46 protein-coding genes, 2 tRNA genes and 1 pseudogene (1 of these 49 running past the window's edge) are annotated in these 57,671 nt (G+C 70.8%); 26 read left to right on the top strand and 23 right to left on the bottom strand.

Going from position 1 to position 57,671, the window contains the following annotated elements:
* The 4 genes in view from Mam01_RS32205 to Mam01_RS32190 are tightly spaced (at most 60 nt apart) and all read left to right on the top strand, a layout consistent with a single transcriptional unit that may run on beyond the window.
* Positions 1–326, top strand: partial view of a methyltransferase domain-containing protein gene (locus tag Mam01_RS32205; protein WP_204288947.1) — the final stretch only. 592 nt of this gene lie to the left of the window's left edge; only the last 326 of its 918 coding nucleotides appear in the window; the start codon falls outside the window, past its left edge; the stop codon is at positions 324–326.
* Positions 317–1,699, top strand: coding sequence for a TldD/PmbA family protein (locus tag Mam01_RS32200; protein WP_204288946.1), 1,383 nt, complete (start codon positions 317–319; stop codon positions 1,697–1,699). The genes Mam01_RS32205 and Mam01_RS32200 overlap by 10 nt, the downstream gene beginning before the upstream one ends.
* On the top strand, positions 1,683–3,023 hold the full coding sequence (locus Mam01_RS32195) for a metallopeptidase TldD-related protein (RefSeq protein ID WP_204288945.1): 1,341 nt from the start codon (positions 1,683–1,685) through the stop codon (positions 3,021–3,023). Before Mam01_RS32200 ends, Mam01_RS32195 begins: the two co-directional genes overlap by 17 nt.
* A gap of 60 nt (positions 3,024–3,083) precedes the next feature.
* Entirely contained in the window at positions 3,084–4,307 is a 1,224-nt protein-coding gene (locus Mam01_RS32190; protein ID WP_204288944.1) for an NAD(P)/FAD-dependent oxidoreductase, read from the top strand.
* A 1,376-nt stretch (positions 4,308–5,683) separates the two neighbouring features.
* Here the strand turns inward: Mam01_RS32190 and pepN are convergent.
* Positions 5,684–8,119: an aminopeptidase N gene (pepN, locus tag Mam01_RS32185; protein WP_239101785.1), complete on the bottom strand. Its 2,436-nt coding sequence runs from the start codon at positions 8,117–8,119 to the stop codon at positions 5,684–5,686.
* A 245-nt stretch (positions 8,120–8,364) separates the two neighbouring features.
* Here pepN and Mam01_RS32180 point away from each other — a divergent pair, with 245 nt between their 5' ends.
* From Mam01_RS32180 to Mam01_RS32170, 3 genes are all read left to right on the top strand, one after another.
* On the top strand, positions 8,365–8,661 hold the full coding sequence (locus tag Mam01_RS32180; protein ID WP_239101787.1) for an ArsR/SmtB family transcription factor: 297 nt from the start codon (positions 8,365–8,367) through the stop codon (positions 8,659–8,661).
* A 371-nt stretch (positions 8,662–9,032) separates the two neighbouring features.
* The gene (locus tag Mam01_RS32175; protein ID WP_275409120.1) at positions 9,033–10,133 is read left to right on the top strand and encodes a GTP-binding protein; all 1,101 of its coding nucleotides are present in this window, start codon (positions 9,033–9,035) and stop codon (positions 10,131–10,133) included.
* A 61-nt stretch (positions 10,134–10,194) separates the two neighbouring features.
* Positions 10,195–11,430: a GNAT family N-acetyltransferase gene (locus Mam01_RS32170; protein WP_204288941.1), complete on the top strand. Its 1,236-nt coding sequence runs from the start codon at positions 10,195–10,197 to the stop codon at positions 11,428–11,430.
* Positions 11,431–11,511: 81 nt separating this feature from the next.
* Here the strand turns inward: Mam01_RS32170 and Mam01_RS32165 are convergent, their stop codons facing one another.
* Entirely contained in the window at positions 11,512–11,781 is a 270-nt protein-coding gene (locus Mam01_RS32165) for a GlsB/YeaQ/YmgE family stress response membrane protein (RefSeq protein WP_150939690.1), read from the bottom strand.
* A 170-nt stretch (positions 11,782–11,951) separates the two neighbouring features.
* Here Mam01_RS32165 and Mam01_RS32160 point away from each other — a divergent pair, with 170 nt between their 5' ends.
* Positions 11,952–12,941 carry an L-threonylcarbamoyladenylate synthase gene (locus Mam01_RS32160; protein WP_239101784.1) on the top strand — a complete coding sequence of 330 codons (990 nt, stop codon included), beginning with the start codon at positions 11,952–11,954 and terminating at the stop codon, positions 12,939–12,941.
* 26 nt (positions 12,942–12,967) lie between these two features.
* Here Mam01_RS32160 and Mam01_RS32155 read toward each other — a convergent pair whose 3' ends face one another.
* The 3 genes from Mam01_RS32155 to Mam01_RS32145 form a co-directional block, all read right to left on the bottom strand.
* Positions 12,968–14,338, bottom strand: a complete 1,371-nt coding sequence (locus tag Mam01_RS32155; RefSeq protein ID WP_204288939.1) for an acyltransferase family protein — start codon at positions 14,336–14,338, stop codon at positions 12,968–12,970.
* Between the two features lie 127 nt (positions 14,339–14,465).
* A complete protein-coding gene (locus Mam01_RS32150; protein WP_204288938.1) occupies positions 14,466–16,979 on the bottom strand; it encodes a cation-translocating P-type ATPase in 2,514 nt (837 codons plus the stop codon).
* 154 nt (positions 16,980–17,133) lie between these two features.
* A complete protein-coding gene (locus Mam01_RS32145) occupies positions 17,134–17,418 on the bottom strand; it encodes a hypothetical protein (protein ID WP_425563130.1) in 285 nt (94 codons plus the stop codon).
* A gap of 139 nt (positions 17,419–17,557) precedes the next feature.
* Between Mam01_RS32145 and Mam01_RS32140 the strand changes: the two genes are divergently transcribed.
* Positions 17,558–18,259, top strand: coding sequence for a CBS domain-containing protein (locus Mam01_RS32140; protein ID WP_204288937.1), 702 nt, complete (start codon positions 17,558–17,560; stop codon positions 18,257–18,259).
* 34 nt (positions 18,260–18,293) lie between these two features.
* Here the strand turns inward: Mam01_RS32140 and Mam01_RS32135 are convergent, their stop codons facing one another.
* Entirely contained in the window at positions 18,294–19,145 is an 852-nt protein-coding gene (locus Mam01_RS32135; protein WP_204288936.1) for a universal stress protein, read from the bottom strand.
* A 201-nt stretch (positions 19,146–19,346) separates the two neighbouring features.
* Here Mam01_RS32135 and Mam01_RS32130 point away from each other — a divergent pair, with 201 nt between their 5' ends.
* Positions 19,347–19,769 (top strand): Hsp20/alpha crystallin family protein, encoded by a 423-nt coding sequence (locus tag Mam01_RS32130; RefSeq protein WP_204288935.1) that lies wholly within the window; start codon positions 19,347–19,349, stop codon positions 19,767–19,769.
* A gap of 179 nt (positions 19,770–19,948) precedes the next feature.
* On the top strand, positions 19,949–20,407 hold the full coding sequence (locus Mam01_RS32125; RefSeq protein WP_204288934.1) for a hemerythrin domain-containing protein: 459 nt from the start codon (positions 19,949–19,951) through the stop codon (positions 20,405–20,407).
* Between the two features lie 326 nt (positions 20,408–20,733).
* On the opposite strand, the gene Mam01_RS32120 is transcribed toward Mam01_RS32125, so the two are convergent.
* Complete coding sequence (locus tag Mam01_RS32120) at positions 20,734–21,150, bottom strand: arsenate reductase ArsC (protein ID WP_204288933.1); 417 nt, start codon at positions 21,148–21,150, stop codon at positions 20,734–20,736.
* Positions 21,151–21,356: 206 nt separating this feature from the next.
* Between Mam01_RS32120 and Mam01_RS32115 the strand changes: the two genes are divergently transcribed.
* The 3 genes from Mam01_RS32115 (at position 21,357) to Mam01_RS32105 (ending at position 23,251) form a co-directional block, all read left to right on the top strand.
* Positions 21,357–21,671, top strand: coding sequence for an ArsR/SmtB family transcription factor (locus tag Mam01_RS32115; RefSeq protein ID WP_204288932.1), 315 nt, complete (start codon positions 21,357–21,359; stop codon positions 21,669–21,671).
* Positions 21,668–22,741, top strand: coding sequence for an ACR3 family arsenite efflux transporter (gene arsB / locus Mam01_RS32110; protein WP_275409119.1), 1,074 nt, complete (start codon positions 21,668–21,670; stop codon positions 22,739–22,741). The genes Mam01_RS32115 and arsB overlap by 4 nt, the downstream gene beginning before the upstream one ends.
* Before the next feature lie 99 nt (positions 22,742–22,840).
* Positions 22,841–23,251 carry a hypothetical protein gene (locus Mam01_RS32105; protein ID WP_204288930.1) on the top strand — a complete coding sequence of 137 codons (411 nt, stop codon included), beginning with the start codon at positions 22,841–22,843 and terminating at the stop codon, positions 23,249–23,251.
* 142 nt (positions 23,252–23,393) lie between these two features.
* Here the strand turns inward: Mam01_RS32105 and Mam01_RS32100 are convergent, their stop codons facing one another.
* A complete protein-coding gene (locus Mam01_RS32100; RefSeq protein ID WP_204288929.1) occupies positions 23,394–24,869 on the bottom strand; it encodes an RICIN domain-containing protein in 1,476 nt (491 codons plus the stop codon).
* A 296-nt stretch (positions 24,870–25,165) separates the two neighbouring features.
* A complete protein-coding gene (locus Mam01_RS37075; RefSeq protein ID WP_239101783.1) occupies positions 25,166–26,620 on the bottom strand; it encodes an arabinofuranosidase catalytic domain-containing protein in 1,455 nt (484 codons plus the stop codon).
* Positions 26,621–27,079: 459 nt separating this feature from the next.
* Here Mam01_RS37075 and Mam01_RS32090 point away from each other — a divergent pair, with 459 nt between their 5' ends.
* A complete protein-coding gene (locus Mam01_RS32090; RefSeq protein WP_204288928.1) occupies positions 27,080–27,280 on the top strand; it encodes a hypothetical protein in 201 nt (66 codons plus the stop codon).
* 75 nt (positions 27,281–27,355) lie between these two features.
* On the opposite strand, the gene Mam01_RS32085 is transcribed toward Mam01_RS32090, so the two are convergent.
* A tRNA-Leu gene (locus tag Mam01_RS32085) sits at positions 27,356–27,441 on the bottom strand.
* A 218-nt stretch (positions 27,442–27,659) separates the two neighbouring features.
* On the opposite strand from Mam01_RS32085, the gene Mam01_RS32080 reads away from it, so the two are divergent.
* The 3 genes from Mam01_RS32080 to Mam01_RS37070 all read left to right on the top strand — a co-directional run bounded on the left by Mam01_RS32080 (position 27,660) and on the right by Mam01_RS37070 (position 31,955).
* Positions 27,660–28,955, top strand: a complete 1,296-nt coding sequence (locus tag Mam01_RS32080; protein ID WP_204288927.1) for a M20/M25/M40 family metallo-hydrolase — start codon at positions 27,660–27,662, stop codon at positions 28,953–28,955.
* Between the two features lie 109 nt (positions 28,956–29,064).
* Positions 29,065–29,700 carry a hypothetical protein gene (locus Mam01_RS32075; protein WP_239101782.1) on the top strand — a complete coding sequence of 212 codons (636 nt, stop codon included), beginning with the start codon at positions 29,065–29,067 and terminating at the stop codon, positions 29,698–29,700.
* Positions 29,701–29,909: 209 nt separating this feature from the next.
* Positions 29,910–31,955, top strand: a complete 2,046-nt coding sequence (locus tag Mam01_RS37070; protein ID WP_239101781.1) for a chaplin family protein — start codon at positions 29,910–29,912, stop codon at positions 31,953–31,955.
* 233 nt (positions 31,956–32,188) lie between these two features.
* Here Mam01_RS37070 and Mam01_RS32050 read toward each other — a convergent pair whose 3' ends face one another.
* The gene (locus tag Mam01_RS32050) at positions 32,189–32,380 is read right to left on the bottom strand and encodes a DUF5703 family protein (RefSeq protein ID WP_220499497.1); all 192 of its coding nucleotides are present in this window, start codon (positions 32,378–32,380) and stop codon (positions 32,189–32,191) included.
* 311 nt (positions 32,381–32,691) lie between these two features.
* Here Mam01_RS32050 and topA point away from each other — a divergent pair, with 311 nt between their 5' ends.
* Entirely contained in the window at positions 32,692–35,370 is a 2,679-nt protein-coding gene (gene topA / locus Mam01_RS32045) for a type I DNA topoisomerase (protein WP_239101780.1), read from the top strand.
* 72 nt (positions 35,371–35,442) lie between these two features.
* Here the strand turns inward: topA and Mam01_RS32040 are convergent, their stop codons facing one another.
* Positions 35,443–36,594 carry a cellulose-binding domain-containing protein gene (locus Mam01_RS32040; protein ID WP_204288925.1) on the bottom strand — a complete coding sequence of 384 codons (1,152 nt, stop codon included), beginning with the start codon at positions 36,592–36,594 and terminating at the stop codon, positions 35,443–35,445.
* A gap of 290 nt (positions 36,595–36,884) precedes the next feature.
* Between Mam01_RS32040 and Mam01_RS32035 the strand changes: the two genes are divergently transcribed.
* The 4 genes from Mam01_RS32035 to Mam01_RS32020 all read left to right on the top strand — a co-directional run bounded on the left by Mam01_RS32035 (position 36,885) and on the right by Mam01_RS32020 (position 42,732).
* Positions 36,885–38,321 (top strand): metallophosphoesterase, encoded by a 1,437-nt coding sequence (locus tag Mam01_RS32035; protein WP_239101779.1) that lies wholly within the window; start codon positions 36,885–36,887, stop codon positions 38,319–38,321.
* A 211-nt stretch (positions 38,322–38,532) separates the two neighbouring features.
* Positions 38,533–40,596 (top strand): dTMP kinase, encoded by a 2,064-nt coding sequence (gene tmk, locus Mam01_RS32030; RefSeq protein WP_204288924.1) that lies wholly within the window; start codon positions 38,533–38,535, stop codon positions 40,594–40,596.
* 3 nt (positions 40,597–40,599) lie between these two features.
* Positions 40,600–41,793 (top strand): DNA polymerase III subunit delta', encoded by a 1,194-nt coding sequence (locus Mam01_RS32025; protein ID WP_204288923.1) that lies wholly within the window; start codon positions 40,600–40,602, stop codon positions 41,791–41,793.
* An 87-nt stretch (positions 41,794–41,880) separates the two neighbouring features.
* The gene (locus Mam01_RS32020; protein WP_204288962.1) at positions 41,881–42,732 is read left to right on the top strand and encodes a PSP1 domain-containing protein; all 852 of its coding nucleotides are present in this window, start codon (positions 41,881–41,883) and stop codon (positions 42,730–42,732) included.
* A gap of 552 nt (positions 42,733–43,284) precedes the next feature.
* Here the strand turns inward: Mam01_RS32020 and Mam01_RS32015 are convergent.
* The 4 genes and pseudogenes from Mam01_RS32015 to Mam01_RS32000 all read right to left on the bottom strand — a co-directional run bounded on the left by Mam01_RS32015 (position 43,285) and on the right by Mam01_RS32000 (position 47,844).
* On the bottom strand, positions 43,285–45,096 hold the full coding sequence (locus Mam01_RS32015) for a caspase family protein (RefSeq protein WP_204288922.1): 1,812 nt from the start codon (positions 45,094–45,096) through the stop codon (positions 43,285–43,287).
* 9 nt (positions 45,097–45,105) lie between these two features.
* On the bottom strand, positions 45,106–45,459 hold the full coding sequence (locus Mam01_RS37065) for an effector-associated constant component EACC1 (protein ID WP_239101778.1): 354 nt from the start codon (positions 45,457–45,459) through the stop codon (positions 45,106–45,108).
* A 469-nt stretch (positions 45,460–45,928) separates the two neighbouring features.
* Positions 45,929–46,692: pseudogene (locus tag Mam01_RS32005) on the bottom strand (transposase family protein).
* Positions 46,693–46,920: 228 nt separating this feature from the next.
* On the bottom strand, positions 46,921–47,844 hold the full coding sequence (locus tag Mam01_RS32000; RefSeq protein WP_204288920.1) for an alpha/beta hydrolase: 924 nt from the start codon (positions 47,842–47,844) through the stop codon (positions 46,921–46,923).
* A 114-nt stretch (positions 47,845–47,958) separates the two neighbouring features.
* Here Mam01_RS32000 and Mam01_RS31995 point away from each other — a divergent pair, with 114 nt between their 5' ends.
* Together Mam01_RS31995 and Mam01_RS31990 are read left to right on the top strand one after the other, a co-directional pair.
* On the top strand, positions 47,959–48,288 hold the full coding sequence (locus Mam01_RS31995) for a winged helix-turn-helix transcriptional regulator (RefSeq protein WP_150939640.1): 330 nt from the start codon (positions 47,959–47,961) through the stop codon (positions 48,286–48,288).
* Positions 48,289–48,343: 55 nt separating this feature from the next.
* Positions 48,344–50,527, top strand: a complete 2,184-nt coding sequence (locus tag Mam01_RS31990; RefSeq protein ID WP_204288919.1) for a helicase-associated domain-containing protein — start codon at positions 48,344–48,346, stop codon at positions 50,525–50,527.
* A 10-nt stretch (positions 50,528–50,537) separates the two neighbouring features.
* Here Mam01_RS31990 and Mam01_RS31985 read toward each other — a convergent pair whose 3' ends face one another.
* Complete coding sequence (locus tag Mam01_RS31985; protein ID WP_204288918.1) at positions 50,538–52,136, bottom strand: alpha/beta hydrolase; 1,599 nt, start codon at positions 52,134–52,136, stop codon at positions 50,538–50,540.
* Between the two features lie 370 nt (positions 52,137–52,506).
* On the opposite strand from Mam01_RS31985, the gene Mam01_RS31980 reads away from it, so the two are divergent.
* Positions 52,507–52,583: transfer RNA gene (locus tag Mam01_RS31980), tRNA-Thr, on the top strand.
* Positions 52,584–52,653: 70 nt separating this feature from the next.
* On the opposite strand, the gene Mam01_RS37060 is transcribed toward Mam01_RS31980, so the two are convergent.
* The 6 genes from Mam01_RS37060 to Mam01_RS31950 form a co-directional block, all read right to left on the bottom strand.
* Entirely contained in the window at positions 52,654–53,805 is a 1,152-nt protein-coding gene (locus Mam01_RS37060) for a tyrosine-type recombinase/integrase (protein ID WP_239101777.1), read from the bottom strand.
* The gene (locus Mam01_RS31970; protein WP_204288917.1) at positions 53,805–54,026 is read right to left on the bottom strand and encodes a helix-turn-helix domain-containing protein; all 222 of its coding nucleotides are present in this window, start codon (positions 54,024–54,026) and stop codon (positions 53,805–53,807) included. The genes Mam01_RS37060 and Mam01_RS31970 overlap by 1 nt, the downstream gene beginning before the upstream one ends.
* Positions 54,023–55,153: an AAA family ATPase gene (locus tag Mam01_RS31965; RefSeq protein WP_204288916.1), complete on the bottom strand. Its 1,131-nt coding sequence runs from the start codon at positions 55,151–55,153 to the stop codon at positions 54,023–54,025. Before Mam01_RS31965 ends, Mam01_RS31970 begins: the two co-directional genes overlap by 4 nt.
* Positions 55,150–56,055 (bottom strand): bifunctional DNA primase/polymerase, encoded by a 906-nt coding sequence (locus tag Mam01_RS31960; RefSeq protein WP_204288915.1) that lies wholly within the window; start codon positions 56,053–56,055, stop codon positions 55,150–55,152. The genes Mam01_RS31965 and Mam01_RS31960 overlap by 4 nt, the downstream gene beginning before the upstream one ends.
* A 67-nt stretch (positions 56,056–56,122) precedes the next feature.
* Positions 56,123–56,422: a hypothetical protein gene (locus Mam01_RS31955; protein ID WP_204288914.1), complete on the bottom strand. Its 300-nt coding sequence runs from the start codon at positions 56,420–56,422 to the stop codon at positions 56,123–56,125.
* A gap of 185 nt (positions 56,423–56,607) precedes the next feature.
* The coding region (locus Mam01_RS31950) for a hypothetical protein (protein ID WP_204288913.1) at positions 56,608–57,671 on the bottom strand (1,064 nt) is incomplete at its 5' end.

Here is a 57,671-nt window from a genome sequence, read left to right as displayed (position 1 = left end):
TGTTCCCCGACAAGAAGGAGGTGCTCCACGCGGTCGCGGCCGTCCTGCGCCCGGGCGGGGTGGCGGTGATCTCCGACGTCGTGTACTCCGACGACGGCCCGCCCCCGGCGGACGTGGCGGCCGGCGAGTCCGCCGGCGCGGAGGACTTCGCCCGGTGCGTGGTGGGCATGACCGAGAGCCAGTACCGCGACCTGGTGCTCGGCGCGGGCTTCGGCAGCGTGGACATGCGCAGCGACGGGCTCGTCCCGTACCGCGACGGCGCGCAGGTCACCAGCGCCATGATCTTCGCCTACCGGGACGACAGCCCCGCGCAACCGTGCTGCTGACCGGCGCCTCGCCCGCGCTCTTCCGGGACGCCGGCCTCCGGGCCGGCGACTACGCCGAGGTACGCGTCGAACGCGCCAGGACCGTCGACCTGGTGTGGCGCGGCGACGGCCTGGAAAGCAGCGTGACCAGCCGTGACGAGGGGTGCTGCGCCCGGGTGATCGGCGGGTCGGGGTCGGCGTTCGCGTCGAGCACCGCCGTGGACGCCGGGCCGGTGCTGCGGAGGGCCGCGCGCGACGCCGTCGAGCTGGGGTGTGCGGCGGGACGTCTCGCCGCACACCGGCCCTACCGGGACGACGACCGTCCCGGCGAGACCGGTGAGCTCGCCGAGACGGTCGGCCTGGCGGAGAAGGCGGAACTGCTCGGCGGCTACCACGCGGCGGCGCTGGCGGCGCATCCGGGCGTGACCGGGGCGCTGGTCTACTACCGCGAGTCGGTCGCCGACGTGGAGCTGTTCACCAGCGAGGGGACCGGCGTCTCCTACCGGCGCAGGGACCTGACGCTGCAGATCACCGTCTACGCCGACGGCGGCGCCGCGAGGACCGCCGGATCGGTGTCGGCGGGCAGCGGCGGCGACTTCTCCGTGGTGCGGGGCCTCGCCCCGGAGGTCGAGGCCGCCGTCGCGACCGCCGTGGACCTGCGCGCCGCCCCCGTCGTGGCGCCCGGGGAGTACGACGTGGTCTGCGACGGCCCGCTGGCCGGCATCTGGGCCCACGAGACGATCGGGCATCTCGCCGAGGCCGACCACCACCTCGGGGACGCGCGCCTGCAACGGTCCCTGGCCCCCGGCCACCGGGTCGGCCCGTCCATGCTGACGATCGTCGACCACCCCGGGCGTCCCGGCGCGCGGGGCTTCGTACCGGTGGACGACGAGGGCACGGCGGGGACCCCGGTGGAGCTGCTGCGCGAGGGCGTCGTCACCCGGCCCCGGCTGCACGACCGCTCCACCGCGGCGGCCTTCCGTGAGGAGCCCACCGGCAACGCCAGGGCCCTGAACTTCCGCCACCCGCCGCTGCCCCGGCTGCGGACGATCGCCATCGCCCCCGGCGCCGCGTCCGAGGAGGAGATGATCGGCGGGGTGGCGCGCGGGCTGCTGGCCCGTGGCGTGCTCGGCGGGCAGACCGACCGCGCCGGCTTCACCTTCCTGCCGGCGGAGTGCCGGGAGATCCGCGACGGCGAGGTCCGCGGCCGGGTCAGAGGCGTGGTGCTGTCCGGCGACGTGCTCGGCGCCTTCGCGGCCATCGACGCGATCGGCCGGGAGCAGTGGCGCGGCGACACCTCGGCGAGCTGTGGCAAGCAGGGCCAGAACCCGCTGCCGGTCAGCTCGTGGGCCCCCGCACTGCGATTGCGAGGCATCCGTGTCACCTCTGGCTGACCGGCTGGAACAGGTCGGAGCCGAGGCCGCGGCCCGCGCCGACCACTGGGAGATCATGGCCGTCGAGCGTGACGACACCGTGGTGGAGGTCGGCTCGGGCGTGCCCGACCTGGTCAGGTCCGCGCACGAGACGGCGCTGTGCCTGCGGGTGCACCACCGCGGCCGGGTGGGCACGGCCACCACGACCCGCCTCGACGACGTGCACGGGCTGGTCGGCGAGGCCGTACGGAACGCGGCGCACGGGCCCCCGGCGTCACCCGACCCGGTCGTCGGGAGGACCGCCGCCCCCGAAGCCACCGGCACGTCCGCCGTGGACGAGGGAACCCGGTCCGTACGGCTCCTGGCCGAGCGGCTGGGCGCGTTGCAATGCCGGGCCGGGCTGACCGTGCACGGCACGGTGACCCGGACCGAACAGGCGGTGCACCGCGCGGCCCCGGACGGGCGCACCACGACCTCGGACCGGTTCTTCCACGTCGCCGCGCTGGCGGAGGGATCGGCCGTCCAGCTGCCCTGGACCGGCTGGACCCGGACGCCGGAGCTGCCCGCCGCGCTCTCCGCGTGGCTGGAGGCCGCGGCCGGCTGGGACGGGCTGCCCGCCGCCGACGCGCCGTCCGGCGACCACGACGTGCTGCTCGCGCCGTCAGCGGTGCACACCCTGCTCACCCCGCTGGTCACCGCGTTGAACGGCACCGCCGTCACCGCGGGCCGCTCGTTCGTCGCCGGGCATCTGGGCGAGCCGTTCCTGCACCCCTCGATCTGTCTGCGCGACCACCCCTCGGAACCGGCCGTGCCGGACGACGAGGGCACCGGTGGGCTGGCCTGGCCGGGCAGCGACGACGACGGCGTGCCGTGCGCGCCCCTCACGCTGGTCGAGCGGGGTGTCCCGGTCCGGGCCTACCACAGCGTCCGTACGGCGGCCGCGTGCGGGACGGCGCCTACCGGGCACGGGTTCCGGGGCAACGCGCTGCGCCGTACGGTGCTCAAGCCCGCCACGCCCGTGCTCAACGGCGCGACGCTGTCCGCCGGACCGGCCGGCGTCGGCTCCTTCGACGACCTGCTGGCCGGCGTACGCGAGGGGGTGCTCGTCGAGTCGCTGATGGGCGGGCACCAGCGCGCCGGCCTCTCACCGGTCGTCGAGGGCAGGCTGCGGCTCGGGTTCCTGATCAGGGACGGACGGGTGGCCGGGATCCTCCGGCAGCGTCCGATCGCGCTCGACCTGCGCGAGGTGCTCGGCCGCCGTTTCCGCGCGGTCAGCGACCGCCGGTGGGCCGTGAGCAGGGTCTGGTCGGGCCGCCTGCCGTTCGTGCTGGCCGGCGGGACATGACACGGCGGGACATGACACGGCGGGACATGACACGGCGGGACATGACGCGAGGAGCGGCCGATGTATGACGTGATCGTGGTCGGCGGCGGCGTCGCCGGGGCCGCGAGCGCCGCCCTGCTCGCGCGGGAGGGCCTGCGGGTCCTGGTGTGCGACCGCACCCGGCTGCCCGCCCCGGCCGTCTCCACCCACTTCTTCGGCCCGACGACGCTGGCCTTCCTGGACCGGCTCGGCGTGCTGGACGAGGTGCTCGCCACCGGCGCGCCGCCGCTGCGGCGCTGGCACCTGGAGGTCGAGGGCGGCTACTACGGCGCGCCCATGCTGCCCCGCTCGCCCTACCACTACAACCTGTGCGTACGCCGGGAGACCCTGAGCGGGATCCTGCTGCGCGCCGCGGGCCGGCACGGGGCCGAGATCAGGGAGCGCAGCCCGGTGCGGTCCCTGCGCCGGGACGGTGACCAGGTCATCGGCATCGAGGGCGCGGGGTGGTCGGAGAAGGCCAGGATCGTCGTGGGCGCGGACGGGCGGGGCTCTCCGACCGCCCGGCAGGCCGGCGCGGCCACGACCTTCGACGCCGGGGCCATGCGCTGCACGTTCCACGCCTACTGGGAGGACGTCGTCCCGCTGCCCTCGCCCGCGCTGGAGCTGTGGCACGACAGCGGTCACGTGCTCCAGGCCGGCCCGTGCGACGGCGGGCGGTGGGTGGTCATGCTGTCGGCGCCCGTGGGGGAGTACGCGGCGATCCGGGCGGACGAGGGATACGAGCGCCTGCTCCGGTCGATCCCCGCCATGGCGGCCCGGTTGCGCACGGCACGGCGGGTCTCGCCCGTGTACGCGTCGAAGAGCCTGCGGAACTTCCACCGCGAGCCGGCGGGGCCGGGCTGGCGGCTGGCGGGCGACGCCTACTGCCACAAGGACCCGCTGTTCGGCGCGGGCATCACCGACGCCTGCGCGGCGGCGGAGACGCTCGCCGCCACGGTGCCGCTCGCGGTGGACGGCGACACGCCGCAGGCGCAGGCGAGCTACGCGACCGTTCTGGACGAGCGCGTCGGGCGGAAGGTCCGCGCGGGGCTCGCGGGGCTGCGGATCGACCCGCCGGAGCCCGGCCAGCTCGCCTGGATCCGCGGCGTGCTGGCCCATCCCGGGCTGGCACTGGAGATGACCCGCCGCTGCTCGGAGCTGTTCGCCGGGCTCCCCGAGGACCGGCGCGACTTCTGGCAGAAGGTCGCCGACGGCGCCTCGGAGGTGCTCGGCCTGCCCCCGGCGGCCTCCGTGGACCCGTCGTGACCGCCGTTCCCGGCTATCTGGCCGGTCACGTCGAGGACCTCGCGGCGCTTCAGGCCCGGGTCGCCCACGCCCGCTGGCTGGCCGCGACGGGGCAGGGCGACGATCCTCCGGCCCTGCCGGAAAGCGGCCTCGCCTGGCTGACCGACGGCGGGCTCGTCCTCCTGGCCCTGGAGCACGGAGACCTCCACTACGCCGGGGAGCTGGTTCTCTGGTACTTCCGCGTCCGGCTGACGGAGGCGACCGCGCGGCTGCGGCTGCTCCAGCGCACCGTCACCGCCGAGGCCGGCGGCAGGACGCTCACCCACGGGGAGCTCGTCGCCCTCTCGCGGACCGTCACCGACGACCGGCGGCGCGCCGAGGTCCGGGCCGCCCTGGCGGACGTCGGCGAGCGGCTGCGCGAGGGACGGCGGCGCTGGCTCGACGCGTACGCCGAGGTGCGGGCCGAGCTGGGGTTCCCGACGCACGCCGCACTCGTGCGGGCGCTGCACCCTGAGGTGGATCGGTTCGTCGGCCACGCCCGGAGCTGGCTCGACGCCACGCGGCCGGCGTTCCTCAAGCGATGGGACGACTGGCGGGTCCGCGACGCGATCTCCACCCCGTCCATGGGGGACGCCCGCCTCGTCGCCGCACGCGCCGTCCTGCCCGAGGGCGCCGGCGACGCGCTCGACGGCGTCCGCTCCACCGTACGCGCGTGGGGTTTCGGCGGATGTCTGGACCGCGTCGTCGTCGACGACGTCGCACGGCCCGGCAAGTCGGGCACGGCGTTCTGCTCGCCGGTCGCTCCGCCGGCCGACGTGCGTGTGTCCGTCACGCCGGGCACGACTCTGGGGCACCACGCCACGCTGCTGCACGAGTTCGGGCACGCGCTGCACTTCACCGCGGGCACCCGGCACCCCGCCGACCTGTGGCGCACGCATCCGGCGCTGACCGAGGCGTTCGGCTTCACCCTGGAAGGGGTGGTCCGGCGGCCGGACTGGCAGCGGCGCCACCTCGGCGTCACGGTGGACGCCGAGGCCGTGGAGCGCCTGGCCTTCGCGCGCGAGCACGTCCGGCGCCTGGTGGCGACCAGCCTCTGCTACGAGATGGCCGTCCACGACGGCCACCCGGACCCGGCCGCCGAGTACGCGCGCTCGTACGAGCGGGAGTTCGGCGTCGCGGTGGACCGGGGGGCCGCGTGGGATCGGCTGCAGACCTACCTGGAGGGCAAGCCCTGCTACCCGCTGCTGTATCACCAGGCGTTCGCGCTGCGCGAGACGCTCTGGGACCACCTGGCCGGCCGGGCGGGGGAGCGGTGGTACGCGGGCCCGGACGCCGGGCCGGCCATGCGGGAGCTGTTCGAGAGGTTCGCCCAGGGCGTCGGCGCGGAGGATTGGCTGTCACCCGGCGGCGTCGCGCTCGGACAGGTCCACGGCGAGGGCGAGCTCGGCCCTGGCCGCGCCGGTAAGCCTGACGAACCGGTCGTCGGCGGGCAGGCCGTCGATCATTTCGAGCGTGCGCCGTGAGACCGGCCAGGAGGGGAACATCCGGACGGCGACCGTACGCGCCGGTTCCCGGTCTCCGGCGGCGGCCAGCAGCGGGGGGACGTCCCGCGCGTAGCGCCGGGCGAACGGCGCGAGCAGGTGATGGTGCGCGGGGTGGGCGAAGCCGTCGGCCAGCGCGCGGACCTGTGCGACGCTCCCGCTGCCGAGGATGGTCGTCCACGCCCGCTCCTTGGCCTCCCCGGTGGGCACCGACGCGTGGAGCCGCTCGGCGAGCCGTTCACCCACGGCGGTGAACGCGCCGGTGACGTCGTCCAGAGGCTCGCCGTGCGCGACCAGGCACCGGGCGAGCCTCTGGCGTAACGCGTCGTCCACGTCGATCGGTGCTGCTCCGTGGAACCATTTCCGCACCGTGCCGACGTGGGCGTCCGTCAGCGCCGCGTCCGCGACCGCCCGCGCCGCCGCCAGCCTCTGGTCCGCGTCGCCGTCCGTGTCGCCGTCTGTGCCGCCTTCCGGGGCGCCGACGACGTCCAGCAGGCGGTCCACGTACGACGGCCAGCCGTGGGCGCGGGCCCAGCCCTGCTCGGTGTAGGCCGTCAGCACGGTGGCGGCCCGGACGAGGAGCCGCTGGAACACGCCGATCTGCGTCTCCGCCGTCAGCCCGCCGAGGATCATCGTCAGGAACCGCCGCGGCGGCAGCTCCCCGTGCCGGACCATGTCCCACGCCGCCGTCCAGCAGAGCGAGCGGGCCATGGGATCGGCCAGCCGGCCGATCCGGTGGACGACCTCCTCGGCGGAGCGCGGGTCCAGCACGATCCGGCAGTACGTCAGGTCGCCGTCGTTGGGCAGCACCAGCGCGCCGGACCGGGCGCCGACGAGCGCGTCCACGCTCGTGCGCGGGCCGTCGGCGTCGAGTTCGTGCCTCCGTACGCGGACGAGATCGCCGTGGCGGTCCTCCGCGTAGACGCCGACCGCGAGACGGTGCGGCCTCGGCGACCCGTCCTGGAGCAGGTCGAAACGCGTGAAACGCCCGGCCTCGTCGACGTCGAAGTCGGCCCGCACCTCGGTGAGCCCGGCCGTCGTCAGCCAGGCGTCCGTCCAGGCGGTCAGGTCCCGGCCGCCCGCCTTCTCCAGGGCGCCGAGCATCTCGGGCCGGCCGGCGGTGCCGTGGGAGTGGTCCGCGAAGTAGAGCCGCATGCCCTCCAGGAACGCGTCCAGCCCCAGGCGCGCCACGAGCTGGCGCAGCACGCTCGCACCCTTGTGGTACGTCAGTGCGTCGAATGCCGATCCGGCGGCGTCCACGTCGGGGACGCCGGTCACGACGGGGTGGGTGGAGGGCGACTGGTCCAGCAGGTACGCGTGCGCCTTCTTGCCGGCGGCGAAGTCGGCCCAGGCATCGGCGTCGTCCGTGAGCCGCGTCAGCGCGTGGACGCCCGCCCAGGTGGCGAACGCCTCGCTCAGCCACAGGTCGTCCCACCAGCGCAGCGTGACGAGGTCGCCGAACCACTGGTGGGAGATCTCATGGAAGATCATCTCGTCCCGGCGGCGGTGCGCGTACCGGGTCACCGCACGGTCGAAGACGAACGTCTCCGCGGCGAACACGCAGGCGGCGTTCTCCATGGCCCCGAAGTTGAACTCGGGCACGAAGCACAGGTCGAGCTTCCGGAACGGGTACGGCGTCGCGAACGCGTCGGCGAAGAACGTCACCCCCGCCCGGAGCCGCTCCAGCAGCGCGGCCGGGTCGAGGTGCGCCGCCAGGGAACGCCGGGCGTGCACCCCCAGGGGCACGGCGCCCGGTCGGTCCGCCGTCCACGACGCCCACGGGCCGGCCGCCACCGCCACGACGTACGTGCTGATCGGCGGGGTCGGCGCGAACCTGTGGACGCCCGGGGCGCTGGAAAGCACGGGGGCGTTGGACAGGACGGTCCAGCCGTCGGGAGCGGTCACGCCGATCGTGAAGGGCGCCTTGAGGTCGGGCTGGTCGAAGCAGGCGAACACCCGGGGAGCGTGGCCGGGCTGCAGGTGGCTGTAGACGTACACCTCGTGGTCGGCCGGGTCGGTGAACCGGTGGAGGCCCTCGCCGCCGGTGGAGAAGTCGTAGTCCGCCTCCACGGTCAGCTCGTTGACGGCCGCCAGATCGGGCAGCCGGATCCGTCCCGCGCCGTCGTACTCGACCGGCCGTCCGTTGAGCAGGGCGGACCGCACCCGCCGGGGCAGCGCGTCCGCCCAGCTGGAGGCACCTGGCCGGGCGCAGGTGAAGCGGATCGTGCTCCTGGACCGGAACACCGGTTCATCGGTCCGGCTCAGGTCGACGTGGAGGTCGTAGGACCGCACGCGCAGCAGGGCGCCACGCTCCGTCGCCTCGGCGTGGGTCAGCGGGGGACGCGGTATGACGAGACCTCCTGGGCGGAAGGGTTGTCTAGACTCGTGGGTGATGCGGCCGGGTGACCCACGCCCGGGGCGCTTAGGGAGAGGACCCGATCGCCATGGCCGAGCACGACGAGCCCGTGCTGCTGCCGCATGAGGATCTTCCCTCGGTCGAACCCGGTGTGCCGCGCCCGGCGCGGGTGACGGAGCCGATGACCCAGGAGCAGAGCGTCGCGCTCGCCGCGGGCTTCAAGGCGCTCGGCGACCCCGTACGGCTGAGGCTGCTCTCCCTCGTCGCCTCTCATCTCGACGGCGAGGCATGCGTGTGCGACCTCGTCGGGGCGTTCGACCTCACCCAGCCGACCATCAGCCATCACCTCAGGGTTCTCCGGGACGCCGGGCTCGTGACGTCGACTCGCCGGGGCACCTGGGTCTACTACCGGGTCGTGCCCGAGGCGCTCACCGCACTGACGGGCATCATCGCCCTGCCCTCCGTAGCCGCGAGATAGTCGCCGCAAGACAGGGCCGCCGCGAGACAGGCCGATCCGGCGGGCGGTCGTGTATCGATGCCGTCATCGCACACTGTCATCGCACGCTGTCATCGCACGCTGTCATCGTTGAATCGGTGCGCGAATAACATGCGAATTAATTCGTGACGATTATAGCACCTATATTGACGCTCATCAATACCTCTTTCCGGGCGATTGTTAATGATTTGTTGCCTGGCGTCAAGGCCCTTGACCTTGTGGAATAGAGGCTGTTAGCTGACTGCGGATCACTGAAACCACCTCGACTCCCTGTGACGCGAATACTCACTCGTGCCGTGCCATGCGGCGATATCTGTACGGAGCACCGTTACCAGAAGTGAGGCGAACGCCGGTTGATCACCTTCATGACCTTGAGCGGGTTTCTCGGAGCGGGCAAGACCACCACTCTCGTCGCGGTCGCGAAACATCTCCAGTCGCAGGGCCGCAGGGTCGCGGTCATCACCAACGACCAGGGCACCGAACTGGTGGACACCCAGCTCGCCAGGTCAGAGATCGCGGAGGCCGGCGAGGTCACGGGCGGATGTTTCTGCTGCCGGTTCGAGGACCTGCTGAACGTCGCGCAGCGCCTGGTCGACGGCCACAATGTGGACACGCTGCTCGCCGAGGCGGTGGGCAGTTGCACCGATCTGCAGGCCACCGTCATCCGGCCGCTCAGCGCCCACTACGGTGAACGTTTCACGCCCGCCCCTCTCCTGGTCGTCGTCGAACCGGAAAGGCTCGACGCGCTCCGTACGTCGCTGCCGCTGGACGACACAGAGTCGGACATGTCCTATCTGTTCGGCAAGCAGTTGCAGGAAGCCGACGTGATCGCGCTCAACAAGATCGACCTGCTCGGCGCGGCGGAGGCCGCCGCCGTCATCGCGGACCTGCGCGAGCGATACCCCACCGCCACCGTGCTCGGCTACTCGGCGAAAACCGGTGAAGGGCTGGAACACCTCGTGTCCCTCTGGCTGGGCTCGGAGCCCGTGGGGCGCGGCCTCGAGATCGACTACGACCGCTACGCCAACGCCGAGGCGGCGCTGGCCTGGCTGAACCTCAGCTTCGACGTGACGGCGGCGGAGGGCTTCGACCCGGACGCCTGGGCCCGTGCGCTGCTGGAGCACCTGTCCGCGACCGCCGCCCGCAACGGCTGGATGATCGGCCATGTGAAGGTCGGCCTGGAGTCCGCCGGTGACCTGAGCAAGGTGAGCGTGACCGCCGGCGGCGCCGAGCCGACCGTCGACGCCGTCGCGGGCAGGACGTTCACCGACGCGGAGGCACGGCTCAACGCCCGCGTCGCGTGCGAGCCCGACGAGCTCGACGCCGCGGTGGCCGAGGCGGTGGAGGTGGTGTCCGCCGCCACCGGCACGTCGGCCGTACAGAGCGCCGGCGTCCCGTCGTTCAAGCCCGGCTATCCACGTCCCACCTACCGGATCCCCGCCGCGGCAGGATGAGATGGAACCGGGGGCGGCCGGTGCTCGCCGCCGCCCCCGCCCGCGCGTGAAGGAGGCCGCCGTGGCCCATGAGGAGATCGTCGACCGCTACTCCAGGTTCGCCAGGACCGCGATGACCGGCCGGCCCGGCCCCGACCCCGCCTCATCGGACGACGCTTCCTTCGAGGAGGGCTGCTTCGGCGCCGCCGGCTACGACGACACCGACGCCCTGCCCGACGGCGCCCTGCGCGCCAGTCTGGGCTGCGGCAATCCCGTCGCCGTCGCCGACCTGCACGAGGGTGACGTCGTGCTCGACCTCGGCTCCGGCGGCGGGATCGACGTCCTGCTGTCCGCCCGCCGCGTCGGTCCCACCGGCAAGGTCTACGGCCTCGACGCCAGCACCGACATGCTGAGCCTCGCCCGCGACAACGCCGCACAGGCCGGCGTGACCAACACCGAGTTCCTGCACGGCACCATCGAGCACGTCCCCCTGCCCGGCCGTACGGTCGACGTGGTCATCTCCAACTGCGTCATCAACCTGTCCGACGACAAGGCCGCCACCCTGGCCGAGGCGTTCCGCGTCCTGCGCCCCGGCGGCCGCTTCGGCGTCAGCGACGTCGTCACCGACGACTCCGTACCCGACCAGGACCTGCGCCGCCGCACCGAGACCCGCATCGGGTGCACGGCCGGTTCCCTGACCGCCGGCGAGTATCGCGCCCTGCTCCTGGACGCCGGCTTCACCGGCATCACCATCACCCCGACGGCCGACCACGGCGACGGCGTCCACTCGGCCATCGTCAAGGCCGCCAAGCCGCCCGTCGCCCCCGGCTTCGAGATCCGCCCCATGCGGGCCGAGGACGCCGACCAGGTCCTGAGCGTCTACCAGCTCGGCCTCGACACCGGCCACGCCAGCTTCGAGACCACCGCCCCGACCTGGGAGGCCTTCAGTTCCGCCCGCCTCGGCCACCTGCGCTACGTCGTCGCCGACACCCGTACGGGCCGGGTGGTCGCCTGGGTGGCCGCCTCCCGCGTCTCCGCGCGTCTCGTCTACGCGGGCGTCGTCGAGCACAGCATCTACGTCCACCCCGATTACGGTGCCCGGGGCCTGGGCCGGGCCCTCCTGGACGCCTTCGTCGCCGCCAGCGAGGACGCCGGCGTCTGGACCATCCAGTCCGGCGTGTTTCCCGAGAACACGGCCAGCCTGGCCCTGCACCGGGCGGCCGGCTTCCGCGTCCTCGGCACCCGCGAACGCGTCGGCCGCCATCACGGCGTCTGGCGCGACGTCCTCATGATCGAACGCCGCAGCCCCGCCGTCTGACCTCACCGGCCCCGTCAGGGGCGGACGACCACGCCGGGGGCGGGCCCTTCAGCCCGCTCGCCCGGCGGGTGAACCGCGCCGTCACCGGGTGATGTGCTCGCGGTGCCGGGAGCCGCTGATGCTCTCGGCGACGCCGATCAGCGCCACGGAGGCGATGACGGCGACGACGAAGCCGAGCACGTTCAGTTCGAAGATGTCCCCCGTGCCGAGCAGGTTGGCGATGACACCGCCGATCACCGAGCCGGCCAGTCCGAGCAGCAGGGTGGCCAGGATGCTCAGGTGCTGCTTGCCGGGCTTGATGAGACGCGCCAGCGCCCCGATGATCAACCCTGCGACGATGAACCCGATCAATGCTCTGCCCTCCTGTTCAGGTCCTTCCGCACCGGCGGTCGGCCGGTGCCGTGCCTGACTCTCCGCTGCCCGGACGGCACCCGATAAACCTCGGCATGATCGCAAGCGGTGGCTCGCCGTCCCGGGAGGCCCCGGAACGCGGGCGGCGCGGGAGTGGGAGAATGGCGAGGGTGACGGCGAGAACCAGTGACATCGAGAAGGCGGCCGCTGTGCTGCGCGCCGGAGGCCTGGTGGCCCTTCCGACCGAAACCGTCTACGGTCTGGGCGCCGACGCCGAGAACCCCGCCGCCGTCGCCCGCGTCTTCGAGGTCAAGGGACGCCCGCCCACCCACCCGCTGATCGTCCACATCGGCGGCGCCGAGCACCTCGGCGACTGGGCCGAGGACGTCCCGGCGACGGCGCGCCTGCTGGCCGAACGGTTCTGGCCCGGGCCGCTCACGCTGGTTCTGCGGCGTGGCCGCCGGGTGCCTCTGGAGGCGACCGGTGGCCTGGAGACGGTGGCCCTGCGCGTGCCCGATCACCCCGTCGCGCTCGCGCTGCTGTCGGCCTTCGGCGGTGGTGTCGCGGCCCCGTCCGCCAACCGCTTCGGCTCGGTCAGCCCCACGACGGCGGACCACGTCCGCGCGGAGCTCGGTGACGCCGTCGACTTCGTGCTGGACGGCGGCCCGTGCGAGGTGGGCGTCGAGTCGACCATCGTCGACGCCACGGGCGACACCCCGAGCGTCCTTCGGCCCGGCGGCGTCACGCGCGAAGACCTCGAAGCGGTGCTGGGGCGCCCGCTCGCCGTCCACTCGACGAGCCGCGTACGAGTGCCGGGCCAGCATCCGTCGCACTACGCGCCGCGTGCGCGGGTCGTCCTGGTCGAGCCCGAGAAGGTCGTCGCCGAAGCGGAGCAGGCGCAGGAGCTCGGGCACCACGTGGGCGTCTTCCTTCCCCCGTCCCTCGCCGACGCCAAGGTGAAGGCGCACGCCGTGGTCGAGGTCCCCGCTTCGCCGGCCGCCTACGCGCGCGGGCTGTACGGGTTCCTGCGCGAACTCGACCTGCAGGGATGCGACCTCATCGTGGCGTCCCTGCCGGTGGAGGAGGGGCTGGGACTCGCGATCGCCAACCGCCTCCGCCGCGCCGCAGGCCCCCGCCCCTCCGGCACCGACACGGTCTGACGTTCCTGCCCGACCGCCCTCTGAGGTCACCGGTGGCGCGGTCCGTCCTCCGTGGCGGGAGGAGTCGAGCGCAGCAGGCGCAGGATCGCCGCGCAGGCGAGGTAGGTGATCAGCGCGACCGCCGGCATTCCGGAGACGGTGGGAGCGGTGCTGGGCCACAGGCTGTTGGCGAGCAGGGCGAAGGCGACTCCCGCGAATCCCGCCAGGGCCAGCCACAGCCGGACGACCCGACGGGCCGCCATGCGGGTGAGACCGGCCGGCACCGGTATCCCGAGCCGTCGGGCGCCGCGTGTCTCGATCGGACCGAAGATCGCGACGAGCGGTGCGAGGACGCTGGCGAACAGGACCAGCAACGGGATCCGCCAGGCCAGCCACGCGGCCGATCCGGCCTCAGGAGTCGGCACCACGCCCGCGACGTGAAGCGCGGCGACGAGCAGGATCGCGGCGGAGACGTGCCAGAGGAAGATCGTCATGATCACCGAGTTGACCGCGACCACGGCCGTCCACCGGCGGGTGTGCCGCAACCATCGCTCGCCCCGATCCCGCAGCAGCAGCGCGGCCCCGATCTGGGCGGCGGCGACCGCGAGCAGGGCCAGGCTGGGCGGGGACATGTTGTGCAGCCGCTCGCCCGGCACGTTGATCATGCTGATCGGGTAGGGGCCGGCGAGTGTGAGGAGGAGCAGCGCGCCGACCCCGCCGAGCAGGAGCGGCACGGCGACGCGTGGGCGGGCAAGCAGGCCGTCCCGCCAGGCGAAACCCATCTGGTGGACGGCCAGCCAGCCGAACAGGAAGTTGCCGTTCCCCCAGAAGTCGTGGCCGAGCAGACGGGCCACGTCGCCGGCGGCGACGAGCCCCACCAGCACCGGCGGGACGGCGAGCCCGTACCGGCGGTGGAGGGCGTGCATCGGCGGGGTCAGCACGACGACCATCAGGTAGGCCACGAGGAACCACAACGGGATCGAGGCGAGCCAGACCACCGTACGAACCCGGGCGGGGTCGGCGTCGAACAGGCAGGCCGCCAGCGCGCCGCCTCCCATCACCAGCACCAGGGCCGTGGTCGGGGGGACCAGCCGGCCGCTCCGCCTGATCAGCCACTCGGCGGCGTTCCCTCCGCGCCGCCGCTCCGCGGCCAGGGAGACCGCGTTCGCGTACCCGCCGACGAAGAAGAACACGGGCATCACCTGGACCACCCAGGTGAGTGGCTGCGCCCACGGCAGGTCCGGCAGCGCCGACCGGCCGGTCAGCTCGCCGTGCGCGTCGTAGCCGACCACCGTCGCCAGCCAGTGCCCGAGGACCACCGCGACGATCGACACGGCTCGCAGCAGGTCGACGAACCGCTCCCGCGACGGCGGCGTCCGCTCCGCGAGCCGCCGCACCTCCCACGACGCGGCCCCCATGTCCCGCATGTTCCCCGGCAGACGTGGAGATACCGGCGGACGAGAGCCCCATGGCACCGGGCGCCCTAGGTGCGGCCGGACACGCCGTCGCCCCGGCGGCGCTGGAAGCCGCACCGGGGAATTTTTGTCACCTCCGTCCTCCCGGGGCCGGACCGGATGGCGACACGACCAGTCCGGCCCGGTACCGCACCATGTCGCACACGATCACGGACAGCATGGCGGCGCCCAGCGCCATCGCCCAGCCGACGGGTGGCACAGGCACCAGGGCGAGCGGCGCGCCCAGCACGGGGATCACCGTCACCAAGATCTGCAGTGCCGCGGTGGCCGTCACCGCGACGAGGACCGAACGGCCTCGCCACCAGCCGCGCTCGAAGGTCCGGCGGCGGGCCCGGACGACGTAGGCGAGGGTCAGGCGGGCGAAGACCAGTGCGAGCACGGCCTGGCTGCGGACCTGTTCCTCACTCCAGCCGAGACGGCGGGCGACCTCGACGGCCGAGAAGACGAGAGCGCCGACGGCCACCGCTCGCAGCGCGATCCGGGTCAGGACCGGCCAGGAGAGCAGCCCTCCGGTGGGGCGCAGCGCCAGCGGGTCGCCGGCGGGCCGGTCGACGCCGAGCGCGATGGCGGGGATGCCGTCCAGCACCAGGTTGATCCACAGCAGCTGCACGGGAAGCAGCGGCACGACCAGATCCGGCCAGGCGATCAGGCCCGTGAGGACGATGAGGATCTCCGCGAGGTTGCCGGTGAGCAGGTATCCGACCATCGAGGACACGTTGTGGCGCAGTCGGCGTCCTTCGCGTACCCCTGCGACGATGGTGCCGAGGTCGCCGGTGGTGACGACGACGGAGGCCGCCTCCCGGGCCACGTCCGTTCCCTCCTCTCCGGCCATGGCCACCCCCACGTCGGCGTTGCGTAGTGCCGGGGCGTCGTTCACGCCGTCACCGGTCATCGTCACGACCTGGCCGTCCTCGCGCAGGGCGCGTACCAGGTCGAGCTTGGTGCCCGGGTCGACACGGGCCAGCACGGCCGCCTCGCGCAGCCGGGCCGACCGCTTCGAACACCCGTCGTCCGCACCTCCGAGGGCCTGGAGCGCGGCGCCCGTCACCACGGGTTCGGCGGTGATGCCGACCTCCTCGGCGATGGCGCGGGCGGTGTCGGCGTGATCACCGGTCACCATCACCACGCGGATGCCGGCGGCGCGGCAGTCCGTCACCGCCCGCGCCGCCGAGGGCCGGATCTCGTCACTGAGCGCGACCAGGCCCAGCGCGCGCAGCCCCGCGGCGTCCAGGTCGTCGGTGCGCTTGTCGGCGAGCGCGAGCACCCTCATGCCCCGGTCCGCCAGACCGGACACCGCTCGCGCCAGCCGCTCGGTCTCGGGGCCGGGGACGCACCGGGCGAGCACCACCTCCGGGGCCCCCTTGACGGTCAGCAGAGGCCTGTCCTCGTTCGTCGCGGTGATCACCGCCATCGACCTGGTCTCGGCGTCGAACGGCCGGGCGGCCAGCCGTTCCTCACCCGGTGGCGGCCGTAGTCCGTGCCGCTCGGCGGCCGCGGCGAGGGCCACGTCGACCGCGTCCCCCAGCCCGTCGCGGGCGTCGTTGCAACGCAGTGCGGCACGCCACAGGTCAATTTCGGACGCCGTGACGTGATCGGTCACGGTCAGGTGCCCGGTGGTCAGCGTGCCTGTCTTGTCCGTGGCGATGACGGTGGTAGCGCCGAGCGCCTCGATGGCCGGCAGCCGCCGGACGATCACGCCGAGCGCCGCCATGCGCTGGGATCCGAGGGCCAGCGCGGTGGTGACGGCGGCGGCCAGGCTTTCCGGCACGGCGGCGATGGCCAGCGCCACCCCTGCCAGGATGATGTCGAGGAGCGCGGCCTCGCCCCGCTGGACCCGGGTGAGCCCGATGAGGATCATCACGCCGCCCGCCATGACGGCGACCAGGCCGATCCGCCGCGACACCTGCGCGAGTTCCACCGCCAGCGGGCCCTTGACGCCGCCGCCCAGCGCGGAGGCGATGCGTCCCATCTCGGTACGGGCACCGGTGCGGGTCACCTCGGCGACGCCCGAGCCCCGGACGACGAGCGTCCCGGCGAACAACTCGTCATGGCGGTCGGCGAGCGTTCCGCCGGCCGCGTCTGCCCGCGCGGCCCGTTTGTCGGCCGACAGCGACTCTCCGGTCAGCATGGACTCGTCCACGCCCAGCCCGGTCGCCTCCGACAGCCGCGCGTCGGCGGGCACGCGGTCTCCGGCCGCGACCTGCACGACATCGCCCGGTACGACCTCGGCGGCGGGGATTCTCCGTACGACGCCGTCACGGACGACCTTGGCCATGGGCGCGGTGAGGGTGCGCAATGCCCGTACGGCATGGTCGGCCTTCGTCTCCTGGCTCACCCCGATGACCACGTTGACCAGGAGAATGGTCAAGATGGCCAGGCCCTCGGGAACCTCGCCGAGGACGATCAGGGTGACCAGTCCGGCGATCAGCAGCAGGATCGACATCGGGTCGGCGAGCTGGCGGGCGGCCCGGACGGGCAGGCGTGGCGGCCTCGGCTGCGAGAGCTCGTTCGGCCCGTACTCGGCCAGCCGCTCCGCTGCCGCACGCTCGCTCAGTCCGGCCGGCTCTCGCATGGTGATCCCCATGCACTCAAGCAGATCATCGAGACGTACGGGGAGGCCGCAGGCCAAAGGCACCCCGCCGGGGGACCTTCGGCCCACGCTGCCGCCCGCCGGTCACCGTCGTGGGGCGAAGTACCGACCGGATCGGTGCCCGACGTCCCCGCACCCCACCGCTCCGTCACTCGGCCATGCGGGCGGCCGTCTCGACGAGCCGGTTGGCGTAGCCCCACTCGTTGTCGTACCAGCCGAAGACCTTCACCAGTTCGCCGTCCGCCTGGGTGAGCGCGGAGTCGAACACGCAGGAGGCGGGGTCGCCCACGATGTCGCGCGACACGATCGGGTCAGTGCTGTAACGCAGCACGCCCTTCAGTTCCCGGTCGGCGGCGCCGTAGGCGGCCCAGTCGATGTGCGCCGGATCACTGTGCGCGGTGACCGGGATGCCGCGGCCGTCCACGTCGACCATCGTCCGTTCCGGCGCGGAGCGGCCGTAGAGGCGTAAGTGCCGCGGACAGAGGCGCAACAGCCCTCGTGCGAGGGCCTTCCGCCTCTCCGCGGGCGCGGGGTGGCGGCGATGGGATGCGGAGTGTCAAGAGGAGGAAGAGATGCGTGTGAAGGTCGCCCAGGTCATGGCCTCCGACGTCCCTGTGGTGGAGGAGAGCACGCCGTTCAAGATGGTCGCCCGGGTGCTGATCTCCGCGGACATGGGCGCCGTGCCCGTGGTCGACTTCGACCGCCGCGTCATCGGTGTCGTCACGGACGCGGACCTGCTGCTCAAGGAGGAGTTCAAGGATCAGTACGCCCACGAGGGCTACCAGCCGTCGCTGCGCGCCCGGCTGCGGCACCTCTTCGGCCGGCCGGGACGCGGCCGGCGCGAGAAGTCGCGCGGTGACACGGCCGCCGAGCTGATGACGTCCCCGCCCGTCACGATCGGCCCGGAAACGGCGGTGGTGTTCGCCCTCCGTCTCATGGACCGGCACGGCGTCACGCACCTGCCGGTCGTCGGGAAGGACGGCACACTGGAGGGCATGGTCGGCCGGCATGACCTGCTGCGGGTCTTCACCCGTCCGGACGCCGACATCGCCCGCGAGATCACGACCGACACGTTCGGCCGTTCCCTGTTCCGCGACCTGGCCATGGTGACCGTGACGGTCGACCAGGGCGTCGTGACACTGACCGGTCGCCTGCACTGGCGCAGCGACGCGCTGACGTGCACCCGGCTGGCACGCGGCGTGAACGGCGTGGTGGACGTGATCGACCACCTTGAGTGGGAGGAGGACGACACCCGCACATGGCGCCACCGCTGACCCGAAGGCCATCGGTCAGGGGGAGGTCACGTCCTCATCGGCCCGCGCGGACGACGGCCACGGGAACCGTCGCGTGGTGGAGCAAGGCCTGGGTGACCGACCCGAGGAGCAGCCCACTGAACTCCCCGTGGCCGTGAGAGCCGACGACCAGCAGGTCCGCGCCCTGCGACGCCTGCAGCAGCGCCTCCACGGGGTGGCGCCGGACGACCTCCTCGGTGACCCGCAGGTCCGGGTACGGCTCCCGCCGTCCGGCGAGGGCCTCGGCGACCATCCGCACCTGCGTCTGCTCGTCGTCGAAGTCGCCGGGCACCGGCGCCAGGCCACGGCCCGCGTCCAGCGGGCGGTAGGCGTGCACGACCCGCAGGCCGGCACCGAGCAGCGCCGCCTCGGCGAAGGCGAAGTCGAGTACGCGCGCGCAGGCGGCTGATCCGTCGATGCCCGCGACCACCTCTCCTCGCGGGGGCGCGGAAGGCTCCCGCACCACGACCACATCGCATGGGGCGCGCCCGGCCACGCCGTGCGCGACGGAGCCGAGGAGCAGCCCGCGGAACCCGCCCAGGCCGTGGTTGCCGACAACCAGCAGATCCGCCCCCGCGGACGCCTCGATGAGCGCCGGGCGCGGGTCGCCGGCCAGGATCGCGGTGTCGACCGGCACCTCGGGCGCCTCCGCCCGGACCCGTCCCACGGCGGTGGTCAGCACGTCGTCGGCACCATCGCGCATCCAGGCCGCGATCTTCGCGTACCGGCCCTGTGCGGTGCCGGAGGCGGCCCAGGCCGGGATGGCGTTGGCCACCCGGAGCGGGACGCCGCGCAGGTCGGCTTCCCGCGCCGCCCATGCGGCGGCTTCCAGCGCGGCACGCGAACCGTCGATGCCTACCACGATCATGTCGTCTCCCTCGTTCCGCATGCTCCTTCATGGAACGCCTTGTCCTGCCGGGGGTGCAGCGCTGAAGGTCCCGCGGGGCCGAGACCAACGACCCGAAGGCGGCCGGTGGTGTGAGGCCCTTCGGCTGGGACCTTCTGCTCTGCCGCGTACGCCGCCGCAGGTGTGTGCTTGGTCCGTCGGCATCGAGACAAGGAGGTCACGATGACCCTGATGGAGCGGAGTCCGGGCCGGTTCCCCTTCCCCGACCTGCTGGAGCTGCTGGAGAGCCCGGTCTACGGATTCCGGCCGTTCGGCCAGATCATCCGAGTGGAGGACTTCGTCGCGGACGGCCGGTACGTGCTGCGGGCGGAGCTGCCCGGCATCGACCCCGACAAGGATCTGGAGGTCGCCGTCGGGCACGGCGTGCTCCACATCCGGGCCGAGAAGACCAAGGAGGCCAAGGACACCAGGGAACCGCGCCGCTCCGAGATCACGTACGGCGCGTTCTCCCGCTCGGTCACGCTTCCCCCGACGGCCAGGGAAGAAGACGTGACGGCCGTCTACCGAGACGGAGTCCTGGAGGTCACCGTCGGCCTGGGGGAGGAGCACAAGACGGCGGACCGCAGGGTCGTCGTTCAGCACTGACCGCGAGGCAATCCCTCGCACCCCACCGTGGCCGTACGAGAACAAGTGGGGAGCCGGGCTCCCCACCCGTTCTCGTCGGCCGGCGGCCGTTGCCACCGAGGACCGGCACTGGCGGGAAGCGACATCGAGCACGTATCGAGGATCGAGGACACATGTGCGAATACTGCGGCTGTCAGGCTTTGACCGCGATCGGCGAACTGACACGTGAGCACGACGTGGTGGTCGACCTGATCGGAGACGCGCGCACGGCGCACACAGCCGGCGACGTGGACGGAATGGCCGCCATAGCCAGGCGCATCGCCGTGGTCCTCGGCCCGCACACCGAGGTTGAGGAGCACGGCCTGTTCCCCGCCATGGCCGTGGAGTTCCCCGACCACATCGCGGGGCTGGAAGCGGAACACCGGCGCGTCGAGGCCGTCGTGGGCGAGGCTGAGCACGGCACACCTGCCGACCCTGGCTGGCCGCTCAGGCTGCTCGACGTCCTGAACCTGCTGCGCGCCCACATCCTGAAAGAACAGGACGGGGTCTTCCCGGCGGCGCTGGCCTGTCTGAGCACCGCCGAGTGGGAAACCGTCGAGGCGGTCCGCGCTCGAGTCGGCACGTCGGCACAGGTCGCTGTCGGCCGGCCCCGGCGCTGATCACGACCTGTCAGCAGATCAGCGACATCGCCAGAGGCATCGCCGAGGTCCCCGCGGACCGTGAGAATGGGACCATTCGTCCGGCGAGTCGTCTGCGCGGACGCCTTCGCCGCGGTTCTCGTCACCGCCGACGGCTGGGCCTCGCGATCCCACTGGCCTCACGCCTGGCCCTCGGCGTCGCGCTGGTCACACGTCTATGACCATGCTGTGGCATCGTCCCGCCGAAGCGCACCCGCTGGCAGGAGGGTCGCGACGGGCGCTGCCGATGGCGCGGGCACGCCGCCCGGCCTCGCTGAGATGGGCAGTGGGCGACCAGAACGGCGGGATCAGCTTTCTTGCCGAATGCCGATCTCGGTGATCAGGGCCTGGACGCGGGCTTTGATCTCGTCGCGGATCGGGCGGACGGCCTCAACGCCCTTGCCGGCGGGGTCGTCGAGGGCCCAGTCGAGGTACTCCTTGCCGGGGAAGATCGGGCAGGCGTCACCGCAGCCCATGGTGATGACAAAGTCCGAGGCTTGGACGGCCTCGGGAGTGAGCACCTTGGGGCTCTGGTCGGAGATGTCGATGCCGACCTCCTTCATCGCCTCCACGGCGGCCGGGTTGACCTGCTCGGCGGGCAGTGACCCGGCGGAGCGGACCTCGATGCGGTCGCCGGCCAGGTGGGAGAGGAAGCCGGCGGCCATCTGGGAGCGTCCGGCGTTGTGCACGCAGACGAACAGTACAGACGCGACGGGAGCGGTCATGGGCATCTTCGTTCCTTCGTGCCGATGGGGTAGGGGCCCCGGGACATGGTGGCGAGCAGGTCGGTGATGTGCGCGTGAGTCGCGTCGCGGATCGCGCGAACCGCCTTCTGGGATGCGCCGTCGGGGTCGTGGATGGGCCGGTCGGGACAGCGGTGGCCGGGGCGTCAGGTTCACATCGGCACCGGCTGGTGTGAAAGTATCAGTACATGCTGATGTCAGTCGACACTGATCTATTGCGGGTGCTGGCCGATCCCCTGCGGCTGCGGATCGTGACCCTGCTCGCCCGGGAGACGCTGTGCACCACGCATCTGGTGGAGGAGACCGGCGCGCGGCAGACCAACCTGTCCAACCACCTGAAGGTGCTGCGGGATGCCGGGGTGGTGGAAACCGAGCCGTGCGGCCGGTTCACCTACTACCGGCTCAAGCCTGACGTCATCGCCGCTCTGGCGGGGCGGTTCGCCGACCTGGCCGAGACCGCTCACTTCACCGCCGCCGCCGACAGGAAGAGGGCCTGCCCATGACGGTCACCACCCCCGCACACGGTGGAGTGGTGGGCAAGCTTTCGCTCCTGGACCGCTTCCTGGCGGTGTGGATTCTGGCCGCCATGGCCGTGGGCCTCGGCCTGGGCCGCGCCGTCCCGGGCCTGAACGGCGTGCTGTCGAAGGTCGCGATCGGCGGTATCTCCCTGCCGATCGCCCTCGGCCTTCTGATCATGATGTATCCGGTGCTGGCCAAGGTCCGCTACGACAAGCTCGACGCCGTCACCGGTGACCGCCGCCTGATGATCTCCTCGTTGGTCGCCAACTGGGTCATCGGCCCAGCCGTGATGTTCACCCTGGCGTGGATCTTCCTACCGGACCTGCCGGAATACCGTACGGGCCTGATCATCGTCGGCCTGGCCCGCTGCATCGCCATGGTCATCATCTGGAACGACCTGGCCTGTGGCGACCGCGAGGCCGCCGCCGTCCTGGTGGCGCTCAACAGCGTGTTCCAGGTCCTGGCGTTCGGCCTGCTCGGCTGGTTCTACCTGCAGGTGCTGCCTGGCTGGCTCGGACTCGGCCAGGGACAGAACCTCGACATCTCCGCATGGAAGATCGCCCTCAACGTCGTCATCTTCCTCGGCATCCCGCTGCTCGCCGGATTCCTCACCCGCCGCCTGGGTGAGCGCCGGGTCGGCCGCGAACGCTACGAGAACGAGTTCCTGCCGAGGATCGGCCCCTTCGCGCTGTACGGGCTGCTGTTCACGATCGTGATCCTGTTCGCCCTGCAGGGCAAGACGATCACCTCCGAGCCCGCCGACGTCGCCCGCATCGCCCTGCCGCTGCTGGCCTACTTCGCCCTGATGTGGTTCGGCGCCTTCGCCCTCGGCAAGGCCCTGGGACTGCCGTACGACCGCACCGCCACGCTGGCCTTCACCGCGGCCGGCAACAACTTCGAGCTCGCGATCGCGGTCGCCATCGCCACCTTCGGCGTCACCTCCGGCCAGGCCCTGGCGGGGGTCGTCGGGCCGCTGATCGAGGTCCCCGTGCTGGTGGCGCTGGTCTACGTCTCCCTAGCCTGGCGCCGCAGATTCACCTCCACCGTACGGTGAAGATCGCCGGAGGGGGCGTCAGTGAGTAAGGTCTCACGAGCCCCAGCAAACGACTCCTGATCGCGGCCCTTACGCGAGAACCTTGTTTTGGATCCCCGCATGCCTCTGTCTGTAAGGATTGCCCGGAACCTGGTCTGGTTCCAGGCGACACTCACCCTGCTCAGCATCGTTCTGCTCATCCTGGAGTCGGTCCTCGACCCCAACGATGTCCTGGAGGACCTGCTCTACGCCCCCTTCTACATCCCGCCACTCGTCACCGGCTGGTTGGCGAACCAGTGGCGCACCCGTCGCCCACGGATTCGTCACGCCACCATCGCGGTCCAGGCCGCCATCCCCCTGCTCGACTTCATCCACTTCTTGGTCGAAGGCACTTTCACGTGGGTCCTGACAGCGCCCTGGTCCGCGCTCATCGTGACCCTGCTCTTGCTTCCTCCGGCGAGAACCTGGTTCACACCTACGCTCCAAACCGCCGGAACCCCGTCGCAGCCGGCACCGCCCGTCGCCACCTGACAGCCCTCGACCGCTAGCGGCTCAGATGAGCAAGACAGGGCCGGCCGACCGCACGACGCGGCGATCCGGATCCCCGGCACCGAGCGCAGAGCACGCGATCGGCACCGGGGAGGGACGTACCGCGGTTACGTCGAGGTGACCGTCAGACGGCCGTGCGCGACCACTGCTGGTTGGTGCCGCTGTTGCACGCGTACTGCTTGAGGATCACACCATCCGCGGTCGACGCGGACGGTACGTCCACGCATTTGCCGCTGTGTCGTGCCCGGAGCTGGAAGTAGCTGCCGTTGGCGACCATCTGGAACTGCTGGTTGTTGCCGGTGCCGCAGGTGTACTGGATGAGTTCGGCGCCGTCGGCGGTTGAGGCGCTCGTCACGTCGAGGCACTTTCCGCTGTGGCGGCTGATGATGCGCCAGTAGCCGCTGCCGGCGTCCTGGAAGCGCCACTGCTGCCACGCGTTGCCGTTGTACGTGTACTGGTCGATGCGCGCGCTGTTGTTGGTGCTCGCCTGCTGGACGTCCATGGCCTTGCCGCTGTGGCGCGCGTCGATCCGGTAGAACGTGTCCGGCTGGGGTGAAGACGAAGACGAAGGCGAAGGCGAAGGGGTGGAGTCGCGGACGGTGTCGCCCCAGCCGTAGCGGACCCGGTCGGCGCCGGACTGGTTGCGGACGGCCAAGGTGAGATTGGTGCCGCTGCCGCCGAGGGCGTACATCGAGTACCAGTCGTAGCCGATGGTGCCGGGTTTGCCGCCGAGCGCGGGCCAGTAGGTGCCGCCCATCTGGTTGTCCCGCATCACCTGGGCCACGGCGCGGAGGTAACGCACGAAGTTGTCGGTGCTGTTCGCGTCCCCGTAGTTGAGGCCGGTGGACATCGGCGCGCCGTATTCCGTCGCGACCGCGCGGGAGGCGCAGTTGCCCAGAAGCGTCTGGATGTGGCTCCGGAAGCCGTCGTAGGTCATCGCGCCGTAGAAGAAGGCGTAGTAGTGGAAGGACAGCAGCGTCGAGTTGAAGCGGCTGTCGTTGCAGATGTCCCGGAGGTCCTGGCTGAAGCCGGTGCCGCCGATGAGCACCCGGCCGGGCGCCGCCGAGGAGTGAGCGCTGAGCCAGTTCGCCGCGACGTTGCGCCACTCCGCCGACGAGTAGCCGTGCGGCTCGTTCATCGGCTCGAAGTAGACGTTGCCGTTCGAGCCGTACGTGTTGATCACGCTGGACCACATCGCGTTCCATGCGGAGAGGTTCGTGATCCTGCCGCCGGAGGCGGCGCCGTCCTCCCAATAGGCCAGGATGACCTTGAATCCACGTTCGGTGGCGGCGTCGATGGCGCCGCGGTAGGAGTTCCACCAGGTCGTGTTGGCCACAGTGTGGGTGTTGATGGGCAACCGGACGGTGTTGACCCCCATGATGTATTCCATGTAGTCGTAGAGCGAGTTGGCCTTGGCCCGTACCGTCGCGTTGCTGTCGGACTGGCTCAGGCCCTGCACGACGAGCGTGCCGGTGCTGAAGTTGTCACCGAGCACGGCCCAGTTCATGCCGCGGAACTGGCTGGTGGCGGCATTGGCCGACGGCGCGGAGACGAGGGCTGTCACTGCGGTGAGCGCGGTCACCACAAGGGCGATCAGCAACCGGCGCGCCGGCCGGATGCTCCGCGACGGTCCTGATAAGTGATTATCAGACGCCATGCTCAGTGCCATGAATTCTCCCATTACTAGATCTGAATCGCTGAATCGGCTTTCCGCGGCCGACCACCCTGGGGATATGCACGGCTTTTCCCACCTCTTGCATCGATGCCGCATGCGGCCGTTTCGCGCCTTGAGGACAGAAGCCCGGTCTGGGGAGCCGTAGCCCTGCTCAGGTGTCCGGACCTCTGCCCATGGCGTTTCACCCGATCGCCCTCATGCGCCGAACCGAATAGCCGGAATCAGCTGCGCAGGGTCCATTTCTGGTTGTTGCCGCCGTTGCAGGCCCAGAGGATGAGTTTCGTGCCGTTGGCGGTGCCGGCCCCGTTGGCGTCCAGGCACAGACCCGACTGCACGCCGGTGATCGTGCCGTTGGAGTTGACGTTCCACTGCTGGTTGGCCTGGCCGTTGCAGTCCCAGATGATCACTTGGGTGCCGTTGGCGGTGCCCTGCCCGTAGGCGTCCAGGCACTTGTTGCCGTACACCTGCAACTGCTTACCGGAGGTGTAGGTGAACCGCTGGTTGGTGCCGCTCCCGCAGTCCCACAACTGCACCTGGGTGCCGTTGGTGGTGCTGGAGTTCGGCACCTCGACGCACCGGTTCGACTGGGCGCCCACGATCTGGACGCCCTGCTGCGGGGTGCCGCCGCCCGCCGGTGCGTATCCGGCGGCGGCGATGTTGGCCTGTACGGCGTCCTCGGTGGAGGCGCTCGGATAGCCGGAGGTCAACACGCCCTCGAAGAAGGTGCCGCGGCCGGAGACGCTGTTGTCACCGCCGATGCCGAGCAGGATGGCGCCTTCCTTCTTCATCGGGTTGTAGCCGTTGGGGCGCCGTCCGTCGAAGTAGTTCGTCAGGCCACCCGACTGCGCGTCCCCGCCCCGGATCGCCCAGTGGTTCGGCTCGCCCTTGACCATGGCCGTGACGAAGCGGTGGTTGATCGACGCGAGGTTGTTGTAGCCCGCGTTCACCCCGGAGAACAGTCCCCACTCCAGGTCGGCCATGATCCAGGGACCGGCTCCGGCCCCGTAGCCCCACTGCTTGTTGGCGCCGAAGTAGACGGTCTCCATGATGGCGGGGGAGTCGGCCTGGCCGTCCGTCTGGGCGTTGCCGTAGTCGAAGCAGCACCACTGGTTGTAGTGCGTGCCGTCGACGACGGCGTAGATGCCCTCGGGCTGGTCGCCGGTCGCCACACCGTTGGTGTTGTTGTTGCGGTAGCCGGTGCCGGGCTCCACGCGGACGCCGTAGGCCTTCTGGCCGCCGATGGTGATCGGGGCCGCCTTCGCGTCGGCGAGGTTGTCGTATCCGCCCGCGGCCGGGCCCTTCCAGTAGCCGGGCGGCGCCTGGGTGAGGCGGTTGTTGCGGCCGGACTGGTCGTAGAGGATGGTGATCACGCAGTTCGTGCCGGCGCAGAACGAGTCCTGCGTGGCGGCGTTGACGACTCCGCCCGCGCTCAGCACGCCAATGTCGCGGGTGGCGTTGTCCGAGGCGCGCCTGACCTGGTAGAGCGGGCCGTTGTAGGCCGCGTACAGGGCACGCGTGGTGCTGTGCGCCGCCACACACGGCGTGCCACCCGCGGCGTAGATGTCACACGGCTGCGACGTCGCGGCCTGGGCCGTACCACCGCCGACCAGGCAGGCGGCGGCGATCAACGTGCTCGCCCCGGCCGTGAGCACTCTTCTCAGACTCCCGAAAAGCATCGTGCCTTCCTTTTCTCAACCAGGAATCATGACCGGACGGCACCGATGCGGCAGGCCTTGCCAAGCAAGTGTGAGCGCTAACATTGACGATTGTCCGAATCGATTCGACGAGTAACGAGGGTAAGGCGGAGTCAACTCAAGGAAGGTCCCGGCGTCAAGCACGTGGATCACATCTGTCGGACACCCGGGTGCCATCGGGGCGCCGCCTGGGCTCTTACCGCGATGCGTTCGCACTGTTGCGATGAATTGTCGTGAAAATTTCATCCCCGCGCCCGCCGGGTGGTGAGCCCTCACCCCGCCTCACCGGACCGCCGTTCGATGGGGCGGGTGAGAGCGGAATGCCGGTGGCGCCGGTGACAGGCGGTGCTTGCGTTGTCACACCCCGGATTGATCCTCCGGGGCCAGGCGCCTCGGAGGGCGTGTTCGAGTGGTGTCGCCCAGACGATCGACGAGATGTACATGAACCAGTTGGACACCGGGCACGACGCGAAGGCCGAGATCGCCAAGGCGGAGATCACGCAGGCCGAGACCAAGATGCCCGGTATCGTGCCGCGCTCGAAGCAGGAGGCGATCCGTCGCCGAGATCGGCGACATGGGCAGAGCCGTCACCGAGGTCACCACCGACCGCAAGAGCGAGGTCTATTCGGCGACTCGGCCTAGAGCTGACCTACCATCCCGGCAGAACAAAAGTGAGGGCCGAGATGAATCTCAGCCCTCACATAGTGAGAAGGTTCGTGTCCGAGGGGGGACTTGAACCCCCATGCCCATCACTGGGCACTAGCACCTCAAGCTAGCGCGTCTGCCTATTCCGCCACCCGGACGTGGTGCCTCACGCGGGATCGTCATCCCGCGTCGGCTGATACAGGTTAGCACTCTCTCCGCCCTGCTTCATACCGGGAATCAGCCCCCTGCGTACGGCGTGGGCGGCCCGGGGGTGAAGGACACGCCTGTACGGCGGCAGGATGGAGGCGCGAGCCGTACGACGCGACAGACGGGCGGGTCCGGCCCCCTGGGCTCCCGTCCGGTAGGAGGAGGCGCAATGACCCCACGCAACGGGGAGGACGAGGTCGTCGAGCTGTGCCGCGACCTGATCCGGATCGACTCGGTGAACGCGGGGGACAACTCGGGCCCCGGGGAACGCGAGGCCGCGGAGTACGTGGCCGGGAAGCTGGCGGAGGTCGGCCTGGAGCCGCGGATCCTGGAGTCCGACAAGGGCCGGGCGAACGTGGTCGCCCGGGTGGAGGGCGCCGACCCCGGCCGGGACGCCCTCCTCCTGCACGGTCATCTGGACGTCGTGCCGTTCGACGCCGCCGACTGGACGCACCACCCGCTCAGCGGCGAGGTCGCCGACGGCTGCGTCTGGGGCCGCGGGGCCGTGGACATGAAGGACATGGACGCGATGATCCTCGCCGTCGTACGGCGGCGGCTGAGCGAGGGGCGCAGGCCGCCGAGGGACGTCGTCCTCGTCTTCACCGCGGACGAGGAGGCCGGCGGCCACTACGGCGCCCAGTGGCTGGCCGACAGGCACCCGGAGCTGTTCGAGGGCTGCACCGAGGCCGTCGGCGAGGTCGGCGGCTTCAGCGTGACCACGGCCAAGGGGCGGCTGTACCTGATCGAGGCGGCGGAGAAGGGCATCGCCTGGATGCGGCTGACCGCCAAGGGCAGGGCCGGGCACGGCTCGATGCTCAACGGCGACAACGCCGTGACCGAGCTCGCCGAGGCGGTCGGCCGGATCGGCCGCCACAAGTGGCCGGTGCGGCTCACGCCGACCGTGCAGGCGTTCTTCGAGGAGGTCTTCGGCACGGAGGTCAAGGCCGAGGACGCGGAGGCGGCGGTGGCCACGCTCGGCCCGCTCGCCCGCATGATCGGCGCGACCCTCCAGAACACGGCCAACCCCACCATGCTCCAGGCCGGCTACAAGGCGAACGTCATCCCCCAGGTCGCGACCGCGCACGTGGACGGCAGGTTCCTGCCCGGGTACGAGGACGAGTTCTTCCAGACCGTCGACGAGCTGCTCGGGCCCAACGTGACGCGGGAGTTCGTCTACCACGACGTCGCGGTCGAGACGCCCTTCAAGGGCCCGCTCGTGAAGGCGATGGCCGACGCGCTGCACGAGGAGGACCCGGGTTCGCGGGTCGTGCCGTACACGCTGAGCGGCGGCACCGACCTCAAGGCGTTCAGCCGCCTCGGCATCAGCGGGTACGGCTTCGCGCCGCTGCGGCTTCCCGAGGACTTGGACTTCTCCGGGATGTTCCATGGCATCGACGAGCGGGTTCCGGTGGATTCGCTCCAGTTTGGCGTCCGGGTCCTTGACCGTTTCCTCGAATACTGCTGAGAAAGCTGTTGCGATCACGTGCCGTGCCGCTACAGTAACTCTCCGTTGAGGGTTGATCCGCTCCGGGTCGAGTCGGCCGGATGTCGGCTCAGCGGTATGGGGAGGTCGCGTGACGAGCACGTCGCAGGAGCAGTGGGGGGCGTCTTCGCCCTTCGCCGTTCGCGGCGTGCTCGTCGCGTCTCCCGGCCGCCACGAGCGGAGCCGGATGGCGCGGTTCGCGGCCGGTTCCCGTTCGGGCCGCCTTCTGGTCGTCGGCGGGCTGATCGCCGCCGCATGGCTGCTCGGTGTGCTTCTCGGCGTCTTCGGTACGGCGACGTCCGCCGCCGGGGTCGCACCCTCATCTGACGTCGCCGGGTCGGTTCTTCCCGACCGTCTCTCCGGTCCGGGCCTCGGCCTGCCGCCCTCACCGGGCGCGGCGGGTTCGGCGAGGTCTCATGGGAAGAGTGCCGACGGTTTCCCCACGGCGGCTGACGACACCTCGGTGAACGCCGAGGCGATGGCGGGGCGCACGGTCGACGGGCTGACCAGCCAGTCGAAGCCCATGTTCCCTCCGCCGTCCACCGCGGACCACCCGCCCGTAGACCAGGGCCTGGTCCCGCAGACAAGCGGTGGAAGCATCCTGTTCGGGGATGTCGCGCGGCCTGTGTTCGAGCCGCGTCTCACCACCCTGCCCGCCCCACTGGCGGCGGTTGTCCCCCCGGTGGTCCGCACAGCGGCGGACGACCCGTCTTTCTCTCCTGACTGATCCCGCCTTCGCGCCGGTCCGTATCCAGTACGGCGACCGGTGCCATCGTCTGCCCTGACCTGTGGTGCCCAGGCGGCAGGCTCCCGCGCGGGTGACGCGGAATCTCCCATCCTCGTGATCGTCCACTGCTCCGCTGTGCTCATTCGGCGTGGACAGAAGTCGCGAGCTGTCAGGTAACCCCCTATGAAGAACCACTAGGAGCATTCATCATGCGAACGTGGGCGAAGGGCTCGGCCTCCGCGGCGTTTCTCGCCGTCGGCGTCATGGCCCTTGGCAGCGGTACGGCTTTCGCCGACACCGACGGCAGCCACTCGGTCCTCGGCGGCAACCAGGTCGACATCCCGGTGACTCTGCCGATCGACATCAGCGGCAACGCGGTGGCGGTCGCGGGAGAGTCCCACGGCTCGTCCCTGGGCGGCGCGGCCGTGCAGGGCGCGGGCCAGGGAGCCGGGCGGAACCGCACCTCCGGTGCGGGGAGCATCCTCGGCGGCAACCAGGTGGTCGCCCCGATCACCGCCCCGATCGACGTCTGCGGCAACGCGGTCGCCGTCCTCGGCGAGGCCGACGCGGGCTGCCGCGGCGGTGCGGCCGTCAGGGGCTCGGGTCGCCGTGGCGGCGCGGGCGGCAACGTCACCAGCGGCGCGCACAGCGTCGGCGGCGGCAACCAGGTGGTCGCGCCGATCACCGCGCCGATCAACCTGTGCGGCAACTCCATCGCCATCTTCGGCGACGCCACGGCGGGGTGCCGCGGCGGCGCCTACGTGGGCGGCGCCCGTCCGGCCGTCCGCGCCGGCGGCAACCGCACCAGCGGCCGTTCCTCGATCCTCGGCGGCAACCAGGTGGTCGCCCCGATCACCGCGCCGGTCAACGTCTGCGGCAACTCCGTCGCCGTGCTGGGCGACGCGTTCTCGGGTTGCCGCGGCGGCTCGTCCGTCGGCGGCCCCGGCGGTCACGGCGGGTACGGCCACCACGGTCACGGGGGCCACCACCGGCCCCGTCCCGGATCGGGCGGGCACGACACCGACGGGCGTTACTCCGTGGGCGGCGGCACCCAGGTGGTCGCACCGATCACCGCACCGGTCGAGGTGTGCGGCAACGGCTCGGGCAGCTGCCACGGCGGGTCCACGCCGGGCCACGGCGGTCACGGTCACGGGGGTCACGGCGGCTGGTCCGGCGGCTCCGGTGGCAACGTCACCAGCGGTTCGCACAGCGTCGGCGGCGGCAACCAGGTGGTCGCGCCGATCACCGTGCCGGTCAACGTCTGCGGCAACGCCATCGCGGTCATCGGCGACGCCTTCGCGGGCTGCCGCGGTGGCGCGAGCGTGGTCGGCGGCGGGCACGGCGGCCGCTGGGGCGCCGGCGGCAACGTCACCTCCGGGCGTTCCTCGATCCTGGGCGGCAACCAGGTGGTCGCGCCGGTCACCGCGCCGGTCAACGTCTGCGGCAACTCCGTCGCCGTCCTCGGCAAGGCCCACGCGGGCTGCCGGGGCGGGGCTGCGGTCCTCGGCGGCGGCGCCGGTGCGGGCGGCAACGTCACCTCCGGCCGTCACGGGATCCTCGCGGGCAACCAGGTGGTCGCGCCGGTCACCGCGCCGATCAACGTCTGCGGCAACTCCGTCGCCGTGCTGGGCGACGCCGCCGCGGGCTGCCTGGGCGGGGCCAAGGTGGGCGGCTGGGGCCACGGCTTCCGGCCGCACCCGCGGCACAGCGCTGCGGGCGGCCGCATGATGCCCGCCACGCCCGCCATGCCGGTGCTGTCGGGTGCGCACACCATGCAGCCGATGAGCGCCCCCGCCGCGCCCTCGGGGCCGGTCATCGGCAACCTGCCGAACATGCTCGGCCTCCCGGAGGCGCCGGGCCTGCCGGCCGCCCCGCCCGTCCCGGCGGGCAAGGGCGTGAAGGGCGTCGCCCCCGTCGGCAACCCCGCCGCCGTCGTGTCCAAGGCCACCGGCACGCTGCCGGCCGCCGGCTCGCTCGACGAGACGGCCCGCACCCTGCCCGCCAAGCGGACGCTGGACGACGCCACCGCGTCGCTGCCCGTGGCCGACACCACGCGGAACCTGCCCACCGGCGACCTCGGCAGGACCACCGAGGCGCTCCCGCTGGGCAAGCTCGGCCTCATGAGCGCCGAGCAGCCCGTCGGCCTGACCGGCATGAACGCCGGCTCGTTCGCCGCACTGGTCCTCGGCGCCATGTTCGCCGCCTCGGCGAGCCTGTTCGCCGTCACCCGCCGCTTCCGCTTCGGCCGCAGGTAGCTGGAGGGCCGGGCGCGTGAACGACCACGCGCACGGCTGAGGACGCGAGGGATATCACGCTCGCGCCGGGCACGACGGCGGCGAACCAGCCGCTCGTCGTACGGGCCCGGCGCGGGCCACCAGGACGCCGCCTCCCCGCCAGTGGAGGAAGGCACCGACGCTTTGCCCGTTCCGGGGGCGCGGCCCGGGGCGGGCAAAGCTCTTTTTGACCGTGGCGTCGCCGCCTCGGCGGCTCACATCGTCCGAGCGGCCCGTATGATCTTCCGACGCAGCCGGACGCGCCTGCTGCCGTCGGGATAGAGGCGCAGCCGCTCCAGTTCCCAGTCTCCGTGCTCGGCATGCTCCGTCAGCATCTGTCGCGCCACCTCCCGAGGGGTGCCGCGCGGCAGGTACAGGTCCAGATAGGAGTAGTCGAGCACTGCCATTGGTCTCCGGGGCGTGCTAGGGAACTCGATGGGCTCTATTCTGCGTCCTCGTGGATAACAGCGCCAGGCGAGTTACATTCCCGGACAGAACCGGGTAGCCCGAGGGGGAGGAACGTGCGGCGGCAGGTACCTTCAAAGCGGTGCCTCCGAACAAAGCGGTGCCTCCACGGCGCCCGGAGGGGGTAGGCTCCCCCGCCCCGGGCGACGAGGGTGTCAGTGTGCCGGGGCGCATGAAACCCGGACACACCCGAAACGCCCGGAAACGCCCGGAAACCCGGGGAACGACAGCGGACAGCGAGGTAGGAAGCAGCGTGCCAGCCAACAACGGCAACGCCGGCGGAACCCGCCTGGTGATCGTGGAATCGCCCGCGAAGGCGAAGACGATCGCCGGGTACCTCGGGCGCGGCTACATCGTCGAGTCGAGCATCGGCCACATCCGCGATCTCCCGGAGAAGGCCGACGACATCCCGGAGAAGTACAAGAGCGAGGCCTGGGCCCGCCTCGGGGTGAACGTCGACCACGAGTTCGAACCGCTCTATGTCGTCAACCCCGACAAGAAGGCGCAGGTCTCCAAGCTCAAGCAGCTTCTCAAGGAGGCCGACGAGCTCTACCTCGCCACCGACGAGGACCGGGAGGGCGAGGCCATCGCCTGGCACCTGCGCGAGGTGCTGAAGCCCAAGATCCCGGTGCATCGCATGGTGTTCCACGAGATCACGCCGCACGCGATCCGGGACGCGGTGTCCAACCCCCGCGACCTCAACCTCCGCCTGGTCGACGCCCAGGAGACCCGGCGCATCCTCGACCGCCTGTACGGCTACGAGGTCAGCCCCGTCCTGTGGAAGAAGGTCAAGCCGCGGTTGTCGGCCGGGCGCGTGCAGTCGGTCGCCACCCGGCTGGTCGTGGAGCGCGAGCGGGAGCGCATGGCGTTCACCGCCGCCAACTACTGGGACCTCCAGGCGCTGTTCGACACCGGCCGGGCCGGGGACGACCCCCGGACCTTCTCCGCCACGCTGACCGGGGTGGACGGCAGGCGCGTGGCCCAGGGCCGCGACTTCGCCTCCACCGGACGGCTCAAGAGCCCCGACATCCTGCACCTCGACGAGGCCGCCGCGACCGCCCTCGCCGGCCGGCTCGCCGGCGCCTCGTACGCCGTGCGTTCGGTGGAGCGCAAGCCGTACACGCGCAAGCCGTACGCGCCGTTCCGGACGACCACCCTGCAGCAGGAGGCGAGCCGCAAGCTGGGCTTCTCCGCCAAGTACACGATGCAGGTGGCCCAGCGGCTGTACGAGAACGGCTTCATCACCTACATGCGTACCGACAGCATCACGCTGTCGGAGACCGCCGTCGCCGCCGCCCGCAGCCAGGCGATCAAGCTGTACGGCGCGGCGTACGTGCCGGACAAGCCGCGCGCCTACACCAGCAAGGTCAAGAACGCCCAGGAGGCGCACGAGGCGATCCGGCCGTCCGGGGAGGAGTTCCGCACGCCGGGCGAGACCGGGCTCGCCGGGGACATGTTCCGGCTCTACGAGCTGATCTGGCAGCGTACGGTCGCGTCCCAGATGAAGGACGCGGTCGGCGAGTCGGTGTCGGTCAAGGTCGGCGGCACGTCCAGCGCCGGAGAGAACGTGGAGTTCAGCGCTACCGGCCGGACGATCACCTTCCACGGCTTCCTGAGGGCGTACGTCGAGGGCGCCGACGACCCGGCGACCGACCGGGACGACTCGGAGAAGCGCCTGCCCACGCTGAGCGAGGGTGACCGGCTCACCGCGGCCGAGCTGACCGCGCTCGGGCACTCGACCAAGCCGCCCGCGCGGTACACCGAGGCGTCGCTGGTCAAGGAGCTGGAGGACCGCGAGATCGGCCGTCCGTCGACGTACGCGTCGATCATCGGAACGATCCTGGACCGGGGCTACGTGTTCAAGAAGGGCACCGCCCTGGTGCCGTCGTTCCTCGCGTTCGCCGTGGTCAACCTGCTGGAGCAGCACTTCGGCAACCTGGTCGACTACGACTTCACGGCCGAGATGGAGAAGGTCCTCGACGACATCGCCAACGACCGCGCCGAGCGGGTGCCCGAGCTGCGCAGGTTCTACTTCGGCGCCGGGGACGGCGACGAGGGCCTGAAGGAGATGGTCACCGACCTCGGGGAGATCGACGCCAAGGAGATCAGCTCGTTCCCGATCAAGGGGACGGACATCGTGATCAGGGTGGGCCGCTACGGGCCGTACCTCGACCGCGACGGCGCCCGGGTGAACATCCCCGAGGACATGGCGCCCGACGACCTGACCGCGGAGAAGGCCGAGGAGCTCTTCTCGCGGCCGAGCGGCGACCGTGATCTCGGCGTCGATCCGGCCACGGGCCGGAGGATCGTCGCCAAGGACGGCCGGTTCGGCCCGTACGTCACGGAGATCCTGCCCGAGGAGCCGACCCCGGCGGACGGCAGGAAGCGGACGAAGAAGGCCGACGCCCCAAAGCCGCGCACGAGCTCGCTGTTCAAGACCATGGACCTGGACACGATCACGCTGGAGCAGGCGCTCAAGCTGCTCCAGTTGCCGCGTGTGGTGGGCCAGATCGACGGCGAGGAGGTGACGGCGCAGAACGGCAAGTTCGGGCCGTACATCAAGAAGGGCACCGACTCGCGGTCGCTCGCCTCGGAGGAGGACCTGCTCACGGTCACGATCGAGCAGGCCAAGGAGCTGTTCGCCCAGCCGAAGGCGCGGGGACGCGGCCGCGCCGCGGCCGCCCCGCCGCTGCGGGAGCTGGGCGAGGACCCGAACTCCAAGAAGCCGGTGGTGGTGAAGGAGGGCCGCTTCGGCCCGTACGTCACCGACGGCGAGACCAACGCGTCGCTGCGCAAGGGCGACACGGTCGAGGAGATCACGCTGGAGCGGGCGGCGGAGCTGCTGGCCGACCGGCGGGAGCGGGCGCCCGCCCCCAAGCGGACCACCACCCGGGCCAGGACCACCACGAAGAAGCCCGCCGCCAAGTCCTGATCGCATGCCCCGGTGGCGGCCAGGCCCCCACCGGGGCTTCGTATTCGGGCGCAGGTCAGACCCGGGAGCGGGTCAGGCCTTGGTGCAGGGCGCGCCGTTGAGCGAGAAACTGCCCGGCGGGTCGGAGACGCCGGTGTGGGAGGCGTTGAAACCGATGCTCACGGACGCGCCGGGAGCGATGTTGGCGTTCCAGGCCAGGTTGGAAGCGGTGACGAGGTTGTCCGTCCCCTGGCTCCAGTCGGCCGACCACCCCTGGGTGATCCGCTCACCCGCCGACGGGAAGGCGAACCGCAGCGTCCAGCCCGAGATCGCCGTGCTGCCCGTGTTCGTGATCGACACGCTGGCGGAGAAGCCCGTCCACCAGGTCGACTGGGTGTAGGCGACCTTGCAGATGGGAGTGGGCGTGGATTTCGGCGTGATGGAGGGGCTCGGAGAGGGGGTCGGCGTGGGGAACCCCGGCAGGGCCGTGGTGGTGATCGGGTCGGACGGCACGCTGACGTTGTTGGACGTGTCGATGGCGACCACGATGTAGGTGTACTTGTTGTACGTCGTCAGGTTGCCCTCCATGAAGTAGGTGGAGGTCCGGGTTCCGACCGCCAGCCAGCCGGTGGAGGTCAGCCGGTAGACGGCGTAGCCGGCGACAGCGACGTCGTCGGTCGACGCAGTCCAGCAGAACGCCGTGCCGGGCCAGTCGTACACGCAGCCGTCGTGCAGCCCGGACGGCTTGCTGGGCGGGGTGGTGTCTCCGGGGACCGGGCTCGGGCTGACCACCATGCCGGTCACGGCCCGCGCGTTGATCAGCGCCGTCGGCGGGCTCGTGTGGCCGTCGGCGTCCTTGGCCACGATGTAGAAGGTGTAGACCTGGCCGTAGGCCAGCCCGCCCATCACGGTGGTGGTGCCGGTGGTCGACGACGCCTTGACGAAGCCGGTGGCCGTGAGCCGGTAGACCTCGTAGCCGGTGACGCCGACGTCGTCGGTGGACGGGCTCCAGCACAGGCCGACGTACCCCTGGGTGGTGCCGGCCGGCACCGGCGGCGGGCACAGCTGCACGTTGGGCGGCGTCGTCGGCGCGCCGGGTTCGGCACTCGGCGACGGGGCCGCGGACGGCGTCGGGGTCGGGATGGGCGTGGCGGCCATCGCTCCGGCGGGCACGCCGGAGAGCGCGATCGCCGCGGCGACCGCCGCCCCTGCGGCCAGCCAGGCCAGGTAGCGGGGACTTCTCATGTGTCACCTCGTTGTCGTTCGTTCGGTGTCGGCGCCCGGGGGAGTCGCCGGGGCCGCGTCTGAGGGACGTTTCTGCGGCGATCGTCCGCTTGCTCCTGGTCAGGGGCAAAGATCGCTGCCGGTGGTACGGCATCGGGCCGACTCGGAGGTGAAACTTTCAGCGGACGGGCCCGCCGGTGGCCGTCCGGTGATCGTGCTCGCCGCAGCGCCCGGGAACGCGGCTGTCGGTGGCTCCTCGTAGCATCGTCGTCAGCCGGCCCCTGATCGTCAGCCGGTCGAGGAGAGTTCTCGTGGGGTTCCTGGTCATGATCCTGACCGCGGTGGTCGTCGTGCACGCCTATCTGTGGCGGCGGCTGGTCCGGGCGTCGACGACGCCGGGCTCGCGCCTGCGCCGGGTGCTGACGTGGACGCTCGTGGTCCTGGCCGCCCTGATGGTGGTCACCATGGCCGGGAGCCGGCTCTTCGGCATGGAGACCGTGCGCGTCGTCGCCTGGCCCGGCTACCTGTGGCTGGCCCTGATGTTCTACCTGTTCGTGTTCGGCCTGGTCGCGGAGGTCCCCAGGGCGATCGCGGCGTTCGCCCTGGCGAGGGGCCGCCGCACCGTCGCGGGCACGCCCCCGGAGGACCGCGCGCAGGACGGCCCGGACGGTGGTCCGGGAACGGGCGCCGTGGACGCGGTTCCGGTGGACGCGTCGGTCCTCGCCTGTCCGGCGGCGGTGGAGTCATCCGCCGTCTCCGTTCCCGCCCCCGAGGTCACCACCTCTGGCTCCGCGGCTCCGGTAGCCGGCTCGGGGCTCGCCACTGTGGGCTCCGCCGCCCGGGGCTCCGCTACCGCGGGCCGACCGGCCGGGGGAGGATCCGGTGCGGGCGCGCCGGCGATCGACCGGCGGTTGTTCATCTCGCGTACGGCCTCAGCCGTCGTGGCGGCGGGAGCGCTCGCGACCGTCGGTTACGGCGTTACCCGGGCTCTCGGAGATCCTGTGATCGAGCGGGTGCCGGTCCGCCTGCCGCGGCTCGATCCGCGGATGAGCGGGCTGCGCATCGCGGCCGTCAGCGACATCCACCTCGGGCCGCTCACCGGCCGGGGGCACACCGAGCGGATCGTCCGCATGATCAACGGCCTGCAGGCCGACGTGGTGACGATCGTGGGCGACCTGGTCGACGGCACGGTGGCCGAGCTCGGCCGTCTCGCCACGCCGCTCAGGTCTCTCGAATCCCGCTACGGGGCATACTTCGTGACCGGCAACCACGAGTACTACACGGCCGAGGGCCCCCAGGAGTGGATCGAGGAGCTGCGCTCGCTCGGCGTCCGGCCGCTGCGCAACGAGCGGGTCGAGATCACGCACGGGGGAGCGGTGCTCGACCTCGCGGGCGTCAACGACCTCAACGGCCTGCCCTTCGGCGACGGCCCGGACATCGGCAGGGCGCTCGGGGGCCGCGACGCGAACCGGCCCGTCGTGCTCCTCGCCCACCAGCCCGTCCAGGTGGCGCAGGCCGCCGCGCACGGCGTCGATCTCCAGCTCTCCGGGCACACCCACGGCGGCCAGATGGCGCCGTTCAACCTGCTCGTGCCGTTGCAGCAGCCCGTGGTGGCGGGGCTCGCGAGCGTGCCGCGCGCGGGCGGCGGCGACACCCAGGTCTACGTCACCCGGGGCGCCGGCTACTGGGGCCCGCCCGTCCGCGTGGGCGCCCCGCCCGAGATCACCCTCATCGAGCTACGCGCCTGAGCCGCCCCCATCGGTCCTGCCCTCACACCCGTCCCCTGAGCCACGCCGCCCTCATGAGCCACCTCGCCGGGCTCGCGGCGGGAATCGGCGCAGAGCATTGCCGCCATCATGAGAGCGAGGACGAGGCGGACGTAATACCCTCAGGCGACGAGCAGGCCCGAGCGGCCCGCTCCGTCCCCAGCCCAGCGAGCACCCTGGATACGCTGACATCATGAGCACCCCTGCCCGGGCCGCCGCGCGACGCAAGCAGCCGCACGTGCTGGCGAACGCGCCGTTCCGCAGGCTCTGGACGGCCATGGCGACGTGCAGCCTCGGCGACTGGCTCAACATCATCGCGCTGACCGCCCTCGCCGGTAACCTCACCGCGCCTTCCGGCTTCCAGACGCAGAGCCTCGCCATCGGCGGTGTCTTCGTCGCCAAGATGCTGCCCGCGATCCTGCTCGGCCCGCTCGCGGGAGCGGTGGCCGACCGGTTCGACCGCAGGCTGACGATGGTCGTCGCCGACGTGCTCAGGTTCGCGGTGGTGCTGTCGATTCCGCTGATCGGCGGCTACCAGTGGCTGCTCGTCGCGACGCTCCTGGTCGAGTGCGTGAACCTGTTCTGGGTGCCGGCCAAGGACGCGACCGTGCCCAACCTGGTGCCCAAGGAGCGGCTGGAGGAGGCCAACCAGCTCAACCTCCTCGTGACGTACGGCACCGCTCCCGTCGCCGCGGCCCTGTTCGCGGTGCTGTCGGGGGTCATCACCACGATCTCGGCGGCCGTACCGGCGTTCACGGTCGCGGCGACCAGCGTGGCGCTCTATCTCAACGCGCTGGCCTACCTCGCCTCCGCCGTGATGATCTTCACTCTGCGGGCGATCCCGAAGGACCACGTCCGCCACGTGGCCGCGCCGTCGGTGCTCAGGCAGATCACCGAGGGCTGGCGGTACGTCGGCGGCAACCGGGTGGTGCGGGGGCTGATCATCGGCATGCTCGGCGCGTTTGCCGCCGGGGGCGCGGTCATCGGCGTCGCCAAGGCGTACGTGCAGGTGATGAGGGGCGGCGACGCGGGGTACGGCACGGTGTTCTGCGCCGTCTTCCTCGGCATGGCGTTCGGCATGTTCTTCGGCCCCCGGCTGCTGGGCGGCCTGTCGCGGCGGCGGATGTTCGGGTTGTCGATCCTGTGCGCGGGCGTGACGCTGGCCGCGATCGCGCTCATCCAGAACCTGGTCGTCGTCGTGGTGCTGACGGTGGTGCTGGGCGCCTGCGCCGGCATCGCCTGGATCATCGGTTACACCATGATCGGCCTGGAGGTCGAGGACGGGCTGCGCGGCCGCACGTTCGCCTTCCTGCAGTCACTGGGCCGGGTCGTGCTGCTGCTGGTCGTCGCGGTGGCCTCGGCGCTGGCCGCGCTCTTCGACCGGCACTACCTGCGGATCTCCGAGCTGACCTACCGCTTCGACGGCGCCAACCTCGTGCTGCTCCTCGGCGCGCTGCTGGCGGTGGCCGTCGGCGTGCTGGCGCTGCGCCACATGGACGACCGGCCGGGCGTGCCGATCGGGGCCGACCTGCTGGCCGCCCTGCGGGGACGGCGGTTCGTTCCCGACGAGGCCGAGCCCGCACGCGGGCTGTTCATCGCGTTCGAGGGCGGCGAGGGCTCGGGCAAGACGACCCAGTCGCGGCTGCTCGCCATCTGGCTGCGCGACCAGGGTTTCGACGTCGTGCAGACCCGCGAGCCGGGCTCGACCAAGGTCGGCATGCGGCTGCGGGCGATCCTGCTCGACGCCGCCCACCAGGGGCTCTCCGCCCGCGCCGAGGCGATGCTGTACGCCGCGGACCGGGCCGAGCACGTGGAGAAGGTGATCGTGCCCGCGCTGCGGCGGGGCTCGACCGTGATCACCGACAGGTATGTGGACTCGTCGCTGGCCTACCAGGGTGCGGGGCGGTCGCTCGACCCGGAGGACGTCGCGAAGATCAACAAGTGGGCGACGGGCGGGCTCGTCCCCGACCTCACCGTGCTCATCGACGTGCCGCCGTCGGTCGGGCTGCGGCGGATGGCCTCGCCGGCCGACCGCATCGAGGCCGAGCCACTGGAGTTCCACGAGCGGGTGCGCCGGGAGTTCCGCGCGCTGGCCGCCGCCGACCCCGACCGGTATCTCCTGGTGGACGGCACGCTGGAGCAGCGGGAGGTGACGCTCCTGATCCAGGACCGGGTGCGGGACATCCTCCCCGATCCGGTGCCGCAGGAGGCCGAGGAGGCCACCGGCACGATGCCCGCCATCCGCGACTTCGGATAGCGCATGACCGTCTACGGAGATCTGATCGGGCAGGACCGGGCGATCGGCGTGCTGCGGCGGGCCGCCTCCGCCGCCGCCGAGGCCGTCGCCGGAGGCCGCGGCGCGGGCATGACCCACGCCTGGCTGTTCACCGGCCCGCCCGGCTCGGGGCGGTCCACGGCCGCCAAGGCGTTCGCGGCCGCGCTGCTCTGCCCCGAGCAGGGCTGCGGCCACTGTGACGCCTGCCACCAGGTCGAGGTCGGCTCGCACCCGGACGTCACCTTCGTACGGCCCGAGGGCCTTTCGTACGGCGTGCGGCAGACACGGGAGCTCGTGCTCAAGGCGGCGGGGGCGCCCACGCTCGGCCGCTGGCGGGTCGTGCTGTTCGAGGACGCCGACCGGGTCACGGAGCAGGCGGCCAACGCGCTGCTCAAGGCGATCGAGGAGCCGCCGCCGCGGACGGTGTGGCTGCTGTGCGCGCCCTCCGCGGACGACATGATCATCACGATCCGGTCGCGCTGCCGGGTCGTGACGCTCGGCACGCCCTCCACCGAGGCCGTGGCGAACGTGCTGGCGACCCGTGACGGGGTGCCCCACGACGTGGCGCTCGACGCCGCGCGGGCGGCGCAGGGGGACGTCGGCAGGGCTCGCCGCCTCGCCCTGGACGAGGAGACGCGGCGCCGCCGCGCCGAGGTGCTGTCGATCCCCCGTTCACTGACGGGCGTGGCGGAGTGCATCACCGCCGCCGAGCGCCTGGTGAAGACCTCCACCGAGGACGCCGACGCGGCCACGACCGCGCTGAACGAGGTCGAGACCGCCGAGCTGCGCAGGGTCTACGGCGAGGGGTCCACAGGCAAGGGGCTCAACAAGGGCCTGGTGCGGGGCGGCGCGGGGGCGCTCAAGGAACTCGAGACCATGCAGAAGTCGCGCGCGACCCGCATCAAGCGCGACTCGCTCGACCTCGCGCTGCTCGAACTCATGGCGTTCTACCGCGACGTGCTGGCCATGCAGTTCGGCGCCTCCGTGGAACTCGCCAACGAGGACCGCCGGCACGAGGTGGAGACCGTCGCGCGGGCGTCCACGCCCGAGGACACGCTCCGCCGTACGGAAGCGATCATGAAGTGCCGGGAGCGGCTCGCGGCCAACGTCCACCCACAGATCGCCGTCGAGGCGATGACCCTCGCCCTCCGCTCATCCGGAGTTGTCCACAGAGGATGATTGCCAGTCCCGGGCGGGACGTATGGTGGTTCCGGGCGCTCGGCGCGCGACTGCTGTACACAACCGAGGAGGGCCGGCTCTTTGGGCATGATGATGGCCGTGAGCTTCACGCGCTACGGACGGCTCTACTACCTCGATCCCGGTGCTCACTCGCCGAAGGTCGGTGACAAGGTCCTGGTGCCGACGGACTCCGGTCCGGAGGTCGCCGAGTGCGTGTGGGCGCCGCAGTACGTGAGCGAGGACGTCGAGGGCCTGCCCGTGTGCCAGGGCGTCGCGGGCGAGGAGCACCTGGCCAGGGACGAGGCCAACCGCCGCCGCCGGGCGGAGGCCCGCAGCGTCTCCAAGCGGCTGATCAAGCGGCACGAGCTGCCGATGAAGGTGATCGGCGTCGACTACCTCGACGCCGAGAACGTCTACACCGTCTACTTCTCCGCCCCTCACCGGGTGGACTTCCGCGCGCTCGTGCGCGACCTCGCCCGCAACCTGCGGGCGCGGGTCGAGTTACGGCAGATCGGCCCGCGCGACGAGGCCAGGATCCAGGGCGGCATCGGCCCCTGCGGCCGTGACCTGTGCTGCGCGACGTTCCTCAAGGACTTCGAGCCGGTCTCCGTCCGCATGGCCAAGGACCAGGACCTGCCGGTCAACCCGCTCAGGATCGCCGGCGCCTGTGGCCGGCTGATGTGCTGCCTGAAGTACGAGCATCCGCTCTACCAGGAGTTCCGGGCCTCGGCGCCGCGATCCGGCCTCGCCGTGGACACCCCCGAGGGCCCTGGCACGGTGGTCGGGCACAACGTGCCCTCCGACTCGGTCATCGTCCGCCTCAACGACGGCGGCCGCCGCTGCTCCTGCTCCCGGGCCAGCGTGTGCGCCCCCCGCAAGGCCCACGACGCGACGTACGGCAGAGCCGACACGGTGGGCGTTAGCGATCAGGAGGAGTAGTCCACGTCCTTGGACGTCAGTGGATCGTTCACCTTCGGGCGCTCTACGTCAGCTCAATAGTCACGGCAGCCCGCATCGCAGCAAACTCGCTGGCCTGCCTTAAGACAGTTTTCGCTGTCTGTGCACTTGGATTTAGGTGGGCTGGCGACCGCCATGGAGCCTTGAACGCCCTGAGGCTTCCAGCTCTGTGCGCAGGTGCGGGCTTTGGCCGTACACTCCGTCGCCGGTCACCCACCTTGCCGGCGTCCAGCGCGCGTGCGACCATCCGCGTGGCCGGTTCGCCCTTGGTGACGAACTGGCGGTCCTGCGGTACTCCCGCTCACCAGCACCGCTCGACATTGCCGTCCATGCCTGAGGCAGGTAGAGCTCCCGTCGGCGGTGCCGTTACTCGCGCTGTACGCCGACCGTGCAGGTGCCCTTCGTCAGGACACCGGTCTCGTCCGCCACCAGCATCGCCCCGTCCTGCCAAGCCCTTCCAGCCGTACAAGCCTAATTGAAATGGCGCGTTCCACCAGGCCCTGATTCCTATCTCTGGATCGAGCGCCTCGACGCTCACGCATTCCTGGGGGGTTTGTCATGTCGATTATCCGTCGATGCTTCTGATCTAATCTTCCGAGCCCGAGAGCTTCGAATATCCTTCACAAGAAAAACCATCAACACAACTAGCGGCGCTTCGAAAAAAGCGTTACCGATGACAGCATAAGTTGCGTTCTCATATCCGCCTGAAGCTGCGGCGCCGATGGCACCCATCGTCATGACGCCGAAGAGTATCGTTCCTGTGATTAGTAGCGTCCTTCGCACTATTCTTTTCGCTCCTGATTGAGGCGCCGGGCGGGGTGGCGCATACTCTACCTTGGCTCTTTTCGCTTCTTGCTGAGAGAGCTGAAGAACATCGGCTGTTTTTTGGCCAGACATGTACTGGTCTCTGTTATCAGACTGTTGCGGGGCGAGACTAGCTGGAGGAGAAGAACGCTCAGTGTCCATGCTCTGGCGCACCGTCGACTTCTTCACCGATTCTCCCCCGTAGGCCCAAAGCGTGCGCGCAATCTGATGGCGTGAGGCGCTAAGGACATTGATGGAGCAGAGAGCGATGGCGCCCATCTTGGGTATGAATTGGGGCCCTCCTCCGAATGTATCGAAATCGGGAAAGATGTCTGCTTCGTTGAGCCATACAACTATATGGTCGTTGCCATTTGCTCGCTCTATGTCTACTGCGCTGACAAACTCCCAAGGAATCCAGGTAGTTCCACTGCGGGCGAAAAGTTGAATTCCTTGGCTTCCGATTTCGAGCCGCACCGGAGATCGCGCCATTTGTAGGAACCCAAAAATCAGGACCAGTAAGAAAAGTCCTAGAATGGCAAGGGGGATTTTTACAATCAGCGATAGCTGAGCCGTTGCGGCTATCAGGCAGGAGAGGAGCCCAAGGATGGTCGTTAGGATGGACAGGGTCCAGTACATGTGCCTACGCCCATGGAAAATGGTATAGTTACCGCTCTCGTTGCCCCTGGAGGCCCGAAAGACGTCCCACTTCAGACCGGGTGGCGTGCGGGAGGTGTGAGAGGCTTTAGTGCTAATTGATTCCTGCTGTTGAGTTCCCAACGCGCCAGAAATGGCAGTAGAAGAAAAGGCGTTATTCGGCGCAAGAGCTATCGATCCTGCAGTGCGCGTGGCCCGCTTATCTGGGATGGATAGCCCCTCCGCTTCCATCCCAGCCCGGAGCTTGCGGTATAGGTAGTCGATGGTGAGTAGCTCAGGCCCTCCAACAACACCATCTTTCAGGAGTTGCAACAAACGCCCGCTGAATGCCGTGTACTCTTCGTCTGGCAGCACCAGAGCTGCTTGATTGCTCTGTGCAGAAGTGAGAATGTACGTACCATGGACATCGAGCTGGCCTAGAACAGCGGTATCGGGGTCGGCCATAAGATCGCCCAAAGCGCGTCCAGAAAAGCAGCAGTCCAGAATAGCTATCTTATTTGCGGCAGGGCTGTCGAGGATTGCGCTGCGCAGTTTGTCATATTCCAGTGAATTAAATTCAGGGCTCTCCCATTCGCTGTCGGGTAAAGCAAGATACAGTTCGTGACGTTTGCCGCCTATCAGTCCGTGCCCGGCATAGTAGACTAATAGCAGATCCTCTGCCTGGCTTGTTGCTATTCGGAGTTGGCTACCAAGTCGCCGTAAATCTCCTTCGTCTACCAAGGTTAGGCAATGAGACTCAAGGAGTATTCCGCCTGGAGAGCCTGTGAGGACTCTTTTCAACTCGGTGATGTTATTCCGAACGGTAGGCAGGTCATTTAGCTTCCCATCCGCGTAACTGCTGCTTCCTATCAGGATCGCCCAGGAGTGCTGCGGATTTGGAAGTCGCATCTTCTGTCCTTACTCCCCCGGGTGGAGGGTCTGCTTCAGCAAGGTTTCAATCTGATCTTGATCTATGCGCTTGGCATCGATCTCAATATTGCGGCCGTTATCACTCTCGATTCGAATGCGGATGTCTGATCTGCGCGGCTGCGATAGCCACGTTTTCAATGACGAGGCGAGAACCGACAATGCGCCCCCTGATCCTAGAGCGATGACAACTGCGTCCATGGGAGCTCCTAGCTCGCCTGGGCGTGGAGCTGGGCCATCAAGGCGAACGCGGCCAGCTAAGGAATGCTCGCCCTTGAGCCAATCGTTCAGCGACTCCAGATGTGAGACCTCTTGGTATCCGGGAAAAGAAATACGCGCTTCCATTTATTGCCTTCTGGTATCTGCGGTTTTTTGCGGGTCTGAGAAGTGGGTGAAAAGCAAGGTTAGCTAGTGATGGCCTCGTCGGCAATCGGCGTGACGATAATTGTAGGGGTTCCTCCTGATTGCGTATATTTATGTAGTCTTGTACCGCTTTGATTCGGTTCGTCGTCGTGCGCGTCACAATCTGGCCTCGAGGCCTCTCCTGCGGTCTTGTTGTTCCGCAGGCGCAATGTTCGGACGGGGCTTATCACTGGCGGCTTCTGCCGCCAGCTAAGCATCGACGATGCTCTCAGCAAGCGCTACGGCGTCGCGGCCCCGCCTTGCGCAGATGTGGACAGCTGGACATGATCTGTCATGTGCGCTCCCTCGCCCTGAGAAGGTCGCGACAGAGCCGGTGGAGACCTACCTTTATTGAACACATCGCCATACGCAGAGGGCCCCTCAACGAGGGGCCCTCTATAATGAGCCTTTTTCATCCTGAGTAGCGGTCATCTTCGACGGCTTGCACGATGAGGGTGGCGCGGTGAGGGCAGCAGCGGAGCTTCGACAGCAGCTTCCACGCTTTCAGGGTCGCGACGGCGCGTTCGCCGAGGGCTCGGATACGTGCGTGGGCGCGGTTGACCGCCTTCTGCCCGCGCGACAGCCGGGGACGGTGCCGGTGACGCTTGAACGGGGTGCGAACCGTGCCGCCCGCGCCTTGGTAGCCCTTGTCGGCGAAGATCATGACGCCGTTGACGGTCAGCGCATGGATCAGGCCAACGATGCGAGCTGCGGTCAGGTCGTGCACGGCCCCGGGGAGAGCCGGGGAGGCCCACACCAGGCGGCCGGAGGGATCGGCGAGGACCTGGACATTCATCCCGTGGCGCTTGTGCTTGCCCGAGTAGTACGGCCCCTGGTCGGCGACGCGGTCGATCGGGATGAGCGTGCCGTCGAGAATGGCGTAGGCCAGCCGGGCGGCCCGGAGCGCGGCAGCCTGCACATCGTCGGCCAGGGCCGCCAGCAGGTCGACCGACTCACGCACGTACCTCCATGCGGTGGTGATCCCGATCGCGAAGCCGGCCGCCGGGCGAGCGTAGGTGTCCCCGTTACGCAGGTGAGCCAGCACCAGCAGCGCCTGCTGCTCGGGCTGCAGGCGCCGCCACCGTCTGCGGCGCTCGGCGCGGCGGGCACGGATGAGCTCGGCCAGGCGGACAAGGGTGCGGTTCGACAGGGGAATGTGGCAGGGTAAGACAGCATCGAGGCTTCCGGTTGGGGCATCGGATCTTGGTCGACTGCTGTCTTACCGGGAGCCTCGCCTCACCCTCAACTCCTCTGGCCTGCTCGCCTCCTGTGCCCGTCCTGACCAGCGTGATCAGGATGAAAATGGCTCAATGGAACTTTCAACGAGTGCGCGGCTTCGAAAGAGGCAACGCGTACGGCGAGGCGCGGACGACGACCACCGCCGGCGAGCCCGAATGAACCCGGTCAGAGGTGGTCGTGCAGGAAGGCGGCCGTCGCGTCGGCGGCCTGGGTGACGTAGGGCTCCACGTCGTAGAGATCGATGTGCTCTCGACAGTCCAGCCAGACCACCTCCTTCTCGCCCGGGCTCCGGCCGGCCAGCTCGGCCGCCAGTTCCGGCGCGCAGTAGGCGTCGGCCCGGCCGTGCACGACGAGCAGCGGCGTCGCGGCGAGAAGCGGGGCGGCTCCGAGCGCGTCGAGGGTCATCAGCGAGTGGAGCGACCCCCGGGTCACCTCGTTCACCCAGTGCGGCGACGCCGAGCGGGAGGTGCCGTAGTAGGCGTACGGCTCGGCGCCGGGCATGGCGGCCTCGCCGTCGCCGGGCGCCACCGCGGGCAGGGGTTCGTCGTACCGGTCGAGGAAGCTCCCGAGCGCGGCCCGGTAGGCGTCGAGGCCCATCCGGTCGGCGAACCAGGCCGGGCTGTTGTACGCGCCGGCGATCCCGGCCACGGCCCGCACCCGGGGATCGGAGGCGGCGGCCCGCACCGCGTATCCGCCGCCGAGGCACACGCCGACGAGCCCGATCCGGCCCGGGGTGACCTCCGGCCGGCCGCCGAGCAGGCTCACCGCGGCCCGGAGGTCGGCGAGTTTGCCCTCGCTGTCTTCATGGCCCCGCCGCCCGCCGCTCTCGCCGAACCCCCGGTGGTCGAAGGCCAGGGTGACCAGGCCCGCCCGCGCGAGGCGGTCCGCGTACAGCCCGGTGACCTGCTCCTTCACGCCCGTGAACGGCCCGGTGAGCGCGACGGCGGGGGCGGGCAGGGGAAGATCCGGCAGCCGGAGATCCCCGGCGAGATCGACACCTCCCGCGGAGAACGTGACGCGTTCGGTCCGTACGGCGGTCGTCGGCCGGCCTTCCCCGGCCGCATGGGTGTGGATCGTGAGATCGCTCATGTCCGTGTCCCCGTCCTAGTGTGTGATCTCGCGGTGAGCGTGAGGCTAGGCGTGCCTGGACCACGGCGCCAGAAGGCACTTCGCGGTGCCCATCCCACAGGGCAGGGAGACGAGATGGATCCGGTGATCCCCGACGTACTGGAGGAGACCTGCGCGACGCGGCAGGCGCTGGAGCGGTTCGCGGCGAAGTGGCGGGTGCTGGTGATCTACGCGCTGCTGGCCGGGCCCCAGCGGCACGGCCAGTTGCGCCGGCGGCTGCCGGGCATCACCCAGAAGGTGCTGACCGAGACGTTGCGCGGCATGGAGGCGGACGGGATGGTCGAACGCCGGGTCGTCAAGGACACCGCGCCCCAGCACGTCGAGTACGCGCTGACCGATCTCGGCCGTACGCTGCGCGAACCACTGGGCGCCATCTGCGCCTGGGCCGCGGAGCACGCGGGCTGAGGAGGACATCCCGGCGTCGGCCCGGCGGGCGGCGGAGCGCGGGTAGGGTGCCGTCGTGAGCACGCCCCGGCATCTGACCACGTGGTTGAGGACCAGGTCGCCCGACGAGCGGCGGCTGCTGCTCGCCCGGGTGGGGTTCGTCGTCGACGAGGACATCCCGCCGCAGGACCTGGCCCGGCTGCTGCTCCGGCGGCAGGCGGTGGTGCCGCTCGTGCGGTTCTGCACGCTGCCCCAGCGTCAGGCGCTCTCGGCCGTCGCCTGGCTGGCGGCGCGGCGGCACGGGCCGCTGGGTTATCACCTGGAGGGGGACGATCCGGCCGGCCGCGCCGTGCCCCGCGCCGACGTGCTCGACCTGCTGGCCGGGCCCGACCTCGACCGGCGTACGGCCGCCGACGCCGTCCTGGACCAGTTGGCGGGCATGGCGCTGGTGCTCCCGCCGCACGGCGACCAGGTGATCGTGCCCGGCGCCGTCCACATGGACCTCGCCGGCGAGACGGGGCTCGGGCGTCCGGCCGCCGACCTCTTCGCCGCCCACTTCAACGCCCCCGAGGTCCACGCGATCGCCGACGCACTGGGGTTCCCGAAGGCCCGCGTACGGGAGGTCGCGGAACGGAACGTGCTCGGCCTGCTGGGCGACCCCGAGCGGGTGCGGGCCCTGGTCGCGGGCGCCCCCGCGTCCGTACGGGACTGGCTGGCCCGCCTCGTCGGGCACGGATCACGGCTGCGCACCCACGCCTACCACTTCCACAGCGGGTACGGCTACCAGCACAACGTCAGGTACGTCGTCCGCCCCGGAGGTTCCGGCGACCCTGACACCGACTGGCTGGTGGCACACGGCCTGCTGCTCCCGGCGGGGCCGCCCGACGTGGCCGAGGTGCCGTTCGAGGTGGCCACGGCGATCCTCGGCGGGCCGCGCGTGCCGTTCGCCCCCGAACCCCCGCCGCCCCCGGACGACCTGCCCGGCGCGGAGGGGGCGGAGGGGACCGCGCAGGCGGCCGCCACCTCCGCGCTCTCCCAGATCGAACGCCTGCTCGCGGCGTGTGTCGGTCAGCCGCCCACCCTGCGCAAGGCCGGAGGGCTGGCGGTGCGGGACACCAGGCGCCTCGCCAAGGCCGTCGGCGTGGGCGAGGACATCGCGAGGTTCTGGATCGACCTGGCCACCCAGGCGGAACTGCTCGGCCTGCACGCCGAGCCGGTGCCGCGCCCGAAGGGGCACCGCGGCAAGCTGCCGGAACCGATGGTGAGCCTGCTGCCGACCACCGAGTACGACACCTGGCTCAAGCGGCCGCCCGTCGAGCGGCTGGCCAGGATCATCGGGACCTGGGCGACCCTGCCGGCGACCTACACCTACTGGCCCGCGGAGGCCGGCACGCCCGTCGCCCTCACCGAGCCCACCGACCCACACGCGGTCAGCCTCAGGTACGCCCTGCTCGAAGCCCTCGCCGCGGTGCCGGCCGGGAAGGGTCTTCCGGCCGACGGTCTCCACTACCTGATGCTCCGCGCCGCCTGGCATCGCCCCCATCACGTCTCGGCCGCGCGTCTCGGCGCCGAGCAGGCGGGCGCCATCCTGCGCGAGGCCGGCCTGCTCGGCGTGACCGCCGGGGGCACCCTCACGGTTGTCGGGCACGCCGTACGGGACCTGCTGGTCAGCGGTGAGGCGTGGCGGTCACCGGAGGCCGCGCTGGCAGCTGCCCTGTCGGCCATGTTGCCGCCCGCCCAGGCCACCGCCCGTTTCCAGGCCGACCTGACGGCGGTGGTCCCCGGGATGCCCGACTCGTCCCTCGCCGAACTGCTGGACGACGTGGCCGAGCGCGAGTCGGAAGGGCACGCGGTGGTCTGGCGGCTGAGCGCCGCGACCGTGCGCCGCGCGTTCGACCAGGGCTACGAGGCCGACGGCCTGCTCGCGCGCCTGGCCGCGGCCGCGGAGGGGCCGCTGCCGCAGACCCTCGAATACCTGGTCAAGGACACGGCCCGCGTACACGGCCGGATCCGGGTGGTGCGGTCCGGGTGCTGCCTCCGCGCGGACGACGAGGCCCTCGTCGAGGAGCTCTCCCGGGCGCATGCGCTGCGCGCGCTGGGCCTGCGCAAGATCGCGCCCACCGTGCTGATCAGCGCCGCCGGTGAGGAGGAGACCCTCGCGCGGTTGCGGGCCGCGGGCTACGCCCCCGCGCTGGAGTCCGAGACCGGGGCGACGGTCGTCGAACGGGCCGGCACGCGTCGCGTACCGGCCCGCTCGTGAACCGCTCGGCTCAGGTCGCCTTGGGGCAGACCGTGCCGTTCTTGGGCGCGCGCAGTGTGAGCAGGTAGTCGTCGACCGCGGTGTCCACGCAGGTGGAGCCGCTGCGGTAGGCCGTGTGGCCGTCGCCGTCGTAGCCCAGCAGCACGCCCGAGGTCAGCTCCTTCGCGAGCCCCTGCGCCCACTCGTACGGCGTGGCGGGGTCGCGCAGCGTGCCGACGACGAGGATGGGCGGCGCGCCCTCCCCCTTGATCGGCTTGTCGGCCTCGGCCGACTTCGCCGGCCAGTACGCGCAGGGCAGCGACCCCCACATCACGAACGGCCCGAAGTGCGGGGCCATCTTCCCGGCCGCGTCGGCTGCCTTGCCGTACGCGTCGAGCGACGTGGGATAGCGGTGGTCCACGCAGTTGACGGCCATGTTGGCCTCGGTCTGGTTCGAGTAGGTCCCGTCGGACCGCCGGTCGACCAGCAGGTCGGCCATCCGCAGCAGGGAGGTGCCGTTGCCGTGGATCATGGCCTGGCCCAGGGCCTGCCGCAGCTGGGGCCACGCGGTGCGCTCGTAGAGCGGGGTGGCGATGCCGAGCACCGTCCACGCCTCGTTGACGACCCGGCCGTCGCCGAGATCGTTCTTCAGCGGCTGCCGGTCGGCCCTCGCCAGCAGGTCGCTGATCTCCTTCATCGCGCCGTCGACCGTACGGCTGGTGAAGGGGCAGGCGCCGTCGAGGAAGCAGTCTTCGGCGAACGCCTCCAGCGCCACCTCGAAGCCCTTGGCCTGCACCTCATTGGACTTGATGGCCGACATGGCGGGGTCCACCGCGCCGTCGAGCACCAGCGCCCGCACGTTCTTGGGGAACAGCTCGGCGTACATCGCGCCGAGATAGGTGCCGTACGACTTGCCCAGATAGGTGAGCCCCGCGTCGCCCAGGACGCCGCGCAGGACGTCGATGTCCCTGGCGGCGTCGGCCGTGCCCACGTGCGGCAGCAGGCGGGCCGACTGGGCCTCGCACCGCTCCGCGAACTGCTTGGACGCATTGTCCAGCTCGGTGACCTCCGCCGGACTGTCCGGGCTGGAGTCCATGCCGACGTACTTGTCGAGCTGGGCGCCGGTCATGCAGTGGACGGGAGTCGACTCGCCGACGCCGCGCGGATCGAAGCCGACGACGTCGTACTGCTCGCGCACCCGCTCGCTGACCACGGACTTGGCGGCCCGCGCGTACTGGATGCCCGAACCCCCCGGCCCGCCGGGGTTGATGAGCAGCGAGCCGGTCCGCCTGCCGGAGGCCGGCAGGCGGATCGCGCTGATCTCGATGCGCTCGCCGGAGGGCTTGGTGTAGTCGAGAGGCACCTGGATCCTGGCGCACTGGAACCCGTCGCCGCAGTCGCTCCAGTCGGGCCGCTGCTCGTAGAAGGCGCGCAGCTCCGACGCGGGCGTCCGCATCGCCGGGACCGCCTTGGTCACACCGGGCTGCTGGGACGTGGCCGGGGTGCGGGCGGAGCAGGCGCTGATCGGCAGCAGTGCGATCACCGCCGCGGCGGCCAGGCGCCGGCCCGGGCCACCGCTTCGCCGCTTCGTCCTACGTGTGACCTTGGCGGTCTGGCCGGCCAGTCGCATGCTCGTCGTTCCCCTGCCGTCGTCTGTGTGACGAGGACCAGCATGCCGCCTGCCAGGAGGAGCGGCCACCGGACGCGACCGGTTCCGGAGAATGTCCTGCGGCGTCCGCCGGGCGGATGACCTGGCCGGGAGAGACGGAGCGTTTCTCCTGTGACACCTGCGCCTGGCTTGTCCCGTTTCCTGGTCAAGAGACGTTCCCGAGGCGGCGAGGGAGAATTTACCCGGCCCTGCCGATCACCCCCGCTCACCGTACGAGTCGCCCCGTCTCCGGAGCGCCGCGGCAGCCCCTGCGGGCGCGGCACACCGGACGGCCGACCGGTGCACGAGAGCCCGGCCGACCCTGTAGACTGTGCGAAGCCGTACGCGGCGTGCCGCCTTAGCTCAGTCGGCCAGAGCACTTCACTCGTAATGAAGGGGTCAAGGGTTCGATTCCCTTAGGCGGCTCCAGCTCAGAAGCCCTCTGGATCTCTCCAGAGGGCTTCTGCGTGACTAACTGCGTGACTACGCTTCCCCGATCTCAGGTCTTGAAGATCTGATCCATGACCACGGCACCCTCTTGAAGGACTGGCCGGATCTGCTTGCGGTAGACCAGTTCGGTGACGGCCGTACTGCTGTGGCCGACCAGGCGGGAGATCTCTTCGAGCGGGATGCCTTGGTCGGAGAGCAGTGACACGAAGCTGTGGCGCAGCTCGCGCGGCGTCCACTTCGCCGGGTTGAGGTCGGTCTCAGCGATGACGGCCCGGAAGGCACGCCGGACGTTGTGCGCGTCCAAGGGCGTGCCGACCTGCGAGGCGAACACCAGGCCATGTTCCTGCCAGCGCTTGCCGGCGGTCTTCCTGTCGGTCTCCTGTTGAGCCTTCTGGACTTTCAGGGCGTCCACACAGCGCTGTGGAAGCGCGAGAGTGCGGCGGGACTTCCGGGTCTTGGTGTCTCCACCAGAGCGGACAGAGCGCCACACGGCTACGTACGGCGGTACGGGCGGCTCTGCGTCTGGGTCCCCTTTCAGGTCCACGTGATCCCAGGTCAGCGCTCGCAGCTCCTCCGTACGTGCCCCGGTGAGTAGGGCCAGCACGAGGTAGCCGTACATGCGGGTGCCCTCGGCGGCTTTGAGCACGGCTTCCGCCTGAGCCAGCGTGAGCGCCTTGGACGGACGGCCCGTCTTGCCGCGGGGGATGGAGCAGAGTTCCACCACGTTCCGCTTGACCAGGTCGCGCGCCATCGCGCGCTTGATCGCCCTGTTCAGGTACGAGCGGATGAGGCGGAGCGTGCTCGTGCTGAGGACCTTCGCCTTCTCCGCGAGCCACTTGTCCACATCCTGTGCACTGAGGTCGCGGAGCTTGCGCTTCCCCAGAGCGGAGACGACGTGAACACGGCAGAGGATGACCCCTGCTTCGTAGGTGGCTTTGTCGCGCTGGCTCAGCACGTACGTCAGCCAGTCATTCACGGCTCGCTCGACGGTGTAGTCACCCGGGGCGATGGCCAGGCCATCCTCGTAGTCCCTGAGTACTTCCTTGAGCTTGGCCTTGGCTTCCGTCTTGGTCTTGCCGCTTCCCCGTTTGACGATGCGCTTGCCGTCCGGGGCGTAGCCGAGACTTGCGGTCGCGATCCAGCGCTGGCGCTTCTCGTCCCAGTGCAGACCGCCGTCCCCCCTGCTGCGTCGCTTGGTCATCAGGCGGCGTCCTCGGCTTCCTTCTCCAGTAGAGCGATGTAGTCACGGAGGGCACGGGCCGTGAACCGGCGCGCGCGGCCCTGCTTGACCGAGCGCAGGCGCCCGGTGCGGATCTGGTCGTAGATGACGGTTCGGCTCATGCGGAGCATGCGCATGGCGTCGGTGACGCTGTAGAGCTGGGTGTCATCGAGCCGGACCCTGTCCGGCGCTGAGGTGGTCATGACGGGTGGCACTCCTCACCGGGGACAGCGGGGACGCCAGGCAGGGTCAGGTGTCCCTCATGATTGGTTGTGTTGGTGCTGGTCAGGTTCGGTCCGGGGACTGCGGGGACGCTGGGGACAGCTCCAGGGAGCCGGTAGCGTCCGGCGGCGTCCACGCAGAGTTGGCCGTCGCCGGCCATGCGCTGGCAGGTCTTCTTGACGTTGTCGTAGCCGAGCCCGATGGCGTCAGCGATGGCCTTGGGTGCGCTGTTCGGCTGCTGGCGAAGGTGGCGGACGATGGCCGCGCGGGTGTCGGACAGGGTGTGGTCTTCGGGCGGGCCGTCGAGTAGATGCCAGATGCCGGCGGCGGGCTGGAAGCTCATGGCGTACTCGGCTTCCTCCACGTCGCGCCCGGTGACGTGCAGCACGCCGTCAGCGGTCCCTCGGGCGCGCTTGAGTACGAGCGTGGCGTCTGCGGCACCGGCGATGCCGTTGGTGCCGGAGACCTCGGCCAGGAAGTCGTCAGAGCCCATCTTGCGGACGTGATGCACGAGCACCACGGCCACGCCGTAGCTGTCGGCAAGGCGCTTGGCGTGGCCCATCGCGGCGTAGTCGGCGTCATAGGCCGAAAGGCCCGGCGCGGTGGTCCCGCGTACCTTGGCGAACACGTCGATGACGACCATGCGCGCGCCGGGGTTGCGCTCCAGCCACCGGGCGATGGCCTCTTCCCCGCCCTGCGGGAGCGTCGGGCACGAGGTGGCCAGCGTCAGGTCACGGGGCGCGGGCTTGCCGCCCAGGATCTTGCGCATGCGGGACTGGAGACGGCGCGGGGTGTCTTCCAGCGCGAGGTAGAGCACCGGCCCGGGCTCGACCGGGATGGCCTCCAGCGCCTTCCCTCCGCCTGCTACGGCGATGGCGGTAGCCAGGGACAGCCAGGACTTGCCGACCTTCGGCGGCCCGGCAAGCAGGTTGAGCCCTTCGGCGATGACGCCGGGCACGGCCCACCGGGTTTCGGGGAAGGTCATGGCCATCAGTTCGTCGGCGGTCCACGAGGTGCGGAACGGCGCCGACGCGCCCGCCGGTCCGCCGGGCACGTGGACGGCATCACCGGAGACCAGGCGCAGGTGGGCAGGGCGCTCGCCGTTCATGCGGCCACCGTTCGCGGGCGGCGGGCACCGGCCCGAAGCCCTGAGGCGATGGTGCGGGTCGCTTCGCCATACGGTTGGCCGACCTGCTGGGCGGCATCGGTGAGCCAGGCGGTCACGTCGGCCTCGGCCAGCTCGCCACCGGCCACGAGCTGGCCCAGCGCCACGGACGCCCGGTAAAGCGCGTTGTTGTGGCCGTGGGGCGGTGAGCTGGTGACCCGCTCAAGCTCGGCCAGGACGGCGGCGCGCAGGTAGGAGCCGCGCCGGTCGGTGGAGACCAGCGGCACCGTGACCGGGCGCTGTGGCGGCAACGGGGCAGGGATGAGCCGTTCGGCCAGCCAGGGGGGCAGCGGGGCCGGGGGCGCGTTGTAGACGACTTCGTAGGTGCCGGTGCCGTCGGGCAGGTCCACGAAGCTGCCGGGGCCGACGACGTAGCCGCCGGCCGCGCGGGTGTCGATCAGCCAGCCGAGCCCGTTGCCCTTGTCGCCTTCGGTGTTGCGCAGCTCGATCCCGTCCGGCGCCGTGTAGTACAGGTGCGTCCCGCCGCGCCGGGTGCGGACATGGAAGGTCTCCAGCGTGGGGAAGGGTTGTCCGGCGCGTTCGCAGACCAGCGCGAGGGCGTCCGCGCCGTCGTTGACGCCGGGCAGGTCCCAAGCGGGTGGGGGCGTGTCGCCGGGCTTGGGGGTGTCGAGATCGAGCACGACCAGGCGGGAGGGTCCGCAGGCAATGCCGATGTTGTACGGGGTCCGCGCCCAGAACCGGCGTATGACCTCGGGGTCGGTGGTGTTGTGTTCCTTCCAGGGCCAGCCCTTGAGCGGGACCTTGTCCCCGGGGACGAGCGGGAAGACGTGCCAGCCGCGGGCGGCGGCGGCCAGCGCGTAGGGCAGGGTTGGCGGGTGGTTCATGACGCGTGTTCCTCCCTGTGGTGTGCGTGGGCGGGGAGCAGGTCGAGCAGGGTGGCGGTGGTGGTCGTCACAGGTGGCGGAGGTAGTTGAATAGGCGGCGGCCCCAGCGCAGGCGTAGGCCGGTGGCGTCGCAGTGCCGGCACCAGCGGCGGACGCGCCCCTTGGGCGTGATGGTCTTGCCGTGTCCGTCGCAGCGGCGGCACCGGGCGAAGGGGGCGGCGGCGCATGCGGCGGCGTAGCCGAGCGCCCACACGAGGGCGGCCAGGGTCAGCCAGGCGAGGATCACCGGCAGGGCGGGCAGCGCGTCGGGGAGGGTCGCGGTGGTGGTCGCGTGGTGGATGGTCGCGGTCGCGGCCAGATGGGTCATGGCAGGGCTCCAGAGGCGGTTTTCAGGCGTGGCGAGCCGAGCCCGCTACCCGCGACCTGCGGATATTCGGGCTGGTCAGAGACGGTTTGGGCGGTCGCGGGGCAGGTCGCGCCGCCGCGACCGGTCGCGGGTGAGTCGCGACCCGGCGAACCCCTCGGGCGGGGTCCGCCGGGCGGGCGCCGGGCCTATCCGGTGGTGGCTTCCCGGCGGTTGATCGCGGCGGTGACGGCGGCCTTCTTGGCGCCCTTGAGCGCCTTGCCGTCCCGCTTGATGTCCACGCTCGGCACGCCCAGCGCGCGGAGCTGAGCGGAGATCGCATCGCCGGTCACGTCGGCGTAGTGCTCGGGGATGCGCTCGGCCAGCCGGGCGGCGATCAGCGCCCACGGAAGGCCGGTCTCCGAACCCTGGAAGACGCTCGCCGCGTCGGCCAGCACGTCGCGCACCTCACGAATGGCGGCCTGCCCGGCGGCGTAGCCGGACAGCGTGCCGGCGCGCTCGCGGAGCTTGCGCGCGGTCTGGAGGATCTTCTCGGCGTCTTCGGCGTCGGCCAGGTGGAACCGCACGGTCGGGGTGTCGTCCCCGGCGCCGCGCAGCAGGCCAACCCCCTTGTAGGAGGGCAGCAGGGCGGAGGAGTCGAACCCTTCGGAGTATGCCCCGGAGCCCAGCACGAGATCGGAGACCTGCCATGAGCCGGTGCGCAGGGCGATGCGGACCTGGTGGTTGTCGCGGAAGCTTGTGAAGGCGGTGGCGGTGTCACCGGTCCCGACTCCGCCGGGCTTCTGCGTGGCATCGAGCACGATGACTCCGGCGGCGGGGGCGACCTTGACCAGGTACACCAGCAGGCCAGCGATCTCCTTGTTCAGCTCCTTGTCCCCGGTGTCGAAGTACTCCTGGCACTCATCGATCACCACGAGCCGGACCGGCATGCCGTACTTCGGGTCACGGGCGATCTCGCGGGTCAGCTTGCCCTCCGGGCAGATGTCCACCGGCAACTCGCTGAGCTTCTGATACCGGGCCTGCACATCGGCCTTCAGGTCGCGAAGCGTCTGAACGAAGATCTCCAGCGGGTCACCGTCCCGTGAAGGGGTGAACCCGAAAGAGCAGGAGTGCGCCACGAGGGCGAACTTGCGCCAGTCCGGGGAGCCCTTGCCGTCGAACACCTCCAACTGCACGTACGGGTCCAGCGCGGCGTACAGGGCCAATAGGCGGGCGGTGAAGCTCTTGCCCTGCCTCGGCTGGGCGCCCACCA

Source organism: Microbispora amethystogenes, from assembly GCF_016863015.1.
GTDB lineage: Bacteria > Actinomycetota > Actinomycetes > Streptosporangiales > Streptosporangiaceae > Microbispora > Microbispora amethystogenes.
This window is presented reverse-complemented; position numbering and strand designations above follow the sequence as displayed.

What these genes read in the sequence shown, in the direction of transcription:
- tmk (WP_204288924.1), top strand. Translation starts at nt 38,533, where the DNA reads ATGAGCACCCCTGCCCGGGCCGCCGCGCGACGCAAGCAGCCGCACGTG.
- Mam01_RS37075 (WP_239101783.1), bottom strand. Translation starts at nt 26,620, where the DNA reads ATGCTTTTCGGGAGTCTGAGAAGAGTGCTCACGGCCGGGGCGAGCACG.
- Mam01_RS32000 (WP_204288920.1), bottom strand. Translation starts at nt 47,844, where the DNA reads ATGAGCGATCTCACGATCCACACCCATGCGGCCGGGGAAGGCCGGCCG.
- Mam01_RS32025 (WP_204288923.1), top strand. Translation starts at nt 40,600, where the DNA reads ATGACCGTCTACGGAGATCTGATCGGGCAGGACCGGGCGATCGGCGTG.
- Mam01_RS32150 (WP_204288938.1), bottom strand. Translation starts at nt 16,979, where the DNA reads ATGGGGATCACCATGCGAGAGCCGGCCGGACTGAGCGAGCGTGCGGCA.
- Mam01_RS31970 (WP_204288917.1), bottom strand. Translation starts at nt 54,026, where the DNA reads ATGACCACCTCAGCGCCGGACAGGGTCCGGCTCGATGACACCCAGCTC.
- Mam01_RS32040 (WP_204288925.1), bottom strand. Translation starts at nt 36,594, where the DNA reads ATGAGAAGTCCCCGCTACCTGGCCTGGCTGGCCGCAGGGGCGGCGGTC.
- Mam01_RS31965 (WP_204288916.1), bottom strand. Translation starts at nt 55,153, where the DNA reads ATGAACGGCGAGCGCCCTGCCCACCTGCGCCTGGTCTCCGGTGATGCC.
- Mam01_RS32105 (WP_204288930.1), top strand. Translation starts at nt 22,841, where the DNA reads ATGCCTCTGTCTGTAAGGATTGCCCGGAACCTGGTCTGGTTCCAGGCG.
- Mam01_RS31985 (WP_204288918.1), bottom strand. Translation starts at nt 52,136, where the DNA reads ATGCGACTGGCCGGCCAGACCGCCAAGGTCACACGTAGGACGAAGCGG.
- Mam01_RS37060 (WP_239101777.1), bottom strand. Translation starts at nt 53,805, where the DNA reads ATGACCAAGCGACGCAGCAGGGGGGACGGCGGTCTGCACTGGGACGAG.
- Mam01_RS32015 (WP_204288922.1), bottom strand. Translation starts at nt 45,096, where the DNA reads ATGCGACTTCCAAATCCGCAGCACTCCTGGGCGATCCTGATAGGAAGC.
- Mam01_RS32140 (WP_204288937.1), top strand. Translation starts at nt 17,558, where the DNA reads ATGCGTGTGAAGGTCGCCCAGGTCATGGCCTCCGACGTCCCTGTGGTG.
- Mam01_RS37070 (WP_239101781.1), top strand. Translation starts at nt 29,910, where the DNA reads ATGCGAACGTGGGCGAAGGGCTCGGCCTCCGCGGCGTTTCTCGCCGTC.
- Mam01_RS32155 (WP_204288939.1), bottom strand. Translation starts at nt 14,338, where the DNA reads ATGGGGGCCGCGTCGTGGGAGGTGCGGCGGCTCGCGGAGCGGACGCCG.
- Mam01_RS32120 (WP_204288933.1), bottom strand. Translation starts at nt 21,150, where the DNA reads ATGACCGCTCCCGTCGCGTCTGTACTGTTCGTCTGCGTGCACAACGCC.
- Mam01_RS32135 (WP_204288936.1), bottom strand. Translation starts at nt 19,145, where the DNA reads ATGATCGTGGTAGGCATCGACGGTTCGCGTGCCGCGCTGGAAGCCGCC.
- Mam01_RS32190 (WP_204288944.1), top strand. Translation starts at nt 3,084, where the DNA reads ATGTATGACGTGATCGTGGTCGGCGGCGGCGTCGCCGGGGCCGCGAGC.
- Mam01_RS32180 (WP_239101787.1), top strand. Translation starts at nt 8,365, where the DNA reads ATGACCCAGGAGCAGAGCGTCGCGCTCGCCGCGGGCTTCAAGGCGCTC.
- Mam01_RS31955 (WP_204288914.1), bottom strand. Translation starts at nt 56,422, where the DNA reads ATGACCCATCTGGCCGCGACCGCGACCATCCACCACGCGACCACCACC.
- Mam01_RS32145 (WP_425563130.1), bottom strand. Translation starts at nt 17,418, where the DNA reads ATGGTCGACGTGGACGGCCGCGGCATCCCGGTCACCGCGCACAGTGAT.
- Mam01_RS31995 (WP_150939640.1), top strand. Translation starts at nt 47,959, where the DNA reads ATGGATCCGGTGATCCCCGACGTACTGGAGGAGACCTGCGCGACGCGG.
- Mam01_RS32115 (WP_204288932.1), top strand. Translation starts at nt 21,357, where the DNA reads ATGCTGATGTCAGTCGACACTGATCTATTGCGGGTGCTGGCCGATCCC.
- Mam01_RS32090 (WP_204288928.1), top strand. Translation starts at nt 27,080, where the DNA reads ATGAACCAGTTGGACACCGGGCACGACGCGAAGGCCGAGATCGCCAAG.
- arsB (WP_275409119.1), top strand. Translation starts at nt 21,668, where the DNA reads ATGACGGTCACCACCCCCGCACACGGTGGAGTGGTGGGCAAGCTTTCG.
- Mam01_RS32050 (WP_220499497.1), bottom strand. Translation starts at nt 32,380, where the DNA reads ATGGCAGTGCTCGACTACTCCTATCTGGACCTGTACCTGCCGCGCGGC.
- Mam01_RS32020 (WP_204288962.1), top strand. Translation starts at nt 41,881, where the DNA reads ATGATGATGGCCGTGAGCTTCACGCGCTACGGACGGCTCTACTACCTC.
- Mam01_RS32130 (WP_204288935.1), top strand. Translation starts at nt 19,347, where the DNA reads ATGACCCTGATGGAGCGGAGTCCGGGCCGGTTCCCCTTCCCCGACCTG.
- Mam01_RS32080 (WP_204288927.1), top strand. Translation starts at nt 27,660, where the DNA reads ATGACCCCACGCAACGGGGAGGACGAGGTCGTCGAGCTGTGCCGCGAC.
- Mam01_RS37065 (WP_239101778.1), bottom strand. Translation starts at nt 45,459, where the DNA reads ATGGAAGCGCGTATTTCTTTTCCCGGATACCAAGAGGTCTCACATCTG.
- Mam01_RS31960 (WP_204288915.1), bottom strand. Translation starts at nt 56,055, where the DNA reads ATGAACCACCCGCCAACCCTGCCCTACGCGCTGGCCGCCGCCGCCCGC.